Below are 56,240 nucleotides of genomic sequence, written 5' to 3'. Positions count from 1 at the left end.
GGCGGGTGCTCACCGCCGATCTCGGCGACGAACCGGCGGTGCTGGCCGCATTCGCGGAAACGGCAGGCGATCCGGATCACCCGCCCGTCGGCCTGGTCGTCTTCGTCGGCGGCGCCTCGACCGGATTGGACGACGGGCTGGTCGCGGCGCGAGACCGGGTGTGGTCGATCACGACCGTGGTTCGCGCGGTCGTGGGCACCTGGCATGGCCGATCACCGCGGCTGTGGTTGGTCACCGGCGGCGGACTGGCCGTTCACGACGACGACCCGGGAGCCCCCGCAACGGCATCCTTGAAGGGTCTGGTGCGGGTACTGGCCTTCGAGCATCCCGATATGCGCGCCACCCTGGTCGACCTGGACGGCATGCCAGACCCGCTCGCCGCGCTGACCGCGGAACTGCAGAACTCGGGCAATGACGACGTGATCGCGTGGCGGGGTGACCGCAGGTTCGTCGAACGCCTGTCGCGCGCCACTCTCGATGCACAACCGGGTCATCCGGTGGTCCGCCCCGGAGCCTGCTACGTCGTCACCGGTGGTCTCGGCGGACTCGGGTTGGTGGTCGCGAAATGGCTGGTGGACCGCGGCGCCGGCCGGGTGGTGCTCAATGGCCGCAGCGAACCCACCGACGACCAGCGCAAGGCCTTGGCCGCATTGGAAGCCCGTGCCGAGATCGTGGTCGTCCGCGGCGACGTCGCAGCGCCGGGCGTGGCCGAACGTCTCATCGAGGCAGCAGGACAAGCGGGGGCTGAATTACGCGGTGTCGTGCACGCCGCCGCGGTCATCGAAGACAGCCTGGTGTTCTCCATGAGCAGGGACACCCTCGAGCGGGTATGGGCACCCAAGGCGGCCGGAGCACTGCGGATGCACCACGCCACCGAGGGCTGCCAGCTCGACTGGTGGCTCGGATTCTCCTCCGTCGCTTCACTATTGGGCTCTCCCGGCCAGGCGGCCTACGCCTGCGCCAGTGCCTGGCTGGACGCGCTGGTCACCTGGCGCCGAGCGTCCGGTCTGCCGGCGGCGGTGATCAACTGGGGGCCGTGGTCGGAGGTGGGCGTCGCGCAAGCCCTGGTCGGCAGCGTCCTCGACACCATCACCCCGGCGGAGGGCATCGAGGCTCTGGATTCGCTGCTGGCCGCCGGCCGGGCCCGCACCGGTGTCGCTAGGCTGCGCGCCGACCGGGCGCTGATCGCGTTCCCGGAGATCCGCGGCATCAGCTACTTCACCCGGGTGGTCGACGAGCTGGACTCGGCGGGCGATCTCGGCGACTGGGCCGGACCCGACGCGCTTGCCGATCTCGACGCGGCGGAGGCAGCGCGGGTGGTGACCGAGCGGATGCGCGAGCGGATCGCGGCGGTGATGGGCTACGCTGACCGGTCAGCTGTCGATCCCGCCGTACCGCTGACGGAGCTGGGGCTTGACTCCCTGATGGCGGTGCGGATCCGCAACGGCGCGCGGGCCGACTTCGGCGTGGAACCGCCGGTGGCACTGATCTTGCAGGGGGCGTCCCTGCACGACCTGACCGTCGACCTGATGCGCCAACTCGGGCTCTCGGGCCCCGACCAGACGCTGGAAAACCAAAAAAGCATGGCCACCGTTCGCGACCGGGCGCAGCAGCGCGCGGCAGCGCGACATGGAGCCGCGGCACGGCGGCGGCCTACACCCCCCAAACCTCAAGTACATGGAGGACAAGACCTGTGAGCACACCCGACAACGCCATCGCGGTCGTCGGCATGGCCGGCAGATTCCCGGGCGCGAACGATCTGTCGACCTTTTGGAGCAATCTTCGGCGCGGCAAGGAGTCGATCGTCACCCTGTCGGAACAGGAACTGCGCGACGCGGGGGTCAGCGACAAGACGCTGGCCGACCCGGCATACGTGCGCCGCGCACCGCTACTGGACGGGATAGACGAATTCGACGCGGACTTCTTCGGATTCCCCCCACTGGCCGCGCAGGTGCTCGACCCGCAACACCGGCTGTTCCTGCAATGCGCGTGGCATGCGCTCGAGGACGCCGGTTGTGACCCCGCCCAGTTCGACGGCTCGATCGGCGTGTACGGAACCAGCTCTCCCAGCGGCTATCTGCTACACAACCTGCTATCGCATCGGGACCCGAACGCCGTGCTGGCCGAGGGACTCAACTTCGACCAGTTCAGCCTGTTCCTGCAGAACGACAAGGATTTCCTGGCGACGCGGATATCTCACGCGTTCAACTTGCGCGGCCCGAGCCTCGCGGTCCAAACCGCCTGCTCGTCCTCGCTGGTCGCGGTGCACCTGGCCTGCCTGAGCCTGCTGTCGGGCGAGTGCGACATGGCACTGGCCGGCGGGTCCTCGTTGTGCATCCCGCACCGTGTCGGTTACTGGAACTCGCCGGGATCGATGGTGTCGGCGGTCGGCCATTGCCGACCCTTCGACGTGCGCGCCGACGGCACCGTCTTCGGCAGCGGTGTGGCGATGGTGGCGCTCAAGCCGTTGCAGGCGGCCATCGACGCCGGCGACCGCATTCACGCTGTCATCCGCGGATCGGCGATCAACAACGACGGATCGGCGAAAATGGGCTACGCGGCCCCCAATCCGGCCGCCCAGGCAGACGTCATCGCCGAAGCCCACGCGGTGGCCGGCGTCGATTCCTCGACCGTCAGCTATGTCGAGTGCCACGGCACTGGCACCCCGCTGGGTGATCCCATCGAAATCCAAGGGCTGCGAACGGCATTCGAGTTCTCCGAAACGCCCCGCCCGGGCCCGTGCGTGCTCGGCTCGGTCAAGTCCAACATCGGCCACCTGGAAGTCGCCGCCGGAATCGCGGGTCTGATCAAGACGATCCTGTGCCTGAAGCACCAGGCGATCCCCGCGACACTGCACTACACCAGCCCGAACCCCGAGCTGCGGCTCGACCAAAGTCCATTCGTCGTGCAAAGCAAGTACGGCCCGTGGGAGTGGGACGGCGTGCTTCGGGCCGGGGTGAGCTCGTTCGGGGTCGGCGGTACCAACGCGCACGTCGTCTTAGAGCAGGCACCAGCGGTGCCGGCTCACGCCCACACCGCGACCACCGGACCTCAGGTGCTGCTGCTGTCCGCGAAAACTACTGCCGCGCTGCGGGAGTCGCGGGACGCCCTGGCCAACGCGCTGGAAAGGCCAGACGCACCGGACCTGTCCGACGTGGCCTACACCCTCACCCGGCGCCGCAAGCACGATGTCACGATGGCCGCCGTCGTCCACGACCGCGAACACGCCGTCAAGGTCTTGCGGGCGGCCGAACACGACAACGTCTTCGTCGGCGAATCCGGCGCCGACGGTGCCGCTGAAACAACCACGACACCGACGTCCGACCGGGTCGTTTTCCTCTTCCCGGGGCAGGGCGCACAGCACGTCGGCATGGCGAAGGGGCTCTACGACACCGAGCCCGTTTTCGCCGAATACTTCGACACCTGCGCCGCCGGATTCCGCGACGAGATGGGCATCGATCTGCATGCCGAGGTGTTCCGCGGGACCGCAACGGATCTGGAGCGCATCGACCGATCGCAACCGGCGCTGTTCACCGTGGAGTACGCGCTCGCCAAGCTGGTCGACAGCTACGGGGTGCGTGCGGGCGCCTACATCGGCTACAGCACCGGCGAATACATCGCGGCAACCCTGGCCGGGGTATTCGACCTCGACACGGCGATCAAGACCGTCGCGCTACGGGCTCGCCTGATGCATGAGTCCCCGCCCGGCGCCATGGTCGCGGTGGCGGTGGGCCCCGACGATGTCGCGCAGTACCTCTCACCAGGGGTGGAGCTCTCGGCGGTCAACGATCCCGGCAACTGCGTGGTCGCCGGCCCGAAGGACGCGATTCGCGAGTTCACCCAACGTCTCAACGAGGCCGGGATACCCGTTCGCCGGGTCCGCGCCGGCCACGCGTTCCACACCAGCGCGATGGATCCGATGTTGGAAGAATTCCAGGCATTCCTGTCCCGGCAGCAGCTCAGCGCTCCGCGCACGCCGTTGCTGAGTAACCTCACCGGAACGTGGATGACCGAGCAGCAGGTCACCGATCCGGCCACCTGGACGCGTCAAATCAGTTCCGCGATCAGGTTCGCCGACGAACTCGACGTGGTGCTGGCAGATCCGGGTCGAGTCCTCGTCGAGGTGGGTCCCGGCGGGAGCCTCACCGGTTCGGCGATACGGCATCCGAAGTGGTCGGCCGGGCATCATGCTGTCCGGCTCATGCGTCACCCGATTCAGAACGCCGATGACCGCGACACCTTCCTGCGCGCGCTGGGTGAGCTCTGGTCCGCCGGAATCGAGGTTGACTGGACGCCGCGACGTGCGGCCCAGCCGCGGCTGGTTTCCCTGCCCGGTTATCCGTTTGCCCGCCAACGGCATTGGGTGGAGCCCAAGCACATGGTCTGGTCGCAGGTTCCCACGGCGAGTAACGGCTCAGCGGCCGGCGCCGGGACCGGTGTCGGCACCGTCGAAGTGCCGCAGAACGGGGAGTCGCCGACCGAGACCACCCTGCGGCGCATCTGGGAACAGTGCATGGGTGTCAGCTCCATCGATCGAAACGCCAATTTCTTTGACATGGGCGGGGATTCACTGATGGCCATCAGCATCGCGATGACCGCCGCCAACGAAGGTCTGACCATCACACCGCAGGATCTGTACGAGTACCCGACCTTGGCCGCGCTGACGGCTGCCGTCGATGCCTCGTTCGCGGCGAGCGGTTTGGCCAAAGTCCCGGTGGCTGATGCACATCCGGCGGTTCCGCCGAATATCGCGTACTTCCTCGACCGGGGACTGCGCGACACCGGTCGCTGGCGCGTCCCGTTGATCCTGCGGCTCGACCCCAAGATCGGCCCGGAGGACGTCCGGGCAGTGCTGACCGCGGTGGCCAACCACCATGGCGCATTGCGCCTGCAGCTCGTCGACAAGGCCGGAATGTGGGAGCAACACATCACACCATCCGCGGAGTTCACCCGGCTCTCGACGGCGTCACTTCCTGATGACGTGCCCGCCGGCAGCCCGGAGGAACGGGCTGCGGTGTCGAAGATTCTGGCCGAATTGATCTCAGATCCAGGTGATTCGGACGCGCCGCTGGCGGCAGTGCATATCACCGGTGCGCACGGCGGTCCGCACTACCTGGGGCTGGCCGTGCACGAGATGGTCAGCGACGACGCATCGCGTCAAATCCTGGGACGCGACATCGTCACCGCGTTCGGGCAGCGGCTGGCGGGCGAGGAGATCACGCTGGAGCCGGTCACCACCGGATGGCGGGATTGGTCGGTTCGCTGCGCGGCCCTCGCGACGCATCCCGCAGCCCTCGACACTCGCTCCTACTGGATCGAGAATGCAACGAAGGCGACCTTGTGGCTGGCTGACCAGAACATCACGCAACCGCCCAGCACCGAGGATCTGACCAAGTTCTCAACTACGCTGAGCGTCGAGCAGACATTCGAGCTCGATGATGCTCGGCGCAGGTTCCGGCGGTCGATCCAGGAGATCGTGCTGGCCGCGCTCGGCCGAACCATAGGCAAGACGGTCGGTGACGGTGTGGTGGCCGTCGAACTCGAGGGCGAGGGGCGCTCGGTGCTACGGCCGGACGTCGACCTGCGCCGGACCGTCGGCTGGTTCACGACGTATTACCCCGTTGCGCTGGCCTGCGCGAGCGGACCGGGCACGTCGGCCATTCAACAGCTGGACGCCGTTCACGACACCGTTATATCCGTTCCGCACTATGGGATTGGCTACGGGCTGCTGCGGTATCTGTATGCGCCGACCGGACGCATGCTCGGTGCGCAGCGCACCCCCGACATCCACTTCCGGTATGCGGGCGTCATTCCCGAGCTGCCGAGCACCGATGCACCGGTACAGTTCGACTCCAACATGACGATGCCCGTGCGCGAGACGATCCCTGGGTTGGGCCACGCGATCGAGCTCCGGGCGTATCGCTCCGGTGGCTCATTGCATCTCGATTGGTGGTATGACACCCGCCGCATCCCCGCAGCAACGGTAGAAACGCTGGCGCGGACCTTCCCGGCCACACTGAGCGAACTGATCCAGGAGGCCATCGCGGCCGAGCATGACCAGATCGAAACGATTGGGGCCCCCGAAGCGGGCGCCCTGGTGGACTTGTCCAGCCTGGATGCGGGCTGAGGAGGATCGGAATGCGCAACAACGACATGGCAGTAATGGTCCGCGGGATTCACAAGGCGTTCGGCACGGTAGTGGCCCTCGATGACGTCAGTTTCGAAGTGGGCCGCGGCGAAGTGATCGGGCTGCTCGGTCCCAACGGAGCCGGCAAGACCACCATGGTGGACATCTTGTCGACGCTGACCCGGCCCGATGGCGGCTCGGCGACGGTCGCCGGCCACGACGTCGTTTCCGATCCGGCCGGTGTGCGCCGCTCGATCATGGTCACCGGACAGCAGGTGGCCGTCGACGACGCCCTGACCGGTGAGCAGAACCTGGTGTTGTTCGGTCGCCTGTACGGGCTGAGCAAGTCCGCGGCACGTCGCAGGTCGCAGGAACTGCTCGAGCAATTCGGGCTCATGCACGCCGCGAAGCGGCGGGTGAGCACCTATTCGGGCGGGATGCGTCGGCGCATAGACATCGCGTGCGGATTGGTGGTCCAGCCGCAAGTGGCGTTCCTCGACGAGCCCACCACAGGACTGGACCCAAGAAGCCGGCAAGCTATTTGGGATCTGGTGGCCAGCTTCAAGAAGCTCGGCGTCGCCACCTTGTTGACGACGCAGTATCTCGAGGAGGCAGATGCGCTCAGCGACCGGATCATTTTGATCGACCACGGCACGATCATCGCGGAGGGCACCGCGAATGAGCTCAAGCACCGTGCCGGCGACACATTCTGCGAAATCGTGCCGCGAGATCTCAAGGACCTGGACGCTATCGTCGCGGCGCTCGGTTCACTGCTGCCCGAGCAGAGCAGGGCCATTCTGACACCGGAGTCAGACCGGATCACCATGCCGGCGCCAGGCGGCACGCACACCCTGATCGAGGCCGCGCGCCGAATCGACGAGGCGAACATCGAGCTGGCCGACATCGCGCTACGTCGGCCGTCACTCGATGACGTATTCCTGTCCATGACAACAGATCCCAGCGAGTCGCTAAGTCATCTAGCGTCGGCGGGCATGCGATGAGCGCCGCGGCCACAGTTCCAACCCCAGCACCGGCCGTCGCGGGGTTCAGCCCGGCCGTGGAGAAGCTAAACCAGTCGACGCTTAGGCAATGGCGGGTGCTCATCAGCCGCTTGTTCTTGCGCACGAGCATCGGCGAGTTATTCACCACCGCCGGCGCGCCGGTGGTTTTCATGGTGGGCTTCTATATACCCTTCGCCATACCGTGGAACCACTTTGTCGGGGGTGCAAGCTCCGGCGTCGCCAGCAACCTAGGGCAATACATCACGCCATTGGTCACACTGCAGGCCATCTCGTTCGCCGCCATCGGGTCAGGCTTCCGGGCGGCAACCGACTCGCTGCTGGGTGTCAATAGACGGTTTAGCTCGATGCCGATCGCCCCGGTGACGCCGGTGCTTGCCCGCGCGACGGTCTCGGTGTACCGGTGCTCGATCGGTTTGGCGGTATCGCTGGTCTGCGGCTACGTGATCGGATTCCGGTTCCACCGCGGGGCCCTCTATATCGTCGCCTTTTGCGTATTGGCGCTGGCAATCGGGGCCGTGCTGTCATTCGGCACTGACCTGCTTGGCACAGTTACCAAGAACCCCGACGCCATGCTGCCCCTGCTGACCTTGCCCATCTTGATCTTCGGACTGCTGTCGGTCGGCCTCATGCCGTTGAGACTGTTTCCTCGGTGGATCCACCCGTTTGTCCGCAACCAACCGATCTCCCAGTTCGTTGACGCGATGCGGGCGCTGGCCGGGGATACCACCAAGAGAGCCTTACCGGTGACGTGGCCTGTCATGGCGCCGACGTTGGCGTGGATCGTCGGTTTCACGCTGTTCTTGGTGCCCATGTCCGTCGTCGTTTTGTCCAGGCGGCGATGATGCCCATGACAACTCAGGAAGTCGGGTTCGCGCCGGCGCGCTCGCAGGACCCGGAGAACTCTGTTCGCCTGCTCATTGGGCAAACTCTGTTGCAGACCAAACGGTTACTCATTCGGTGGGCGCGTGACTATGTCACCGTCGTCGGAGCGATCGTGTTGCCGATTCTGTTCATGGTGGTGTTGAACATCGTGCTCGGTAACCTGGCTTACGCCGTGACCCACGACAGCGGGCTCTACAGCATTGTTCCGCTCATTGCGATCGGTGCCGCGATCACTGGCTCAACATTCGTCGCGATAGACCTGATGCGCGAGCGCTCCATGGGCTTGCTTTCCCGATTGTGGGTGCTGCCGGTGCACCGGGCGTCGGGCCTGATCGCCCGAATTCTGGCAAACGCGATTCGGACTCTGTTCACCACTCTCGTGATGCTGGGCACGGGCGTTGTCTTGGGTTTCAGGTTTCGGCAGGGCGTGATCCCGAGCCTCATGTGGGTGAGTGTCCCGGTGATACTTGGCATCGCAATCGCCGCTATCGTCACCACCGTCGCGCTCTACACCGCGCAGACAGTAGTGGTTGAAGGCGTCGAGCTGGTGCAAGCAATCGCGATATTCTTCTCCACCGGTCTGGTACCGCTCAACTCATATCCAAGCTGGATTCAGCCGGTCGTCGCCCATCAGCCAGTGAGCTATGCCATCGCGGCGATGCGCGGATATGCGATGGGCGGTCCGGTCCTATCTCCGATGATCGGGATGCTGTTGTGGACCATAGGTATTTGCGTCGCATGCGCGATACCCATGGCCATCGGCTACCGACGGGCCAGCACGCACTGACCGAGCATGCGCTGGCCCGGCATGCAATGACCAGTAGGGGGTCTCGAGGTGTTTTCCGGATCCGTGATTCGAAAGCTGTCACACAGTGAGGAAATCTTTGCGCAGTACGAGGTTTTCACTTCGATGACAATCCAGCTGCGCGGCGCTGTCGACGTCGACGCGCTGTCGGATGCTTTCGACGCCCTCCTCGAGGCCCACCCGGTGTTGGCGGGTCACCTCGAGCCAAGCCTCGATGGCGGTTGGAATCTGGTTGCCGACGACATGCTCCACTCCGGGATCTGTGTAGTCGACGGCACCAACGGGGCGTCTTCGGGAGACTCGCAAATCCGGCTCGACCAGAGTGTCTCGTTGATGGATTCGCGGCTAACGCTCAACGAGGGAGGGGCCGAGCTGACCCTATATGTCCATCACAGCATGGCCGATGGTCACCACGGGGCCGCTCTCGTCGACGAGCTGTTCTCCCGGTACACCGATGCCGTAACTACTGGTGATCCCGGTCCGATAATCCCGCAGTCCGCGCCACTGCCCATGGAGATCCTGCTCGAACAGCGGGGCGTCAAGAAGCAAGGGCTATCGGGAGCCGAGCGCTTCATGTCGGTGATGTTCGCCTATGAGCTCCCTGACACCACCAAGGCGGCTGTCCTCGCCGATCCTGGATCGCCCCAAGCTGTTCCAGTTAGCAGACTCCTGCTCTCCAAGCTAGAGACATCGGACCTCGTTGCATTCGGCCGTGAACATCGACTCAGCATCAACGCTGTGGTCGCGGCGGCTATCCTGCTGACCGAGTGGCGCCTGCGCAATACCCCGCACGTCCCGATTCCCTACGTCTACCCCGTCGACTTACGATTTCTTCTTGCGCCGCCGGTGGCCCCGACCGAAAGCACGAACCTGCTCGGGGCGGCCTCCTACCTTGCAGAGATCGGCCCGGATACCGACATCGTAGATCTCGCAAGCGATATCGTTGACACCCTTCGCGCTGATTTGGCCAATGGTGTGATCCAGCAGTCGGGGCTGCACTTCGGCACAGCATTCGAAGGAACTCCTGCCGGGCTGCCGCCACTTGTCTTCTGCACTGACGCCACTGCGTTCCCAACTATGCGCACACCGCCGGGTCTTGAGCTGAAAGATATTCGGGGCCAGTTCTATTGCTCCATTAGCGTCCCTCTCGATCTGTATTCGTGTGGCGTCTACGATGGACAACTGATCATCGAGCATCATGGGCACCTAGCGGAACCGGAAAAGTCCCTCGAGATGATACGTTCCATGCTGTGCACTGTTCCCTCCGAGTATGGCTGGGTTATGGAATAACCGGATGTCAACCGCTGCAGAGCAATTCGCCAACCAGTCTTGAGGGCGGGCGTCCCGTGGGTGATGCGGGTAGCGCCGGCGTTGCCGAATAACCGGTTTGCCGACCACGTCGGTTCGGTGCTTGATCTACTTCATTGAGCCAGTCCAATCTCGTGGGGTACCGGAGATCAGCGGACGCGGTGATGGTGTCGAGTCGAGTGCAGAGCAGACGATCGCGGCCGCGACCTCCGCTGCTGATCCGGCGGAGGTATTCTCCGACCACCATGGCTCCAACGCCGAATGGATGCCCGGCGTCGCAACATCCTTCGAACCTTCTGGTGCGCCGAAACATCTTGCGCCATAACGGCGTTCAGCGTACGACATCACACCGACGCTTTCCCCGGATTCTCCATCGTGATGATGATCATAAGAAAGCAAACTTTCATTTGCAGGACGGGCGTGTTCGCTAACTTCGATAAAGGGCCAACGCCAACCGTATTAGCCCGGATTTGCCGCCAATCGTCGTACCAACGAATGCGGGTATCTGCTACCCGTCTTGGCTCAAATTGGTGCGCACCACAAATCGGCACATCGCGCGGTCACAACAGTCACATGCGTCGCTGCGCTGGGCGACACCCGATGTGCCCGGCTCTTAGCGACAATCGCCTGACCTGCGGTGTTGTTCCCACGTTGGCCGTGGCCGTTCGGGTTGGGAGGTGGCGTTGACCTGCAAAAACCGAGTTGTCGCGGGTAGGTGGGCACGGCGACCATCGCCTCCGGCAGAGGCCAGTGTTGCCAACGTGACTAAAGAGCAATACAAACCAGCAGGAGCAGAACCCGGATCGAATTGAGTTATGTTGCACGCCAACGTAGTTCGGAGTGGCCCCTTATTCGCCGTCTTCGCGTCCAGGTGCTTCTGAGCGACCGGTCCGCCATGACGACTCCAGCAGCGCGCCGGATCTCCGCGTTGTAGTGCACAATTTGCGACGCGTCACGAACCAAACTCACGGGTCAGTAGGTTCCAGTGATGTCGAGCTGTGAATTGTGAGCCAAGTCGGGTTTGCAGGACGCGGTGTCCGCCAACTTCGAAAAAGGCCAACGCCAATCGCATTAGCCCGAACTTGCCGCCAATCGCCGTACCAGCGAATGCGGGCATCTGCTACCATCCTGCGGTGCAGCGGCCGCCTCAGAACATGTTGAGCCGGTGGGCCGGGTCACGCTGACCTGGTAATGACCCGGAGAGAGGCAACCCCACGGAGCCAACTAGGTTGACAACATGCGGGCCTGAGGATCGCCACGGCCATACTCGAGTCCGCGCCGACACCATCGGTTCCGTGCAGCGACTGGCCAAATGGCCGATACTTCAATGACCACGGACTGGCTAGTGAGGAGATGACGGGATGGACGTGGCGGGCGCATTCATGCGACTGATGGACGTGTTGCGGAAACTCACGAGCGCTGTGGCCCAACTGATTTACCGACCGACCGGCTCGGCGGCGGAAGAATACCATAAGTGGTACTACAGCAACTTGGTGTGGAATCAGACTACGTGGTTGGGCGTCCAATGCTGGAAGTCCGTCAGCGATATGTGGAATTACCAGGAGATCCTGTTCGACTTGAAGCCCTCGCTGGTCATCGAGTTCGGCAGCCGCTACGGCGGTTCGGCGCTGTTCTTTGCGAACGTCATGAGACACACCGGCCAACCGTTCAAGGTGGTTTCCGTGGACATCTCACACAAGGCCCTCGATCCAATGGCCCGGCGGGATCCTGACATTCTGTTCATTGAGTCCTCATCCACTGTCCCAGCCGTTGCCGAGCACATCGAACGACTCAAAGGCGAGTACCGCGGCAATATCTTCGCCATCCTGGACAGCGACCACTCCATGGATCACGTACTGGCCGAGATGAAACTGCTGCGGCCCCTACTCTCCTCCGGCGACTACCTGGTAGTCGAAGACTCCGATATCAATGGGCATCCCGTCCTGCCAGGGTTCGGACCCGGCCCATACGAGGCCATCGAGGCTTACGAGCGTGAATTCCCAAACGATTACAAGCATGACGTGGCGCGGGAGAATAAGTTTGGCTGGACATCTGCTCCTAACGGATTCTTGATCCGCAACTAAACCGTCAGCCACCAGAATTGGATGGCCGAGGCCGTATGCGCGGCAGGAGTCGGGCACGCGAGCGACCGGCGCGGCGGGTGATCGTTCGGGCCGCGGATGCCAATTGCGCTGCGCCGAATAATTTTCCGAGTTCATCGAGTTTGTCGCCCACAAACGTGCGGCGCAGACAACCCGAAGCCCCGGTGACGCGTGCGGCTGACGTGATCAGCCGCCGTTGCGCCAACATTTGAAGGGCAGCGGTATCAGCTGGTATCAGTATCGGACATAGCGGCGGAGGCGTGGCAGACCGCTCTGGCGGATCATCGAGCGGACCATTTGGACCTTGACCGGCAGCCTGTCATACTCCGCATATGGCACTCAAAGACCGCGTGTACGACGTGGTTCTCCCGGTCGGCTGGAAGCTGAATCAGAAGGCCCAGAAGTATATTTACCCCTCCTTCACCAAGCGCGTCGCCACCGATGAGCTGGTTTTCCTCAACATGGGCTATGAAGAGGATCCACCAATGGCGATGCCGCTGGAACCCTCTGACGAGGCCGACCGGTACTCCATCCAGCTTTACCACCGTGTTGCGACCCAGGTGGATCTCACCGGCAAACGGGTGCTGGAGGTCGGCGCCGGACACGGCGGCGGAGCCTCATACCTCACGCGTACCCTGCACCCGGCGTCCTACACCGGATTGGACCTGAACCCGGCCGGCATTGCGTTTTGCCAGAAGAAACACCATGTTCCCGGCCTCGATTTCGTGCAGGGTGATGCCCAGAACCTGCCATTCGCCGACGAATCGTTCGATGCCGTGATCAACATCGAATCCTCGCTCTACTACCCTGATTTCCCCCGTTTCCTGGGCGAAGTGGCGCGGGTCCTGCGTCCGGGAGGCCATTTCCTGTACACCGATTTCCGGCTCCCGTTTGGCATTGCCGCCTGGGAGACGGCGCTGGCCAACGCGCCGATGCGAATCGTTTCGCAGACCGAGGTCAATGATGAGATCCTGCGCGGATACGAGAAACTGTCGCCGTCACTGAAGGCGCTTTACGATCGCAATACGCCGCGGCTGCTACGGGGCGTATACGCAAAGCTTTTCGCAGTGGATGGCAAGACCACACATCCCCTTAAAAGCTGGGGGTTCTCTTACCGCGTCTATTGCTTAGCCAAAGCCTGAGGCGGCGTCGGAGACATTGACCGACCGCAGGCACGCCACGGGATACCGCTGAACCAGCGGCTGATCCAGGCCTCGTCTTCGAAACCGCTGACCCTGCGTCGCAGTGACAGCGCCGCCTCTCGGCGGTGACGTCGCGCGGCTGCGAGCAGCGCCATCGAGACATCCTCCGGTAATGTTGTCCGCCAACAACTTTGGCGGCCCGGTAGGAGGCGCCGGGGACGACAACCGAGTCGCCCCCGGGCCAACCAAGCTCCGGCCGTTATGCCGCCGGCGTCGCCGCTTCTTCCTGGGCCAGCGTGTCCGACAGATGCTGGGCCAAGGCGCGCGCGGTGTTGTGCGTCGCGATGACCTTGGGAGACAGGCGGATCCCGGCCTCGGCTTCAATGTGAGTACGCATTTCGAGCATGCCGAGCGAGTCCAGGCCGTATTCGAGGAATGGGCGGTCGGCGTCGACTGTGCGACGCAGGATCACGCTGGCCTGCTCGACGATCAGACGCCGCAGTCGGGCGGGCCATTCATCTTGTGGCAGCGACATCAGCTCGGTGCGGAATTTGCTTGGACCCCTTGAACCTTGACCAGCGGATTGGAACATTTCACCCCACGGGCTGCGCCGGACGAGGTCGGGTAGCCAGGGCGCCCCGATGATGGGGATGTACCCGGTGTATGTGCGGTCATAGCGCAGCAGTGTTTCGAAGGCGTACGCACCTTCATCCGGGGTGATCATGACTTCGCCGCCCTCGGCCAGGAACGTGGCGCGACCGACCTCTGCCCACGCACCCCACGCGATCGCGCAGACCGGCAGTCCTTGAGCACGGCGCCAGTGAGCGAAGGCGTCGACCCAACTGTTGGCCGCGGCGTAGGCACCCTGCCCGGGCGACCCCAATAGGGCCGCACCCGAGGAGAACAAGCAGAACCAGTCCAGCGGCTGTCCGCTCATGGCGCGGTGCAGGTTCCAAGATCCGAAAACCTTGGGGGACCAGTCGCGGTCGATCAGCTCATCGGTGATGTTGGTCAGCGTGGCGTCCTCGACCACCGCCGCCGAATGCAGCACGCCGCGTACCGGAAGCCCGGTGGCGGTTGCCACGCTCACCAGGCGGTCACCGGTCTCAGGTTCGGCGATATTGCCGCACTCCACCACGATGTCGGCACCGGCCGCGCGGAGACTCTCGATGGCCTGCCGCGCCTTGGGGTTTGGCTGGGAGCGAGCGGTCAGCACGATCCGGCCGCAGCCCGCCGCAGCCAGTTTCGAGGCGAAGAACAGGCCGAGGCCCCCTAAGCCACCGGTGATGATGTAGGCGCCGTCGCGGCGGAACACCGGGACCTGCTCCGGAGACACTACGGCACTGCTGCGCCCGCCGCGCGGCATGTCGAGCAGCAGCTTGCCGGTGTGCTCGGCATTGCTCATCGCCCGGATGGCGTTGGCCGCGTCGGCCAACGGGTAGTGCGTGCACTCTGGTGCGGTCAGCACACCGTCCGCGGTCAGTTTGAACACCGTGGTGAGCAACTCGCGGACACGGTCGGGCTGCAGCACGGACATCAGCGCCAGGTCCAGGTAGTAGAACGTCAGCCCGCGACGGAACGGGTACAGCCCCAGCCGGGTGTTGCCGTACACGTCGGCTTTGCCGATTTCGACGAACCGCCCACCGAATGCAAGCAGCTCCAGCCCCGCACGCTGGGCCGCGCCGGTCAGCGAGTTCAGCACGATATCCACCCCGTACCCGTCGGTGTCGCGCCGGATTTGATCGGCGAACTCGACGCTGCGGGAGTCGTAGACGTGCTCGATGCCCATGTCGTGCAGCATGGCGCGCTTGCGCGGATTGCCGGCGGTCGCGAAGATCTCCGCTCCGGCAGCACGCGCAATGGAAATGGCCGCCTGCCCCACACCACCAGTTGCGGAGTGGATCAGCACTTTGTCACCGGCCTTGATCCCGGCCAGGTCGTGCAGCCCGTACCAAGCGGTGGCGTTTGCGGTGGCAGCCGCGATCGCCTGCTCATCGGCCAGCCCGGGCGGAAGCGTGACGGCGAGGTTGGCGTTGCACGTGAGGAAGTTGCGCCAGCAGCCGCCTTCGGAAAAGCCGCCGACACGGTCACCGACCTGGTGGTCGACCACCCCTTCCCCGACTGCCGTCACCACACCTACGAAATCCATGCCCAACTGCGGCTCGCGGTCGTCGATGATGGGGAATTTTCCGAACGCGATAAGAACGTCGGCGAAGTTGATGCTGGAGTGGGTGACAGCCACCTCGATCTGCCCGGGCCCGGGCGGAACGCGATCACAGGCGGCGAGTTCCAGTGTTTGCAGGTCGCCGGGCGTGCGGACTTGCAGCCGCACACCGTCGCGTTCGTGGTCGACGATGGTGGTTTGCCGCTCGTCATGGCTCAGCGGGCTGGGGCACAGGCGCGCCACATACCACTCACCATCGCGCCAGGCGGTCTCGTCCTCATCGGAGCCTCCCAGCAGTTGCTGAGCCACCTTTTCGACTTCCGTGTGCTCGTCCACATCAATGTGGGTGGTGCGCAACAGCGGGTGTTCGCTGCCGATCACCCGCAGCAAGCCACGCAGCCCGGCCTGCTCCAGGTTCGCCTCGTCGTCCGACCGAACTATCTGGGCTTGCCTGGTCACGACGAACAGGCGAGGAAGCTCACCCTCCAATTCCGCCAGCTCCCGGATGATCCGAACCAGATGACGCACCTGCTCACGGCCCTCCAGCAGGCTGTCCTCGTCCGGCTCGCGGCCGCGTGGCCCACAGAGGATCACTACACCGTCGTTCGCGCGAGCACGCAACTGACTGCCAAGCTTTTCGAGCGTGGTTGCCGCCTCGGCCTCCCTCGGCAAATGCAGGGTGGTGCATTCGGTGCCTTGGGGGCCGTGGGTTTTCAGTGCGTCCGTCAACGTGGAAGTCAACATGTCGACGCCATCGGAGGTGTCGATCAGCAGCCATGATCCCGCCTCGGCTTGGGTGGCCTCGGGAAGGTTTCGCTGCTGCCACGCCAGGGTCAGCAGCCGCTCGCTGAGCACGCGGTTTCGCTCGGCGCTTTCCGACGTGCCGGTTCCCATGTGCAGGCCCCGCACGGCCAGCAGCACGGTCCCGTGCTCGTCCAACACGTCGAGGTCAGCCTCGCCCCCAGTCACCCCGGCCTTGGTCAGCCGTGTGTAGCAATAGCGGGCATTGCGGGTTGGTCCATAGATACGCAGGCTGCGCACACCCAGGGGCAACAGCAGACCACCGCTGCCGGCGGCATCCACGCCAGCACCGACCGACTGGAAACAGGCATCCAGCAGTGCGGGATGGACGCGGTAGGCGCCCTGCTGAAAGCGGATCGAAGCGGGCAACCCGACCTCCGCCAACACGGTGCCGGCTCCGGCCTCCGCAGTGTGCGCGGTGGCCAGACCGCTGAACGCGGAACCTAACTGAACGCCACGCTTGGCGAACGATTCTCGCATCTCGGCCCCGTTCACACTGGACGGGTGCGCCGCCAACAGGGCGGTCATGTCGTACACCGGCGGCAGCGAATCGTCCTCGACGGCATGCAGCGTCGCGGTGGCGTGCCGCGTACTCTCACCGTCCTGATTGGACGCCACCGCGAAGTTGACGACACCTGGCGCATCCACCGACGCGATTGCGTCGATCGGGGTCTGCTCGTCGAGCAAAAGCATTTGCTCAAAGGCGATGTCGCGGACCTCCGACGCCTCGCCGAAAACCTCCCCCGCCGCGGCCAACGCCATCTCACAGTAGGCGGCGCCGGGCAGCGCGGCGACGTTATGCACCTGGTGGTCGCTGAGCCAGGACAACGTCGCGGTACCGATGTCGGCCTGCCACACATGGCGCTCCGGCTGTTCGGTCAGCCGCACATGCGAGCCCAGCAGCGGATGCACGGTAATGGTGCAGGCGCCTTGTGCCCGCTGTTCTTGCCCTTCGCCTTCGATGAACAAGTGCGGGTGGGTCCACGCCGGCAACGGCGTATCGACCAGCTGGCCCGTGGGATACAACACCGAAAAGTCCACGGCGGCACCCGCGCTGTGCAGATCAGTCAGCAATCCGCGCAGCCCGAGGGGCAGCGGCTGCTCACGCCGCATGCCCGCCAAAGCAGCCGCCGACATGTCGAGGCTACGGGCGGTCTGGTCGACGGCACGGATCAGCAACGGGTGAGGTGACAGCTCGGCGAAGACCCGGTAGCCGTCCTCAAGCGCAGCCTGCACCGCGGCGGCGAATTGGACCGTGTTCCGCAGATTGTCCACCCAGTACCGGCCATCGCACACTGGCCGCTCGCGCGGGTCGAACAACGTCGCCGAGTAGTACGGAACCTTGGGTGTCATTGGTTTGAGATCGGCCAATGCCGCGGCCAAGTCGTCAAGGATCGGGTCGACTTGAGGTGAGTGCGATGCCACATCGACGGCAACCTCGCGCGCCATCACGTCACGCTGCTCCCACCGTGCGACCAGATCGCGCACCGTTTCGGTGTCGCCGCCGATCACCGTCGACTGCGGTGAGGCCACCACCGAGACCGCGACATCGTCGATCCCGCGTGCCATCAGCTCCGAATTCACTTGTTTGGCAGGCAGTTCCACCGACGCCATCGCGCCGGCCCCGGAAATGCGGCACATCAACTTCGAGCGGCGGCAGATGACACGTGCCCCGTCTTCCAGCGACAGCGCTCCAGCGACCACGGCCGCGGCCGCTTCGCCCAGCGAGTGTCCGACCACCGCGCCCGGGCGGACCCCGTAGGACTGCTCCATCGTGGCGGCCAACGCGGTCTGCATCGCAAAGATGGTCGGCTGCACCTTATCGATGCCGGTCACCGTCTCCGGCGCCGTCATGGCCTCGGTGACCGAAAAACCCGATTCTTCGGCAATGACCGGCTCGAGCGCTGCGATGGTTGCGGCGAAAACCGGTTCGCTCGCCAGCAGGTCAACGCCCATCGCCGCCCACTGCGAACCCTGACCGGAAAATACCCACACCGGTCCGCGGTCGCCCTGCCCCACCGCGGCCTCATACGGGATCTCGCCATCGGCCACCTCCCGCAAACCCTGAACCAGCTCGGGCAGACCGCTGGCCACCACCGCGGTGCGCACCGGCCGGTGCGCGCGCCGCCGCGCCAACGTGTAAGCCACATCCGCCGGCACGACGGAGTCCTGGTGGTCTTCCACCCATTCGGCAAGCCGGCGTGCGGTCTGTCGCAGCCCTTCGGTGGAGCTGGACGAGATGGGGAACAGCAGCGGCCCCGCCGCCTCGGGCGCCGGCGCGGAGACTGCTGCCGGAGCTTGTGCTGGGGCTTGTGCGGGCGCCTGTGCTGGTGCCTGTTCCAAGATGGCGTGCACGTTCGTTCCCGACATCCCGAACGAGGACACCGCGACCCGCTTCGGCGCGTGCTCGTCGCCATCGGGCCACGGCGTAACCGCCTGCGGCACAAAGAGTCCCGTCTCGATCCCGGCAAGGTCATCGGGAAGCCGGTTGAAGTGCAGCAGCGGCGGCAGCACCCCGTGCTGCATGGACAGAATGGCCTTGATCAGCCCGACCGCCCCCGCCGCGGCAGTGCTGTGGCCCATGTTGCTCTTGGCCGATCCGAGCGCACAACGGGTGCCGGTGCCGTACACCCGCACCAGGCCCCGGTATTCGATCGGGTCACCGATTGGTGTGCCGGTGCCGTGCGCCTCCACCGCGCCGACCGTTTCAGCCGCCACGCCCGCCGCCGCCAACGCCGCACGGTACACGGCCACCTGGGCGTCCTCCGACGGCATCGTGAGCGTCTCCGTGCGACCGTCCTGATTGGTGGCGGTGCCGCGCACCACGGCGAGAATCCGGTTGCCGTCGCGCAGCGCATCCGGCAGTCGCTTGAGCAACACCATCGCGCACCCCTCGGAGCGCACAAACCCGTCCGCATCGGCGTCGAAGGAGTGGCAGCGGCCGGTCGGCGAGAGCATGCCCTGACCGGATGCCGCAACGCTTGCATGCGGCTCCAGAAGCACCGCGCAGCCACCCGCCAACGCGAGGTCGCTTTCGCCGGCGTGCAGACTGCGACAGGCCAAGTGCACCGCCATCAGACCCGACGAACACGCGGTGTCAAAAGTCAATGCCGGTCCATGCAGGCCCAGTGCGTAGGCGATCCGCCCGGATGCCACGCTGTTGTTCAGTCCGGTAACCACGTAGGGGCTCGCCAAGCCGCTGGCCCCATGGGTGACTACCAGGTAGTCCTCATGGGTCAGCCCCGTGAATACCGCTGTCGATGATCCGGCCAACGACGCCGGGTCCAGACCGGCATGCTCGATCGCCTCCCAGGAGGTTTCCAGCAACAGCCGGTGCTGCGGATCGATCGAGATCGCCTCCCGCTCGCTGATCCCGAAGAACTCGGCATCGAACCCGGCGACGTCGTCGAGGAACGCACCCCACCGCGACACCGTCCGACCAGGGACTCCGGGTTCCGGGTCGTAATAGTCGTCGGCCTCCCACCGGTCTGGCGGAATCTCGGTGACCAAGTCGTCACCACGCAGCAACGACTCCCACAGTTTCTCGGGCGAGTCGATTCCCCCCGGAAGCCGACATCCCATGCCGATGACCGCAATGGGAGTGACACGTGTTTCCATTCGCTCTCTAACCTCGTCTCAGCTCAGCTCAACGGGAGTTACCCGACGACATCCCCGAATTTTTCAAACAGGCACCGAGTTGGCCGCAGCGCCGCTCTGCCAGTCCCTAGCCCGGATCTCGACACCAAGGCAGGTCTCGGAGAGACAAGCTTAGACGGCTGTAGAGGATCCGGAGTACCAATGACGCGAATTCCCTGGATTTCGGCCGCGGCTAGGTGGCTGAGCAGCGCAAACGGAATCGCTGACCGCCGTCCAATGGGTTCTGACGAGGGTGGTCACGATCCAGCCTGGTTTCGTCTCGGCAGCCACCTGGCGTCCACAACGTCGAAATGACGAAATGACAACCGCTGCGATGCGTTCCCCGGCGGCCACAATGCAGAGCCCGGCAGGTCCGCACCGTGCGACGAGCGTGACATCGCCTGGCTGCACCTGCTTCACCGGCGCCGTGCCGCTGAGGTGGCGGTTGTGACGGTGGTCATACCGCGCGAATGCCGTCGCACAGCCTTCATGGCGGCAGGACGGTAACGTGATAGCTCATGAGTGTGCGTTCCCTGCCTGCTGCGCTACGCGCGTGCGCCCGTCTACAGCCCAACGATCCGGCTTTTACGTTCATCGATTACGAAAAAGACTGGGCCGGCGCCGCAGAAACCCTGACATGGTCGCAGTTGTATCGGCGAACGCTGAATGTTGCGCAGGAGCTGAGCCGTTGCACGTCGACCGGGGATCGGGCGGTGATATTGGCCCCCCAGGGACTCGATTACATCACCGCTTTTCTCGGTGCTTTGCAGGCCGGAGTAATTGCGATTCCGCTAGCTGTTCCACAGGGCGGCGCCACCGACGAACGCGTCGATGCGGTAATACGGGACGCGTCGCCGGTGGCCATTTTGACAACGACTCCCGTCGTCGACGACGTGACCCAACATGTTACCGCCCAGCTCGGCCAATCCGCGCCCGCAATCATCGAAGTCGATTTGCTGGACCTGGACGCTGCGAATGGATCCGCAGCCCGGAACGAGGACCACCCGTCGACCGCTTATTTGCAATACACTTCCGGGTCCACCCGCACCCCGGCGGGAGTGGTGATGTCCCATCAGAACCTTCGGGCCAATTTCGAACAGCTGATGGCCGGCTTTTTTGCCGACACCGACGGAATTGCGCCCCCGGATGCGACGCTGGTCTCGTGGCTGCCGTTCTATCACGACATGGGTTTGGTGCTGGGAGTGTGCGCTCCGATTCTGGGGGGATATCAGGCGGTGCTCACCAGTCCGGTGGCGTTCTTGCAGCGTCCGGCGCGCTGGATACACATGCTGGCCAGCAGTTCTCACCCGGTTTCGGCGGCACCGAACTTCGCCTTCGAGCTGGCAGCAAAGAAGGTGTCAGACGATGATATGGCAGGGCATGACCTCGGTAATGTGCTTGCCATCCTCAGTGGCAGCGAGCGGGTCCACCCAACGACGATCAAGCGCTTCGCCGACCGCTTTGCGCGCTGCAATCTGCAAGAGCACGTGATCCGTCCCTCGTATGGCCTAGCGGAAGCAACGGTCTATGTGGCCACCAGCAGGACTAGCCTTCCACCGAAATTCGTGGATTTCGAGTCGGAAAGATTGGCCGACGGCGAAGCGAAGCCGTGCAGCGGCGGAGACGGTACAAAGTTGGTCAGTTATGTTGTGCCGCAATCACCGATCGTACGGATTGTCGATCCGGAGACTCGTACCGAGTGCCGGGACGGACTGGTCGGTGAGATCTGGGTGCACGGCGACAACGTCGCTATGGGCTATTGGCAGAAACCCGAAGAGAATGAGCGCACTTTCGGCGCGAATATCGTCAGCCCTTCGGAAGGCACACCCGAAGGTCCCTGGCTGAGAACCGGCGACTCGGGGTTTATCACCGACGGCGAATTGTTCATCATCGGCCGGATCAAAGACCTGCTGATCGTTTACGGGCGTAACCACTCCCCAGACGACATCGAGGCGACGATCCAAGAGATCACCCGGGGTCGCTGCGCGGCAATATCGGTTCCCAGTGACCGCAGCACGGAAAAGCTGGTCGCCATCATCGAACTCAAGAAGCGCGGTGACTCGGACCCGGATGCGCTGGAGCGGCTGGGCGCCATTAAGCGTGAAGTCACCTCGGCTTTATCGGCTTCGCACGGTCTTAGCGTCGCGGACCTGGTCGTGGTTGCGCCGGGCTCGATCCCGATAACCACCAGCGGCAAGATCAGACGAGCAGCATGCGTCGAGCAATACCGCCACGATCAATTCGCTCGCTTAGACGTTTAACCAGGCCGGCCGTCATCCCCAGAATTGGTACATCCGTGTGAAAACGTCGTGCGCGGGCACCGGCGTCAGTACGATCGCGAGGGTGCCAGGCGACGAGAGCCATAGGCGATCTCGGCTCGCCGCTCTACTTGTCGTCGCCGCCTGGATTGCGGCAGCGGCGATCGCGAATGTGGTTCTTGCGCTGACGCACGCGGAACCCGGCGATACCGCCTCGGCGCTGCTGCCCCCGGACGCCAAGGTAGCGGCAGCCACCAGCCGGATCGCGCAGTGGTTCCCGGGCAGCGGCACCAACGCCATCGCCTACCTGGTGGTGGACGGCCGCGACCAGCTCGGGCCGGCCGACCAGCATTACTACGACGCCGCGGTGAGCGCACTGCGCGCCGACACCGCCCACGTCGGATCGGTCCTCGACTGGTGGTCGGACCCCCTTACCGCGCCGCTGGGAACCAGCCCCGACGGCCGCTCCGGGGTCGCGATGGTATGGCTGGTGGGCGAGGTCGGTAGCGACAAAGCGCACGAATCGCTCGATGCCGCCCGAGCGGTGGTGCGCAAGCTACCGCCGAGTCCGGGGCTTCGCGCCCGCATGGTGGGCCCGAAGACCATCAACCACATCCCGCTGCGCATGCAGGCGTGGCAGGGCGCGGCGATCGCGGCCGCCGCGGCGGTGCTCGCCGTGCTGCTCCTGCTGCGCTTGCGAGCCTCCCCGCGTTCGGTCGCGATGGTGCTGCTGGCCACCGGACTCTCGCTGACAGTGGGGTGGCCGCTCGCCGCGATGGTGCCGCGAAGCAGCTCGGCGCTGACGGTGTTTTCCGGGACCCTGGCCTTCGTCTTGACGATCGCCACAATGACCGCAGCCACCCTGCTGGCTGCCCGGCTCAGTCCCGACGGCAGTGTTGCGGTGACGGACCGGCGCGCATACCGCGACCTGCTGCCCGGGCTGGCCCTGCCCGGAGCGTGTGTCGCACTGGTGACCGGCCCGCTGCTGCTTGCCCAGACGCCGGCGCTGCGCAGCGTCGGGACCGCGGCGCCGGACGTCGTGGTGGCACTTGCGGTTTCGTTGACACTTCTGCCTATCTTGCTCGGCTTCGCCGGGCCTCGGGGGCTGTCGGTGCCGCGGACCGGCGGTGTCGGCTGGGCAGGCCGGTTGCCAAAACCAGGCTTCGCCAATCCCGTTGCCGTGGCTGCCGTGGTGCTGGCGATCTGCGCGCTACCCGTCATCGGCATGCGGTGCGGTATCGGCGAATCCCGGGCTAACCCGCCCGGGACCAGCGCCGCCCGACTGCTGCCCGGAAATCTCCTGCCCGACGTGGTGGTGGTCAACTCCGCTGCGGACCTTCGCCAGCCGGCAGGGCTCATCGCCATCGATCAGCTCAGCCACCGGCTGATGGAGATTCCCGGGGTGCGCAAGGTGGAGTCGGCCGCATGGCCGGCCGGTGTCCCGTGGGCCGACGCCTCGCTCACCTCCGCCGCGGGCAAACTCTCCGACCAGCTGAACCGGGGGGCCGGGTCGTTCATGCCGCAGCTGAACGCCATCAAGTCCCTGGGAGCCACGATCGATCAGGTCAGCGCCGCAGTCGACGAGCTGGACAACAGTGTGAGAATCGGTCTCGCCGGGGCGAATCAGATACAGCAGAACATCAACCGCGTCCTCTCTGTCACGCAGAACCTCCGGGGCAGAGCTGCGGAAGTTTCGCAATACCTGAACCCGTTCCGGGACTTGATCACCGGCGGCGCGTATTGTCCCGACGAGCAACTGTGCTCGGTCGCGCGCCAGGTCGTGGGACCCCTTGACAGGGTGGTCGCCGACGTGACCGCGCTGACCAACGGCGCCGATCGCATGGCCGCGGTGTCGAGCCAAACGATGGGCGCCTTCGCCTCGACACCGCACGTGGTGTCGGAAATGCGGTCGACGCTGGGCCAGCTGCGCTCCTTCGTCCCAAAGCTCGAATCGAGTATCCAAGAAATCCTGCCGCAACTCGTGCAGGTGTCGGCGTTCCTGAAGAACATCAGCGTCGATTTCGCCGATACCGGCGAGGGCGGCTTCCACCTCACCCGCAAGGAACTGGCGGATCCGTCGTATCAGCACGTGCGGCAATCGATGTTCTCGCCAGACGGCACGGCGACCCGGCTGTTCGTCTATTCCGAGGGGAACGGTCTGGACCTCGGTGCGGCGGCCCGTGTGCCGTCGCTCCAACTAGCCGCGGGGGCGGCGATGAAGTACGGAAGCCTCGTCGACAGTCAGATCACGGTCGCCGGGGCCGCGCAAGTAGCCGCAGCCGTCCGCGGTGCCCTCACCCATGACGCCGTGCTGCTGGCCGTGACGATGCTCGCGGTGGCAGCCCTGATCGGCCTGTGGCGCGGCGCGGTCACCGGACTGGCGGCCGGCCTGGTGGTGGCGGCGTCCTACCTTGCCGCGCTGGGGATTTCGGTGGTGCTGTGGCAACACCTACTGGATCGCGAGCTGCAGGCCGCGGTTCCGCTGGTGTCGTTCGCCATCCTCGCCGCAGTCGGCGTCCCGCGTCTCGTCGCCACTCTTCTCGCCACCGAGCCTGCGGGGACCGTGACGCTCCCGAGCGCCGTGGCCCCGCTCACCGGCCTTGGTGCCGTTTTCGCCGGCGGCCTGCTGTTGGTGTCGGCAGCTTCCCCCGGCGCTCTCACCCAGCTCGGTACCGTTGTGCTGATCGGGCTGGGCGTGCTGACCGCGGCGGTACGCGTGTGCATCCCGGCCGTGATCCGCAGGAACCGCACTCCGCGACCGACCGAGCAGCCGCCGGCCGTCGAGCCCGCAACGGACAGCTGAAACATGTTGGCCCCCAGCGTTGCTAGTCGACTTACTAGTCGACGTTGAGGGGTTCGTTCCATTTCGACAGGGTCAGCTCGACCGCCCCGGACCCGATGTCGATGTTTGCCCGCACGAGGCGGTGCGAACCGTCCGAGGCGATCCACACGGTCGCCGGCCTTGGCTGCCTGGCTGCAGGATCCAACATCTTGACGGTGTCCGTCGGGACGGTACCGCTGATCTTGGTGGTGGGAATTCCGTCGATCACCTCCGAGCCTTGCGACTGCAGATTGGTGATACCCGAGAGCACCTTCGCCACCCCGTTGCTGGGATCAACCACCCGTGAGGCTGCCAACTCGGAGACGGAGCCCAGGTTGGTCCAGTCATCGAACAGCTTCACCGAGATGTTGTCGTCCTTGGTGCGAAACGGGACGTCCGGCTGGCCCTGGTAGGTGCACACGCCTTTCGCGGCGAGCGGATTGGCCCGGACGTCGACGTCGGCGCTGGTGATACCGAGCAAACTGTCGACTTTCCCGGACGTTCGAATCGCCAGGTGCACGCTCGTCAAGGCCTTTGTCACCTCGAGCGACTGCTTGACCTCGGCCACCAGTGCGGGGTCGCTCGTCGTGGTGACCGAACTGTGCGCCTCGGATTCGGGTTTGTCAGCGGCGCAGCCGGGTAGCCACAGCATCAGCCCGGCGGCCACCGCCACCACCAGGGCGAAAGTCGCCGGCGGTTTCCGATCGTTCATTGCTCATCCTCTCGATGATGCTTCGCCGAACCGCTCGCGACGCGTGCGGCACCGACCCAACACACAGACCAGTCAAGCCACCACAGCGCAGCAAGGCAGCGACGACGTTCACCGGTTTGGCGCCCTGTCCCGGCCCTCTCCGGCCCCCGTGATCCGCCGTGTGTCGGCTTATCAACCCAGCCGACTATAGGTTCGGTGCGTCCACACTAGCCCGGCGCGGTACCGCCCGGGCGGCAGTCGCCAACCCGGCGTCCGAACGGCACGACGGGCCATCGGCACCCGGGTGCTGACGGGCCGATGCCGCGACCCTGCCGGTGCCGGCCGGACCGTGCTACGCATGGACCGACACCTTCTCTTCGTCCTCTTCGTCGCGTTCGGCATGCGGTGACTGGTCACCATTGGACTCGGGACGGATTTGCCGGGCGATGTAGTCGGCGACAGCGGTCGGGGTGGGGTGGTCCAAGATCACGGTGGGCGGCAGGGTCAGCCCGGTGGCGTTCTTCAGACGGTTGCGTAGCTCGACGGCGGTCAGCGAGTCGAAGCCCAGGTCTTGGAACCCGCTGTCGGGGTCGATGTCCTCGGGAGCGGGACGACCCAGCACCGCCGCGGCCTGCGCCCGCACGATCTTTACCAGCAGGCCCTGTTGCTCGTCGGGGGCCAGCCCGTGGAGGCGTTGGGCGAGCGCCGACTTCGATTGGGTGGCATCTGCGGTGTCGTCGATTTGGCGTCGCCGGGGGCGGCGGGCGAGCCCGCTGAACAATGCCGGCAATCCGCCGGCCTGGGCCCGGGCGTTGAGTGCGGCCCGGTCCAGGCGGGTCGCGACCATGACGGGGTGATCGATCGTCAGCGCGGCGTCAAACAACTCCAGCGCCTGCTCCGGGCTCATGGCGACCAGCCCGCTACGGCTCATCCGGGCCAGATCACGCTCACTCAAATGGGCGGTGATGGCGCTGGTTTGCTCCCACAACCCCCACGCCAGCGATGTTCCCGCCAGGCCCGCGGCCTGCCGGTGAGCGGCCAATCCGTCCAGGAACGCGTTCGCCGCCGAGTAGTTGCCCTGCCCCGGAGAGCCCACTGTTGCCGCGATCGAGGAGCACAGCACAAACGTCGACATATCCAGACCCCGGGTGGCCTCGTGCAGGTTCCAGGCCGCGTCCACCTTGGCCCGCAATACCGTGTCGATCCGGTCCGGTGTCAGCGAGCTGATCACCGCGTCGTCGACCACCCCGGCGGCGTGAATCACCCCGCGCACCGGCGGCCACTCCGCCGCAAGCTGCGTGAACAAGCCTGCGACCGCGTTCCGATCGGCCACGTCGCAGGCCACCACCTGCACCCGGGCACCCGCGTCCGCCAACTCGGCGGCCAGCTCGGCCGCGCCCGCGGCGCGATCGCCGCGCCGACTGGCCAGCACCACATGACGCACCCCGTAGGCGCTGACCAGGTGGCGGGCCAGTACCGCACCGACCATCCCGGTGGCACCGGTGATCAGCACGGTGCCGTCGGCGAGCCCGTCGGCCAACGCCGAGGGCATGGTCAACACCACCTTGCCGATGTGGCGGGCCTGGCTCATGAACCGGAATGCCGCCGGCGCGCAGCGCACATCCCAGGTGGTGACCGGCAGCCGATGCAGCACCTGGGTGTCGAACAGCTCCTTCACCTCACGAAGCATCGCCTGCATGCGCACCGGACCGGCCTCCGACAGGTCAAACGCCCGATACCGCACGCCCGGATAGTTGGCGGCGATCTTCTGCGGATCGCGGATATCGGTCTTGCCCATCTCGAGGAACCGCCCGCCGCGGACCAGCAAACGCAGCGAAGCGTCCACGAACTCGCCGGCCAGCGAGTCGAGCACCACGTCGACCCCGCGGCCTTCGGTGACCGCCAAGAACTTTTCCTCGAACTCACAGGTGCGGGAATCGCCGATATGGTCGTCGTCGAACCCCATGGCGCGCAACGTGTCCCATTTGCCGCGGCTGGCGGTGACGAAGACTTCCACTCCCCAGTGGCGAGCCAGCTGCACCGCCGCCATGCCCACGCCGCCGGTGCCGGCGTGGATGAGCACCGATTCGCCCCCCTTGATCTCGGCCAGGTCCGACAACCCGAACAAAGCCGTCAAGAACACCACCGGCACAGCCGCGGCCTCCGCGAACGACCAGCCGCGGGGTGCCCGGACAACCAGTTGCTGGTCCACCACCGCCAGCGGGCCGGCACCACCCAGGAAGCCCATCACCGCGTCGCCGACGGCCACACCGTTTACCTCGGGACCGGTCTCGATCACCACTCCGGCGCCTTCGGCACCCAGCGGTGGCGCCTGGCCCGGATACATCCCCAACGCGGCCACCACATCGCGGAAATTGACCCCGACAGCCGCCACGGCCACCCGCACCTGCCCCGCCTGCAGCGGTGCCCGGGCCTCCGGGTAGGGCTGGATCACCAAATCCTCCAGGGTCCCGCCGCCACCGGCGGCCAACCGCCACGCCTCTTCGGCGGGCAGCGCGAGCAGCGGCGGCGCCGGGGCCAGCCGGGCGTTGTGCACCACGCCGCCGCGCACCACCAGTTGGGGTTCGCCGACGGCGGCCAGCGCCACAGCATCCACTCCCTGATCCACCGGTGCGTCGGTGTCGACCAACACGATCCGGCCGGGTTGTTCGGCCTGTGCCGAACGAACCAGACCCCACACCGCTGCGGCAGCCAGATCGCTGACATCCTCACCGGGCAGTCCCACGGCGCCGCGGGTCAGCACCACCAAGGTGCCGGCCCGGTCGGTTCCCAGCCAGGACTGCACCACCTGCAAGGCGGCGTGGGTGGCCGCATATGTCGAGCGCACCGCATCCGCGTCGGCAGAACCGCACTCCCACACCACCACGGCGGCATCGCCGGCCCCGGAGCCATTGCCGTTGGCGCTCGCCGGCATATCCGCATCAGCGGCGCAATAGTCCTCCCAAGACAGCACCGACAGCATCGCGGGTTGGTCAGAGTCTTCAATGCTATTGTGGTTCAACGGCATTGGTGACCAGACCACTTCCAGCGGTCCCTGGTCCGGCCCGCGGCCGGCCGCGTTCACCGCGGCCCGTAACTGCTCGGCCGTCGTCGCCCGGGTCACCAGGGCGCCGACCGTCAGCACCGGCAGCCCCTCGGCATCGGCGATCTCGACCGAAATCGCATCGGCACCTGCCGAGGCGAGACGGGCCCGTACCCGCCCGGCGCCGCCGGCGTGCAGCGACACCCCGCGCCAGCAGAACGGCAGCATCGTCTCGGTGGTCTCGATAGCCAGTCCCAGGGCATGCAGCACCGCGTCCAGCACGGCCGGGTGCATCCCCATCCCCTCGACCGCCACCCCGTGCTGCGCGGGAGCAACCACCTCGGCGAACAGCTCCGACTCGCGCCGCCAGACCGCCACCAGCCCCTGGAATGCCTTGCCGTAGGCATAACCGCGGGCGGCCAACCGTTCGTACCCGTCGGAAATATCGACAATCTCGGCACCCTCCGGCGGCCACACCGACAAGTCCGCCGAGGCCTGCGCGGGGCTCTCCCCGAGGGTGCCCATGGCATGCAGCAACCATTCGCCGTCGCAGTGGTCACCACGGGAATACACCGACACCGCCCGGGTTCCCGCATCGTCGGCGGCGCCGACCACCACCTGCACCTTGACCCCGGCGCCAGGGTGCATCACCAGCGGCGCGGCCAGGATCAGCTCGTCGATGACCGCACAGCCGACCTCGTCGGCGGCGCGGATGACCAACTCCACAAAACCCGCCCCGGGGAAGAGCACCACCCCGCCGACGACATGATCGGCCAGCCACGGTTGATCGGCCAACGACAACCGGCCCGTCAATACCACTCCGTCGGAGTCGGGCCGCTCGACCACCGCACCCAGCAATGCGTGTTCGGTCGGGCCCAGACCCAGACCGACCGCGTCGGCGGGCCCGTCCCCGCCCGGCGTCTCCCAAAACCGCCGCCGCTGAAAGGCATACGTGGGCAAGTCGACCCGCCGCCCACCCGAGCCGGCGAACACCGCCGGCCAATCCACCGGCACACCAGTGCTGAACAACTGGCCGGCCGCACCCAGCGCAGCGGCTAATTCGGGACGGTCTTTGCCGAGCATCGACACCACGACCGCCTCAGCCGGGGCCAACGACTGCTCGACGGAGCTCGTCAAACCACTGCCGGGACCTACCTCGATGAAGTGCGTCGTGCCGAGCTGCTGTACATGGCGCGCGCTGTCGGCAAAACGCACCGGCCGCCGGACATGGTCGACCCAATACGGCGCTGACCCGAAATCACCTGTGGCGCTGGCCAATTCGCCCGTCACGTTCGACACCAGGCCGATTTGCGGCGTCCGCGGCTCGAACCGGGCCGCAATCCGCGTGAACTCGTCGAGCATCGGCTCCATCAGCGGCGAATGAAAAGCATGCGACACCGCCAACCGGTGCACCCGCCGGCCCTGCTCGATAAAGCGATCCGCAATCGTGCTCACGGCGGCCGCGGCGCCGGAGATGGTCACCGATCCGGGCGCATTGATCGCGGCGATACCCACCCCCTCGCCCAGCAACGGCATCACCTCGTCTTCGGAAGCGGCCACCGCCACCATCGCCCCACCCGCCGGCAGCGCCTGCATCAACCGCCCCCGCGCCACAACCAACGTTGCCGCGTCCGCCAGCGTCAACACCCCGGCCACGTACGCCGCCGACAGCTCCCCCACCGAGTGGCCCATCACGAAATCGGGCTGCACACCCCAGCGCCGCAACACCGCGAACAAGGCCACCTCGACCGCGAACAGCGCCGGCTGAGCAAACTCGGTGGTATCCAGCAACGCCGCATCGCTACCCCAGACAACTTCGCGCAGCGGCAATCTCAGATGCTGATCCAACTCATCGGCCACTTCGTCGAATGCTTCGGCGAATATTGGCAGCCGCTCGTACAACTCGCGGCCCATCCCGAGGCGCTGGGAGCCCTGCCCGGGAAACACCACCACCGTCTTGCCCACCGGACCCGCTTGACCCACCGTGACGCCGGCGCCCGGGTCACCATCGGCCACGCTGGTCAACCCCGCGATCAACGCCTGCCGGTCGGCGCCGACCACCACGGCTCGATGCTCGAACACCGACCGGCCGGCAAGCGTGCACCCCACGTCGAGCGGATCCAATCCCGGGTCGGCCTGCACATGGGCGGCCAACCGGCTCGCCTGGGCCGTCAACGCCTCAGCCGATCTCGCCGACACCACCCACGGCACCACCGACACCCGCTGTCCGCCCCCGGTGGTTTGGTCCGTCGCGACCGGGGCCGGCGCGGGAGCCTGCTCCAGGATCACGTGGGCGTTGGTGCCGCTGATCCCGAACGAGGACACTCCGGCCCGGCGCGGACGCCCGTCAACCGGCCAGTCCCGGGCCTCGGTCAACACCGACACCGCGCCGCTTTCCCAATCCACCCGCGGCGAAGGCGCATCCACGTGCAGCGTCGCCGGCATCAGGCCACGCCGCATCGCCTGCACCATCTTGATAACCCCGGCCACCCCCGCCGCGGCCTGGGTATGACCCATGTTCGACTTGATCGAACCCACCCACAACGGCCGCTCCGCAGGACGGCCTCGCCCGTACGTGGCCAACAACGCATTCGCTTCGATGGGGTCACCCAACGTGGTGGCCGTCCCGTGGGCCTCCACCACGTCCACGTCTGCCGTGGTCAACCCGGCGCTGCCCAACGCCGCCCGAATGACCCGCTGCTGGGCCAGCCCGTTGGGCGCGGTCAAGCCATTGGACGCGCCGTCCTGATTGATGGCGCTACCGCGCACCACCGCCAGCACCGAGTGCCCCAACCGCAGCGCATCCGAGAGCCGCTCGAGGACCACCACGCCGGCGCCCTCACCCCAGCCCGTCCCGTCGGCCGCCGCGGCGAACGCCTTGCAGCGACCGTCGGCCGCCAGCCCCCGCTGCCGACTGAATCCGACGAAGATCGACGGCAGCCCCATCACCGTCACCCCGCCGGCCAATGCCAAGTCGCACTCTCCCGAGCGCAACGACGCCATCGCCCAGTGGATGGCCACCAACGACGAGGAGCATGCGGTGTCCACCGACACCGCCGGGCCTTCCAGCCCCAACACGTAGGAAACCCGACCCGAGGCCACGCTGACCGCCGTGCCGGTCAACCCGTACCCTTGCAGCCCCCCGGTTTCCTTGCTGCCATAACTCGGCGCGAAGATCCCGGTGAACACCCCGGTCGCCGACCCCCGCAACGACAGCGGGTCAATTCCCGCGTGCTCCAACGCCTCCCACGAAACCTCCAGCATCAATCGCTGCTGGGGATCCATCGCCAACACCTCGCCGGGGGCGATCCCGAAAAACCCGGCGTCAAAACCCGCGGCATCGTCTAAGAACGCGCCCCAGCGCGTATAGGTCTTGCCCTCGGCATCGGGATCCGGATCGAACAACCCCTCCACATCCCAGCCGCGATCCGTCGGAAACTCCGAGACCAGATCCCGACCCTCGGCGACCACCTCCCACAACTTCTCCGCTGAATCGACCCCGCCCGGAAAGCGACACCCGATCCCCACCACCGCCACCGGTTCGGTGGCCCGCTGTTCGTAATCCCGCAGCCGTGCGCGTGCCTCATCGAGCTCGACAGCAACCTTTTTCAGATAGCGGAAGAGCTTTTCGCTCTGCTGGTCGGCACCTTCCATGCTCGTCGTCATCGCCACTTGCTCCTCTTCATGATTCGCCCAACTCCGAATCGATCAGCTGGAAAATTTCGTCGGGAGTCGAGGCGTCCTGGATCCGTTTGCCCAACCGATCCCCGGCGTCGGTGATGGTGCCGAGGATGGCGCGCAAACGGTCGGCCACGCGCTGCTTTTCGCCGTCCCCGATCGTCAGCACCAGCTCATCGATCCTTGTCAATTCCTCGTCGACTCGCCCCTTCGCGTCGATATTCGCCGGCAGGGTCACGGCCACCCGGCCTGCCTGCCGGTCCCCACCGGACAGTTCAGCCTCCAAATACTGGGCCAGTCCCGATATCGATCCGTAGTCCCACCCGACCGTTTCCGGCAGCCGCAGGCCGGTAGCCGCGGCCAGCCGATGGCAAAGTACGACCGTCATCTGGGAGTCAAAACCCAGCTCGGAGAACGCAAGATCCCGACTGAGCGACTGCGGATCCGGCTCACCCAGCATCTTGGCGGCCTCGGCAGACACCGCCTCCAGCACCAGCCGGTGACGCTCCTGCTGCAACGCGGCCAGGCGTTCCTTCAGCGTCACCTCGCCGGCATGCCCGGCGACGGTCCGCCCGGCAGCCGGGCGGTTGTCGAGCTGTGGGTCAGCGTCAGGTCGGGGCTGGACCGACGAGAGTTCCCAGATCGGTTTCGCCGGGCTCTCGGCACGAAGCGCGCTCCGCAACAACTTTCCGTTGGCGGTCCGGGGAAGCCGCTCCACGACGGCGAGTCTGTGCGGCACCTTGAATGCGGACAGTCTGGCAAGCAACCCCCGGTGGATGTCGCGCATCACCGATTCGTCGATGACCGCGTGGCCTGCCGGCACCAGAAATGCCTGCAGTGCCGACGCGCCGGTGGACTCCTTCACTCCGACAACCGCGACCTCAGCCACCGCGTCGTGCTCGACCACGAGTCGTTCGACTTCCCGCGGATTGACGTTGACGGCTCCGACGATTTCCGTGTCGTCCGCGCGGCAACGGTACGAAATCCAACCCGCTGCGTCGACGCGGACGGTGTCGCGGGTGTCGAGCCACCCGTCATCCTCCAGGATCGGATCGGGACAATTCCAGTAGCCGGTCGCGATCGATGGTCCGCGGACCCATAGGTTTCCGTCCACCCCGGGTTCTGCGGGTGCGCCATCCGGTCCGAGTACACGAATCTCGTAGGGCAGAAGAACCTTTCCCAGAGTTCCCGGACGCCATTCGTCGACGGTATTCGAGACGAAGGTCTGCCCCACCTCCGTCGATCCAATTCCGTCAAGAATGGGGATACCGTCGAAGAATTCGATGAGCCGCTCGGCAAGTCCCATGTCGAGGGCCTCGCCCGCTGACACGATGCACCGGAGCGTCCGAAAAGACTCGGAAGAACAGGTGTCGACGACTCTGGCAAAGAAATTCGGCACGCCGTAGAGCACGGACGGCTCGAATCTCTCGCACAGCGTGGCTGCCATTTCCGCACCCACCGGCAATGGATTGATGACCGCGGAACCGCCTGTCGCAAGGGGGAACCAGACCGAATTACCCAGGCCATAGGCGAAATACATGCGTGCGGTACTCAGCCCCGTGTCGTGGGCCGTGAGCCGCAGCGCCTGGTGACACATGGCGTCAACAAATGTCAACGGGTCGGCGTGCCGATGGATGGCCGCTTTCGGCGGCCCCGTGGTACCCGAGGTGTAGGTCGCGTATGCGTCAGCATCGCCCCCGAGCCGCTCGTATTCTGCGGGCTCGGCCCGCGCCGCCGCCGACAACAGCTCGGCGGCATCGATCACGCGCGACGGGCGAAACCGGCCGCACAACGGGCCGGAGGTGACGACCAGCGCCGGCTCGGTTTCGCGCTCCAGAAACGCGTGGTCGTCGCGATGCAACTCCGGATTCGCCAGAAACGCCATGACGCCACGAGCCAGGCACGCCAGCAAGAGCTGCACCAGCTCCGGTGAATCCGGAAGGCACAACAGGACGCGATCCCCGGTGCCGAGGCCGCGGTGTCGCAGCACGTGCGCAAGCCGCGCGGCGCCGTCATGGATTTGACCGTGTGTGACGATCTCCGGCGCATAGTAGGCGGGCCGGTCGTACCATCCCGATTCCGATGCCCGCTCAGCCAGGAACCCTGCCAGGTTGCCATTCCGCATTAGTGGGTGACCGCCCTAGCGCGCCGCAGTGATGACATTCGAAAACTGGCGGCAATCGGCTTCTTCATGCGGGACATCTTGGAATACGGTGCGGAGGAAATACTCGGTGATGAGAATGATCGGCTGCCCGCCGGACAAAATGCGGTAGCGGCGCGCGACGGTTCTCCGGCGCGAATGCTGGTATCCGTCGAGAGCGAGCCAGCGGGGCGAGGCTCCGACCCAGACTTTGGCCGACTCCTTGAATGTCTCGATATAACTGGCTGCCATAACCTCGCCAATCGGATGATCCGTCCTGGTCAATCGCGCCACTATTTCGGCGGGCAGCAGATCAATGGCGACCAACGACTCCGCGGCCACGAACACGTTGCCTGAATTCCGGCCCTTGAGCAGGATATTACGTTGCAGAACCCGGCTCTCCGCCGATTGGCCGAGCCCGACCATTTTGGGTGCGGCCCGCCGAATATGTTGATTGACAATCTGCACGACGATCTCTTCGTTGGCCACCACGTTGAGAATCCGGGTCAGGGTGCCATTGGTTGCGATGAGTATCCGAAGATCGCGATCGAGGTTTCGGATCTCTTCATCAGATAGCGTGCAGTCGGTCATATTCCATGTCTCGGGTAACGCGCAAACCCCCATACGTGTGCCGTCATGCGGCACCGTCCACGCGGGTGAATTCCTGGTTCAGGTAGCGCTCGACGCAGGTTGAACGTCGGACCTTACCGCTGGTGGTGACGGGAATCGAGCCCGGAGCCACCATAACGACATCCGCGACACGTACCCGGTGTAAACGCGATATCGCGGACGTGACGTCGCGTTTGACCGTGCGGAGCCTATCCGATGCCGCGTCGTCGGGGTGACCCCACGTCGTGACCTCGATGATGGTGACCAGCTGCTCGGTGCGGTCGTCGGGCACCGCTATCGCCACCACCCGGCCGCCGGTGATCTCCTGGATCGTCGCCTCGATGTCGTCGGGATAGTGGTTGGACCCATCCACCACCAACAGATCCTTGATACGGCCGGTGATGAACAGTTCGTCCTCGAACATGACGCCCAGATCTCCGGTCCGCAGCCACGGACCGACCGGCGTGCCGGCCGAGGGATCGACGAGCTTTGCCCCGAAGGTTCGCTCGGTGAGCTCGGGGTTTCGCCAATAGCCCATGGCGACGTTGTCGCCCTGCACCCAAATCTCGCCGACGGTTCCCTCGCGAGTCTCGGTCCTGGTGTCGGGGTCGACGATCCGCACGGTGGATGCCCGCGGCGTACCGTAACTGACCAGCTTGGCGCCCTCATCGCCGTCGCTCTCGCAGCGTTTCGCCCGGCCGGCCGCCAAATGCTGGTAGTCGAAACAGACAGTCTTGGGCGGGCGTCCCGGTCCGGCGGTCGCCACGTACACCGTCGCCTCGGCGAGCCCGTATGAGGGTCGGATCGCGGTCTGGCTGAGGTTGAACTTGGCGAACCGGTCAATGAAACGCCGGACCGTGGCGGGGTTTACGCGTTCGGCGCCGGTGGCGATCGCCCGCACGTGCCCGAGATCGAGACCGGCCATATCGTCATCGGACGTTCGACGCACGGCCAAGTCGAAGCCGAAATTCGGTGCGCTGGAAATCTGTCCACGATGTCTGCCCAGCAATTGCATCCAGCGGGCCGGCCGCTGCAGAAATGCCATTGGGCTCAGCAAGACTGCGGTGTCCTGGTTGATCATCGGGAGAATGACGCCCAACATCAAGCCCATGTCGTGATAGAACGGCAGCCACGACACCGCAGTGGACGGAACCTTTTCCGTGTCCCCGAGGTAATCGGACATCAGCTGTACGCAATTGCTGATGACGTTCTTGTGCGACAGGACAACACCGGCCGGCGAGCGGGTCGACCCCGACGTGTACTGGATGTAGGCCGTGCCCGGACGCGCGGGCGCGGCGGGGGCCAGTTCCCGCGGCGAGTCCAGGTCCAGCGAGTCGATCGCGACGACGACCGGTTCCCGGCCCTGCGGGGCGCGCGCATGCGGCACATACTTGACGACCTCGTCGACGGCCGACGACGTCGTCAGAATGACCGTCGGCAGGGAATCCCGCAGGGCCGCGGAAATTCGTTCGTCGTGGATGCCGAACTGCGGTACCGGCAGCGGAACGGCGATCAGACCGGCCTGCAGCGCGCCCAGGAAGGCAACGATGTATTCGAGGCCCTGCGGGGCCAATATCGCAACCCGATCACCGCTCGACCCGCAGATCCTCAGCTCGTCCGCCACGATCGTCGCGCGCCGATAGACCTGCCACCAGGTGAGGGTTTCGGTGAATCCCTTCGGATCTGCCTCGTAGTCGATGAACTTGTACGCGGCACGGTTGGGGTACTGGCTGGCTGCCTTCTGCAGCAGATCAGTGAGCGATGATTCGCTCATCGCGAATCGCGTTGCGGTCCCGTTCGGCGGTTGCACCGCTTGCGGATCCGTGATCCGTTCGGTTTGCGTTGCCACCTCGCCCCCAGCCTGAAATGACAAGTTCGTCTGCATGATCATCCTTCGGCTCTTCGGAAGAGAGTACGGACGTTTTGCTGCCGTGTCCTTCGAATCGGAATCGGCGCATATACGGCTCGTAGATTGCCCGGAGGCGCAATGCCACGTCGATGAGGCCCCACGACAATAACAGGTCTGGGCCACTGTGCCCGCGGCGCAGAATTAACCCGATGGTCAGCGGCGCTTGGGCGAGCTGACACCCAGCTTCCTGAGCCCGCGCAGCACCTTGGCGTGCGGCAGGCTCGCCGCGACCGCCTTGCGCAGGCTGGGGTTGACCAGACTGCCGTTGATCACCAGCAGGTACTCGAGGCCGTGATCGCGCCATTGGGCTACTTGGTCGACGACTTCCTCCGGGGTGCCGCTGAAGACAACCTCTTTCATGAGCGCCGGCGGGACTTTCGCGGTGTATGACAAGACCGTCTGCTCGTCCATGGTTTGGGGAATTACATCCTGGACCCCGGCGAAGTCGGCTCCCATCGGATGCTCGACACCGTGGCGGGCCCAGGCGGTACCGGGCACCCCCAGCGCGGTCATCTTCACGACGACAGAGTCCAGCGCCTCCTCGACGTCGTCGCGATCTCGGCCGGTGATCACGCCGCGCACCGCCGACGCGATGATCGACATCGGGTCACGACCGGCGTCGGACGCCGCGGTGCGCACGGCTTCGAGCGCCTTGCGGTAGTCGCCGGGACGCACCAGCACAATCGGAACCCAGGCATCGGCGTAGCGTCCGGTTGCCCGCAGCATCCGCGGACCGTGCGCGGCGACCCAGATTTCCGGCCATTTTCCCCGGTATGGTGGCAGCTCGAACGCGGCGTTATGCAGCGGAAAGTACGCCGATTCGCGCGAGACAAGCTCCCCGTTCGAATTCCACAACGCGCGTATTGTGGCCAGCGCTTCTTCAAACCGCGCCACCGGTCTGGTCCACTCCACGCCGTAGGGCTCGTTGCCTTCACGTTCCCCGACACCGATGCCAAGGATGGCGTTGCCCCGGGTAAGCAGCTGCAGGGTCGCGGCGGCCTGGGCCGTGACCGCCGGGTTGCGGCGACCGGCGTCGGTCACGCATATGCCGAGCCGCAACCGCTTGGGCCTGCCGTAGGCGAGGTTTCCCAGCATCGTCCACGGTTCGTAGTTCGCGTCGACGCTGGGCACCAGTTTCGCCGCGATTCCCAGATATTCGGGCGTCGCGATCGAGCGCGGCACCAGCCCGTTCAGATGGTCGCCCACCCAATAGGAATCGGCGCCGGTCAGCGTGGCCGCCACCATACTGGACCGCGCCAGCCAGCCGGGCCGAAACCGCGAGTGCACCAGCGAATCGACAAAGCCGAAACGAAATCCGCCCCTGCTCACTGCTCGCATTCCGCGCTGTTGATCACTGACATGCCGGGGAGGCTACCTCAGCAGGCCGCTTCCGGCGGGCCGGCCGGCGACGTCGGACCGGCAGCGCCGGGCCAGGCAACGGGTCGCGCCAGCGGCTCAGGGCTCATCGCGGCGCCGGCTCTGCATTTCCCGCAACGGGCTCGCTCATCTTCGGCGTCTGCCATACTGCTTGCCCATGCCATTCAGTCCCACCCACAGCCTGCTTGCCCGCGTCGGGAGTACCCCGATCTACAAGCGAGTTTGGCGGTTCTGGTATCCGCTGATGACGCGCGGGCTCGGTGCCGACGAAATCGTGTTCATCAACTGGGCCTATGAGGAAGATCCGCCGATGGCCCTGCCGCTGGAAGAATCCGACGAGCCCAACCGAGCCCACATCAACCTGTACCACCGCACCGCGACCCAGGCGGACTTGAAGGGCAAACGGGTGCTGGAGGTCAGTTGCGGCCACGGCGGCGGAGCCTCCTACCTGACACGCACCTTGGCGCCGGCCTCGTACACGGCGCTCGACTTGAACCCGGCCGGTATCAGACTTTGCCAGAAGCGACACCACCTGCCTGGTCTCGATTTCGTGCGAGGCGACGCCGAAAACCTGCCCTTCGACGACGAATCCTTCGACGTGGTTCTCAATGTCGAAGCCTCGCACTGCTATCCGCACTTCCGGCGTTTCCTCGCCGAGGTGGTGCGGGTGCTGCGGCCGGGAGGGTACTTCGCCTACGCCGACCTGCGCCCCAGCAACGAGATCCCCGACTGGGAAGCCGATCTGGCCGGCGCCCCGCTGCGGCAACTGTCGCAGCGGGAGATCAACGCCGAGGTCTTGCGGGGCATCGAAAGGAATTCGCAGAAGTCACGGGAGCTGGTCGAACGCCATCTGCCGGCCTTCCTTCGTTTCGCTGGCCGGGAATACATCGGCGTACAAGGCACCCAGCTGTCCCGTTACCTGGAAAGCGGCGACATTTCCTACCGGATGTACTGCTTCGTCAAGGACTGAGGCGGCCAACCGCCCGGCCCAGGGGCGCAGCGATGCTCGGGTAGTGTCACCCGGATGAGTCCGGCCGAACGCGAGTTCGACATCGTCGTGTATGGCGCCACCGGCTTCTCGGGCACGTTGACCGCCGAACACCTCGCGCGCGCCGGGTCGAGCGCACGGATTGCGCTGGCCGGCCGCTCCAGCGAACGGCTGCGCTCCGTGCGGGAAACGTTGGCCCCGACCGCCCGTGACTGGCCGCTGATCGTCGCCGACGCGTTACAACCGGCGACGCTCGAGGCAATGGCCACCCGGACCCGGGTGGTGCTGACCACCGTCGGCCCCTACACCCGTTACGGCCTGCCGCTGGTGGCGGCCTGCGCCAAGGCCGGAACCGACTATGCCGACTTGACCGGCGAACTGATGTTCTGCCGCAACAGCATCGACCTGTACCACAAGCAAGCCGCCGACACCGGCGCCCGGATAGTGCTAGCCTGCGGATTCGATTCGGTGCCTTCGGATTTGAGTGTCTATCTGCTGTACCGCCGGACGATCGAAGACGGCACGGGTGAACTCTGCGACACCCACCTGGTGCTCCGCTCATTCTCCCAGCGCTGGGTCTCCGGCGGCTCGGTTGCAACGTATTCCGAGGCGATGCGCACCGCATCCAGTGACCCGGACGCCCACCGGCTGGTCAATGACCCGTATACGCTGACCACCGATCGCGGCGCCGAACCCGAACTGGGTCCGCAGCCGGATTTTCCCCGGCGCCGCGGACGCGACCTGGCGCCCGAACTTGCCGGCTTCTGGACGGGCGGGTTCGTGCAGGGCCCATTCAACACCCGGATTGTCCGTCGTAGCAACGCATTACAGGACTGGGCCTATGGCCGGCGGTTCCGCTACTCGGAGACCATGAGTCTGGGACGGTCGTTCGCGGCGCCGGTCGCATCCGCCGTCGTCACCGGCGCCGTCGCGGGCGCCATCGGTTTGGCCAACCGGTACTTCAGTCGACTGCCCCGCCGGTTGGTGGAGCGCATCACGCCGAAACCGGGCAGCGGTCCAAGCCGCAAATCCCGGGAGCGCGGCCACTATCGATTCGAGACGTACACCACCACCACGACCGGTGCCCGTTACCTGGCGACATTCGAGCACGATGTCGACGCTTACCAGTCGACCGCGGTGTTGCTCGGCGAAAGTGGTCTGGCACTTGCGCTCGATCGCGACAGGCTTTCCGAATTGCGGGGCGTCCTTACCCCGGCGGCGGCAATGGGCGATGCACTGCTGGCACGTCTGCCGGGTGCCGGGGTTTCGATGGGGACGACCCGGCTGAACTGACGCCGACCCGGGTGGGACGCCTACCGCGCCCCGCCGACCGGCTCGGGGCATCCCCAGCCCATCGTGCCGACGAGCGAGAACTCCGACAGTGTGCTCGAAAGGTCTTGGCGCAAGTCGTCATTCGAGTTGGACCGGCCCGGCTGATAGGCGAGGACCGACACGAAGACCTCGGCAGGCGTTCGTCCCGACAGCAATCCCAGATATCCGCCGCTGCGGTCCATGACCGATGTGCCCACCCCCCAGGAACCCGTTACGGCGAAATGGTCGGCGTCCGTTCCATCCGGCCGGCAGGCGGCCGGGTCGACCACCCCGATGTTGGATGAGACATTGCCGGCCGCCACGCCGACCGTTCGCCGGACCAGCCACCGCGGCAACAGCGGCACCAGGGGCAGCAGCACCGACTGCTCGCTGGGGAGCTGCTGACGGCGGATCAGCGCTTTCTTTGTGGCGCCGCGGATCTGGCGCAGGTCCGTCGCCGCGGAAGCGGGGTCGACGCTGATGTCGACCTTGGTGACCGCGTTGGCGCGGGTATCACCGGTGATACGTTGGCTGACGGGCATACCCACGGTGACCGAGCCGTCCGCGGTGACCCGTCCCAATCGCTGGGCCAGGCGGACCGCCAATCCGGCGAGCAGGGTGTTGCTGGTCCCTCCCAGTGACTCTGCCCGGGCATCCCATTCTTCGGCATCGACCAAAATCGTCGCCGCCGGGAGCATGATGGTTCGGTCGGCTCCCGACAGCGATGCGACGGTCCTGATACCTCGCGGCGCCGCCGCCTCCGGATGGCCACGGTTACGCCGGGCCGACCGTGCTGCGTCGACGACGGCGCGGGCGATACCCGGGATGTCACGCACGGCTTGGCCGGCGTCTTCGCGCAACGCTTCCCAGCGCCGGCGTGACCCGGCTGCCGGCCAGCTGATCTGCTCGTCGCGGCCGCAGGCCGCGTCCGCCACCGCCTCGCACAGCCCGACGGCATCGGTGAGGCAATGGGAGATGACCAAACTGACGCCCGCGCCGCCGCCGACGAACGGGTGCACCGCGAGTCGCCATTCGGGTCCCCGCTCGGCGTCCAGGGGCGCGCTGGCCTGCTCGTTGACCCAGGCGTCGAATTCTTCACGAGGTCGCGGCACCGCGACGATCTCGAGGTCGGTCGGGCCGTTGGACGAAACCCAGCGATGACGGCCGAACGGCAGGGGTGAGCATTCGATTCGGCGGGCCAACCGTCCCCGCCGCAGATGGTGATGAAACTGCCGCAGCCGATCGATGTCGACGTCGCGGTTGTACACCCAGACACATTGCAGCACGTTGACGGTTCCGGTCGCTCGCTCGGCGGCAAAGAACGTCTGGTCGAGTAGATCGACCACGTTGCTCATGGCGACAAGTCCCTTCGGTTTAGCCGCACCCGGTCCGAGCCGGTTCTTACCGCCCTGGCGGTCGCCGCACGGAAGCCCAAGAACCACACCATGATTAAGCGATGCGCGGGCGGCTCCACGCCGCGTGATGCGGTATCGCCAACTCGAGGGCAAGCTCGCCAGCTCCTCGCGTTGCCGGGGTGTAGTCTAGCGCGCCTTGCCGCTCGAGCTGTTCGCCATCAACGGGGTCATCGCCCTTCGCCGTTCGTCGACAACGAACCCGATCACCGGCCGCGCACCCCCGGCTCCGGCCGGGCGGGTCAGGCCGACGGGCATGTTAGTGTCACACGGTGCATTTGTCGGACCTTGCTCGATTCATCGTGCGCAGCGCTGCCTTCGAGGTGCCGCGCCGTTATTCCGAGCGGGACCTGAGGCACCAGTTCGTAAAACAACTCGAATTGCGTCGGGTCGATGTCGTTTTCGATGTCGGAGCCAACACAGGGCAATACGCCAAAGGCCTCCGCCGAGCGGGATACAAGAGCCGCATCGTCTCGTTCGAACCGCTATCCCGGCCATTTACCACTTTGGAAAGAAAAGCGGCAACCGATCCGCTTTGGGATTGCCGGCAGTGTGCGCTGGGCGATGCCGACGGGACGGTCTTGGTCAATGTCGCCGGAAACGCCGGTCAAAGCAGTTCGGTGTTGCCCATGCTGACGCGTCACCAGGAGGCCTTTCCGCCGGCCAACTATGTCGGCACCGAGGAGGCGCCGATTCACCGACTGGATTCCGTGGCGCCGGAATTTCTCCGGCCTAACGGTGCGGCGTTTCTCAAGGTCGACGTGCAGGGATTTGAAAAACAGGTACTCGACGGTGGTAAGTCGACGGTCAACGACCATTGTGTCGGGATGCAACTCGAACTCTCCTTCGCACCGTTGTACGAAGGCGGCATGCTCATTCCGGAAGCACTCGATCTGCTGTATTCGTTGGGCTTCACATTGACCGGTTTACTGCCCTGTTTCATTGACGCGCGTAATGGTCGAATGTTACAGGCCGACGGCATCTTCTTCCGCGATGCCAATTGACGGGAACCGCTACGCGAGGCCGGCTTGACCGCTGCTGAAACAACGAAAGCCGCCATGGCCGCACCAATGTTTTCCATCATCATCCCCAGCTTGAACGTGGCCTCGGCGCTAGGGGTTTGCCTCGAGAGCATCGCCTGCCAGACCTTCCGGGACTTCGAGCTGGTACTGGTCGACGGCGGCTCGACGGATGCAACCCTCGATATCGCGAACAGCTTTGCCCCCAACTTCGGCGCACGCCTGGTCGTCCGTTCCGGCAACGACCGCGGGGTCTACGACGCGATGAACCGCGGCGTGAGCCTGGCTAGCGGGACGTGGTTGCTCTTTCTGGGCGCCGACGACGCGCTGTACGAGGCGGACACCCTGGCCCGGGTGGCCGCTTTCATCGGCGAACATCATTCCAGCGATCTGGTATATGGCGACGTGCTCATGCGCTCAACCAAATTCCGCTACGGCGGCGCCTTCGACCTCGATCGCCTGCTGTTCAAGCGCAACATCTGTCATCAGTCGATCTTTTACCGCCGCGAGCTCTTCAGCAGCATCGGCCCCTACAACCTGCGCTACCGGTCGCTGGCGGACTGGGACTTCAATATCCGCTGCTTCTCCAATCCCGCACTCGTCACCCGGCACATGGACGTCGTCGTCGCACGCTTCAACGAGTTGGGCGGACTCAGTAATACCTTCGTAGACAAGGCTTTTCTCAAGCGGCTGCCGATCACCACTAGATTCGGCATCAGGCTGGTCATCATCGCGGCGCGCTGGTGGGTGAAGTGGCGGGCTCGCGATGACTGAGTCCGGCCAGGACCGAGCAGAAACTAACCCTGTTGCTGCCCAAAGTGATTCGGCCAGACACCGCCGCGACCGGCATCACAACATCGGATAAGGCTGCGGCTCAGAGTATTTCGCGATAGATCCGGGCCGTCTCCGCCGCGTTCTTGTCCCAGGAGAACGCCGGGAGCCGTGCATAGCCACGCTCGCGCAGATCGGCGCGCAGGCTCTCGGTCGTCACCACGCGTTCCAGAACCGTGCGCAGCTCCTCGGGGTTATCCGGATCGAAGAAGACGCCGGCATCCCCGACCACCTCTGGAATTCCGCCCGCATTGCTGCACACGACCGGGCAGCCCTGGCTCATCGCTTCGAGCGGGGGGATCCCGAAACCCTCGTACCGCGACGGATAGACAAATGCGGCGGCTGTCCGGTAGCGCGCCGCCAGCTCCTCGTCAGACCCGGACTCGAAGCGCACCCGCTCAGTGACTCCCAACCGGCTGATCTCTTTCTGCTCGTCGCGCAGGAACGGGGGGCCGCCGAAGGCGATCAACTCGAAATCCCGCAATACCGGCGAATTGCTGTAGGCGCGCAGCAGGGTGGCGAAGTTCTTGTATCCCCCGCGACGCCCGACGTAAAGGATCGTGGGCCTGCGCCCGCCACTGTCGACTGTCGTGGTGTTTTCCTGCACGGCCAGCGAACAGGCAAGGTGCACAACGCTGGCGCGGGCCGGGTCGATGCCATAGAGACGCACGAGGTCGTTGCGCGCGCTTTCGGAGACGCAGATCACATGGTCGGCGCGATTGACAGACGCGCGTTTGGCGGCGATCGCCAGTTTGGCCATGGGCGGCTTGAACAGCTCGTGGATCATGTCGAAGATCGTCACCACCCGGCGCCGCGCCTTGCCGACGGGCTTGAAGGGGTGCCAGGTCTCGTGCAGGATGTCCGCGTCGGACTTCGACCACGCGAACGGTGCCACAACCTGGTTAGCAAGTTCGACGAGAACCGGAGCGCCTTTGAAGGTGTACGGCACGTACTTGCCATGGGTGAAGCCACGGGCGGACTCGGCCGCCAGATAGGCATTCATATAGAAAGGCGCGACGACGGACACCTCCGACACCGTGTCGGCAGGTAGGCGGCTTGCCAGCTCGAAAAAATAGCGCGACACACCGCCGTATCGCTGGATGGCGAAGATTTGGTGATCGAATGCGACTTTCATAAGCGCTCGGCGCCCACCACTGTCTCGACCGCCTTGACGACAGCGCTCATCCGGCACAGCACAGTATCAAACCTCCTGGATATCTCCCGCGGCATCGTCGAGCCCGGAAGAAGGACAATCAGAAGGTACGCCACGGTCGCCGCGATGAACGAGCCAACCCACCCGGCCGCGGCACCCCCCGGCTTCACGATGCCGGCCGAGTCGTCGGGGTGCGGCGTATCGAGCCCGAAAAGTGTTCTGCCCTAAGGCAAATAGTTCTCCCACCGGCTCCCGATGCCGAGCCGCCGACATCCTCGAGCCGGGCCGAGATTGGTGCGGGAGGTGACTACCGGATGCCGTCGCCGGTTTCTCTGCCGCAGCTGCCGGCGGCGCCCGCTTTGCACACGACGGCACTGCGGCAAGGCTGCACGATCCGGGGCTCTTTGCGGCAAAGGCAGACGCACACCAAAGGTCGGTTACCATCTGCGGGTGGATCTGGACGCAAAGCTATGAGCTATCGCCTGTTGTTTAGGCAACTCGCACTGGAACTCTCCTACCGCACGGTTCGTCACTGGTTCGGCACGCGCACCGTCATCCGCGACGTGCAAGGCGTTTCACTGGCGATGCCGTGGTATCACCGGCTTCCGGACTACGCCCGCCTGTTCCCCACCTACGGCCAGAATCTGATCGACCTGGCGGTCGGCCTCGCCGAGACCGACAAGCCGTTGGGCGTCATCGACGTAGGAGCCAACATCGGTGACTCCGCCAGGCAGCTCCTCGCCGAAGTCGACGCCCGCATCCTGTGCATCGAGGGAGACCCCGAATACCTGCCGTACCTGGAGCGCAACGTCGGGTCGGATGACCGCTGCGTGATCGAGTTCGGCCTGTTGCTCACCGACACTGCTACGGCCTCCGGTCTCGGTGCGGTCCGAAAGGGCGGCGACACCCGCTTCGCCCAGGGCGGCACCGGCGGGGCGGCCGCCGCGCTGACCGTGGCCGAGCTGCCGAACCGTCACCCCGAACTGCCGCCGATCAGGCTGGTCAAATCGGACACGGAAGGCTACGACACGATTCTGGTCCCGGCGCTCGCGCGAGCCTACGCGGATACCCGCCCATTGCTGTTCTTCGAGTATTACCCGGAGCTGACCCGGATGGCCGGGGTCCCGGACCCGACCGTGGTGTGGGGGGAGCTGCAGACCGCCGGGTACTCCTATGTGGGCATCTGGGACAACTTCGGCAGGCCGGTTCAGGCGCTGCCGATCGATGAGGTGCCGGCCACAGCCGCGGTGCTGGACAGGCGGTATGCCGAACGCGGATATCACTACTGGGACGTCGCGGTGGTGCACGCCGACGACGGCGCGGGCCGGGCCGTGCTGGACCGGCTCTTCGCCCCCGCCCGGTAACGGATAGCCACAGTCACCGCCGCTACCGGCATGCCTCCTCCTCACCGGCAGGGTTCTCCTCCGCGACTGCCGTACCAGGCACCCTTCCCGCGCCCTTCCCGCGCCCTTCCCGCGTTGACGGCCCGCGTCAGGTGCTAGCGTCGGTCCGTGTCTCGACAGGTCCGGATCGGTATCCTGGGCGCCGCTCGTATCGCCCCTTTGGCGCTTGTCAAACCCGCCAAGGGAAATGCCGAGGTTGTGGTGGCTGCGGTGGCAGCACGCGATACACCGCGTGCTCAGGCCTTCGCCGCCAAGCACGACATTGCCCGGGTACATGAAAGTTACGACGCGCTGATCAGCGACCCGGATCTCGACGCGGTGTACAACCCCTTGCCGAACAGCCTGCACGGTCGGTGGACCCGGGCGGCCTTGGCCGCCGGCAAGCACGTGCTGTGCGAGAAGCCGTTCACCGCCAACGCCGCCGAAGCGCGCGAGATCGCCGAACTGGCCGCGAATTCCGGTCACGTGGTGATGGAGGCATTCCACTATCGCTATCACCCGCTGACGCTGCGCGTTGAGGAAATCATCGCCTCGGGCGAACTGGGCAAGCTGATCCGGGTGGAGGGCAACCTGTGCTTCCCGCTGCCCAAGTTCTCCGACATCCGCTATAACTACTCGCTGGCCGGCGGTGCGACGATGGACGCCGGGTGCTATGCGGTCCACATGGTCCGCACCTTCGGCGGTTCGACCCCGGAAGTGGTTTCCGCGCAAGCGAAATTGCGCGATTCGCAGATCGACCGCGCCATGACGGCCGACTTGCGGTTCGCCGACGGACACACCGGCCGGGTGCGCTGCTCGATGTGGTCGACCGATCTGATGCAGATCAGTGCTCGCGTCGTCGGCGACAAAGGCGAGCTGCATGTGCTCAACCCGGTGTTGCCGCACTCTTACCATCGGCTCTCGGTTCGATCGGCCGACGGAAAACGGGTAGAGCGGTTCCCGCGCCGCGCCTCCTACGCGTATCAGCTCGACGCGTTCGCCGGCGCGGTGCTGCGCGGCGAACCGGTGAAGACCACCCCCGAAGACGCGATCGAGAACATGACCGTCATCGATGCGATCTACCGTGCTGCCGGCCTCCCACTTCGCAAGCCGGCCTGAGCGCTCATCCGGGCGTCTCGAATTGGCGTCACTGTCGTCGCGCAGTGTACGTTGTGCCACGTGGTTGCGTCCCGGCTTGTTGACTCTTTCCTCAGATTTGTCCCGGTGCCTCTGCTGATCAAGGCCGGGCTATTCGTGCGGTATGCCCCAAGTGATGTGCTGGACAAGCTCAACGGCCGTAGCGACCCGCTGGTCCCACCACGCCGGATGGTGGGCGGCGGGTCTCGAAACCCCGCGGCGCCCGGCCCATTTCGCGAATCTGGTGACGAGTTCTTGGGCCTGCTGCGCGACTACGGCCAGCTTGAACCGCACTACCGCGTCCTTGACATGGGTTGCGGAATGGGCCGTGTGGCTCGTCCGTTGACCACATTTCTCGACCCGGCCAAGGGGCGCTATGAGGGCTTCGACATCAATACCGCCGAAGTTCGCTGGTGTTCGGAGAACTACGCGTCGCATCCCAACTTCCGCTTCCAGCGCGCGGACATCTACAACAAGATGTACAACCCGAAGGGCACGGTGCAGGCCGAGAAGTTCACCTTCCCCTACCCCGACGCGAGTTTCGAGCTGGCCTTCGCGTCGTCGCTCTTCACCCACATGCCCATACCGCAGGTGGCTCGCTACCTCGCGGAGACTGCACGAGTACTTGCCCCCGGCGGGCGCGCGCTGCTCACCCTCTATGTGTGGAATCAGGAATCGCGGGAGCTGGTTGCGCAGGGCAAGTCGGCTCTGCCGTTTCGTCCACACGACGACCTGATCGTGATCACCCCATTCGTCCCCGAGGCGGCCATCGCACTTCCGCAGGAAGACTGGGATCAAGCCGTCCGCGACGCCGGCCTCGAACAGGTTGGTGATGTGTTGTGGGGAAGCTGGTGCGGCAGAACGGCTTCCACCGCCTACCAAGACATGGTTGTGCTGCGTAGGCCGGAGTGACCTTCGTTCATCACAGCTGCTCTTCGGCGCCCGTCCGGGTGTTGACCACCGGCGCCCCGCGCAGTGCAGCCAGCCGCTGTTCGCCGCGGAGGTAGGTGCGCCGGCCCTTGGCGTCCCGGGAATCGGCGAACTTCGACACCACGTAGCCTTCGGCGGCGGTGAGCGGCGTGAGGCCGTGGGGCAGGTCGGATCGGATGAAGTAGGCGTTGTTGCCCGCGCTGTTGCTGCCGACGAAGTCGTATCCCTTGGATCGGGCCAGGTCGCACAGCGCCGGCAGGGACGCGCCGAAATACAGATTGCCGAAGCGTCCCGCTCTGCTGAACTTCGGGTCGTACGGGACCGTGATCGCGCGCTCCGCCCCGAATACGCTGTTGTATTCGATGATGGCGATCCCGGGGCGCACCGCTGTCAGCCCGCGCCAGACCCAATAGTCGTTGCCGTCGATGTCGATGTGCAGAAGTCCGATGTCGCCTTCGAATCCGTGGTCCAGCATCAATTGGTCGATGTTCTCGGCGGTCACGACGGCGCAGACGCTCTGCAGATCGTGCAGCAGGGAAATCGTGTCGCGCCTGCTGGCATGGACTTTGCGTCTCGAGCTGTCCAGGACCAGCCCGCGCCAATTGTCGTTGAGCAAGAGAAATCTGGTGTTGGCCTCCTGGTAGCACCCCACCCCGAACTCGACGAACGTCTCACTGAGGCCCGGCAGGCGGTGGATCAGCCATTGGATGATCCCGTCGTCGCCGAACTGGCTGAACACCGAGAATTCCACGTCGGCGAACTCGTTGATCGATTCCAGCTCACGCACCCGCCAAGCCAATTGCCGTCCGATGAGCATGCGCTGCTTGGCCTCGCCGCTGCCTAACAACTCGGCCCACATAGCGATCTTGCTGAAAAGACTCACGTTGTCCTATCCGAGTCCTATCCGAGTCCTCCGGGTCCTATCCGGCCGGGTAAGTCGCCGAGATCGGCGTCACCGCGGCAGTTTTCGGCGTGTCGTCGCGGTGACGTCGGTGTCGCGGAGTACCGGCTCAGCACGCGAGCATTACGTCACCAGGCACGGCTGCCGCAATGCACGCAGTCATTTCCGTACCGCGCCGGCGTTGGCCCGATACCACGCGACCGTGGAGTCGATGCCCTCGCGCAGCGTGATCCGGGATTGCCAACCCGCCTCCCGTAACACCGACACATCCAACAGTTTGCGGGGCGTTCCGTCCGGTTTGGTTGGATCCCAGTCGGTTTCGCCGTTATAACCCACCGCGCCGGCCACCATCTGGGCGATCTCGCGCACGCTGTGGTCGACGCCGGTGCCCACGTTGACGGGATTGGGTCCGTCGAAGTGCTCCAGCAGGTACAGACATGCGCTCGCCAGATCGTCGACGTGCAACAGTTCGCGGCGCGGAGTTCCGGTGCCCCAGTTCGTCACCTTCGGCACGCCGCCGGCTCTGGCCTCCTCGTACCTGCGGATGAGCGCCGGCAGCAGGTGCGACGTGGACGCCGAGAAGTTGTCACCGGGTCCATACAGGTTGGTTGCCATCACAGAGATCCAGGCCAGGCCGTGTTGGCTGCGGACCGCCTGGACCTGAAGGAGGCCGGCGATCTTGGCGATCGCGTAGGTGTTGTTCGTCGGCTCCAGCGGGCCGGTGAGCAGCGCGCTTTCCTTGATGGGCTGCTCGGCGAACTTCGGATAGATGCAGGAGGAGCCGAGGAACAGCAGCCGCGGCACCCGCGCGGCCACCGCGGCGTCGAGCAGGTTGACCTGGATTTGCAGGTTTTCGGACAGGAAATCAGCAGGATAGGTGCTGTTGGCCAGGATGCCGCCAACCTTGGCCGCGGCGTCGATGATGACCTGAGGCCGCGACTCCATAATGAAGTCGAATGTCGCGGCCCGATCGGTCAGGTCGAGTTCCCGGTGGGAGCGCACCACAAGATTGGTGAATCCCTCGGCTTGAAATCTGCGCAACAGCGCGGACCCGGCCAGCCCGCGGTGTCCGGCGATATACACCGGAGCGGCACGGTCAAGGACGCCGGTGAAGGTGTTCATTCTGGTCCGCATGCCCGGTCGGTGAGCGTCGGCTTGTCGATCCACGGTTTACCTTCACACTCCAGCGCCGCGATGTCCGCGTCCACCATGATCCGCGCCAGTTCAGCGGTATGTATCGACGCCTTCCACCCCAGCGTTTGGGCGGCCTTGGTCGCGTCGCCAATCAGCGAATCCACCTCGGTGGGACGTAGATAGCGTTCGTCGAATCGCACGTGCTTCTCCCAGTCGAGCCCGCCATGGTCGAAGGCGGTCTGGGCGAACTCGCGCACCGTGTAGCCGCGTCCCGTCGCCAGCACGAAGTCTTCCGGTTCGGACGTCTGCAGCATCGCCCACATTCCGTCGACGTATTCGGGTGCATACCCCCAGTCGCGAACGGCGTCGAGGTTGCCCAGGTAGACATGCGACTCGAGACCGGCCTTGATCCGCGCCACGGCCCGGCTGATCTTTCGGGTCACGAACGTCTCACCGCGCCGCGGTGATTCGTGGTTGAACAAGATGCCGTTCACCGCGAACAGTCCGTACGCCTCTCGATAATTGCGCGTCACCCAGTACGAGTACACCTTTGCCGCGCCATAGGGCGATCGTGGGTAGAACGGCGTCTGCTCACTCTGCGGCGGCGGCGACGCGCCGAACATCTCCGACGAGGACGCCTGATAGAAGCGGCATTCCACTCGGGAAAGCCGAATGGCTTCGAGCAGCCGGATGGATCCCATGCCGGTGGTGTCGCCGGTGTGCACCGGTTCGTCAAAGCTGACGCGCACGTGCGACTGGGCCGCAAGGTTATACACCTCGTCGGGGTCGATGGTGCTGAGCAGCGTCACCAACCGGGTGCCGTCGGTGAGATCGCCGTAGTGCAAGAACAATCGCGCGTGCGGGTCGTGCCGGTCGACGTAGAGGTGATCGATCCGTGCCGTGTTGAACGTCGAAGCCCGGCGGATCAGCCCGTGAACCTCATATCCCTTGCTGAGCAACAATTCGGCGAGGTAGGAGCCGTCCTGGCCGGTGATTCCGGTGATCAGCGCGCGCTTCACCGGATTCCCGCTTCGGTTGGTGCCTGCTGGTCACCACATTTCCGGCATCCCATCGTGGCCGTCTCCACTTCTTGTTATGCCTTGGCCGCTGCGGCGGGGGTCGCCGTCAGCTTGATGCGGCGTGCGTTCGCAAGACCGTCCTCGTGCCCGCTTCAAAGTACAGGACATATTCGGCCGCGCGAATCAGGTTCCCGACCCTAGTTCCATTGACCGCGGCAGACAAGTTCTGACCGTGCCGGGCGGCGTCGTCCCGGCAATCGATCGCAGGGACGGGGTCGTCTGTCACCTCGCCGCGCCCTACGGTTGTTGGGGCAGAACACAGTTGCCCCTACCGCCCTTCGGTCGCGACGCCTCGGGCCGCGTTCTCGGGCCTGAGGTGCAACGCGGTGTGGACGTGCTGTGCGAACCCGTCGAAGTCGCGGCCCAAAGCATCGGCCAACCGCAGGGCGGCCTGCCGATAGCCGGTGTCACCGAGGGCCTGCCGCACGGCATCAGCCACCCGGCGGCTGCTGAGCCGTTCGGTTCGCAGCAGCATCCCGGCACCGGCGCGCTCGAGGGCCTCCATGTTCAGATGCTGGTCGAGGTTGCTGGCGATCCCGACCACCGGCACCCCGGCCAGCAAGGCCTGCTGCGTCGTCAGGCTGCCACCATTGCAGACCACCACCGCCGAACGGGCCGCGGCCGCCTCGCCCGGCAGATAGTCGGCCACGAACGCGTTGGCCGGCACGTTGCTCAGGTCGCTGCGATCGGCCGTGGCAGCGATCACCGTCACCGGCATATCAGCCAGCGCGTCCAGCACCACCTGCAACAGATTCGTGCCACCCGAACTGCCCAGGGTCGCATAGACGATCGGCCGGTCGGCCGGCAGCGAATCCCACCAGGGCGGCGGCCGCACCGCGGGCGACCACAGAACCGGACCCAGATACCGATGGTTGGCCGGCAGATCATAGGTCGGCACCAGCTCGGGCACGTCGGCGTAGAGCGTGTAGTCCCCGTCGGTGAAAATGCGGCACAGGTTCCACCCCAAAGTCGGCAACCCATGCCGGCGCCTTACCCAGTTGAGCGGCAGGCAGTAGAGGGCGAAGATCAGCGGGCGGTACAACCAGAACAGGAATGTGACCAGCCTGACGCCGAGCACCCGCGTCCACAGCGTGTCCGGCAGCGGAAACCGGCGGCGGGCGTAGGGACTCCAGTAGGCGTTCGCGATGGCGATATAGGGGATGCCGGCCAGCCGGGCGCTCGCCGAGAGCGACAGCCGGTTGTCGCCGACGACCAGGTCCGGCGCGATCTCGGCCAGCACCTTGCGGTCCTCCTCGACGTACCTACGCAACGTGCGCGTGTTGTAGAAGAGTCGGCCCTGAGCGATCTTGGCCAGCACCCGCTCGCTGGGGATGGTGTAGATCGGGTGGTGCTGAAACGGGAGCGGGCCCAGCAGCTTGTTGAATCGTGGGTCGCAGGCGAAGTGGACCTCGTAACGACTCGGGTCCAGCGACCGCGCCAGCATGTACGGCCGCACGACGTGGGACAGGGTCGCGGCTTCCCCGATGAACAGGATCCGCAACCTGCGGCCGCCAGGCTCAGAAACGTGCGGTTCGGTGCTCACCGATGCACCATCCTCATTCGCGCCCTCCAGACACCGCTCAACGACCCGACGCAACTCATGTTCCGTTCTCACGTCGTTGGCGACCGTTGATCGTTACCCCGGGGCCGCGGCCGTAGAGTACACGCCCGACGCATTCCCCGGAAAATCCGGGCAAACCGCGGACACCCGGCGGCCTGGCGCGGTCGGTGGCTCAGCCGGTCCGCAGATTTCGCTGCCAGCCGGTCGGTGACGTCACGCTGTCGGGCCCGAGGCGCAACGCGGTGTGGACGTGCTGTGCGAACCCGTCGAAGTCGCGCCCCAAGGCATCGGCGAGCCGCAGGGCGGCCTGCCGATAGCCGGCGTCACCGAGGGCCTGCTGCACGGCATCGGCCACCCGGCGGCGGCTGAGCCGTTCGGTTCGCAGCAGCATCCCGGCACCGGCGCGCTCGAGGGCCTCCATGTTCAGGTGCTGGTCGAGGTTGCTGGCGATCCCGACCACCGGCACCCCGGCCAGCAAGGCCTGCTGCGTCGTCAGGCTGCCGCCATTGCAGACCACCACCGCCGAACGGGCCGCGGCCGCCTCGCCCGGCAGATAGTCGGCCACGAACGCGTTGGCCGGCACGTTGCTCAGGTCGCTGCGATCGGCAGTGGCCGCGATCACCGTCACCGGCATATCAGCCAGCGCATCCAGCACCACCTGCAACAGATTCGTGCCGCCCGAACTGCCCAGGGTCGCATAGACGACCGGCCGGTCGGCCGGCAGCGAATCCCACCAGGGCGGCGGCCGCACCGCGGGCGACCACAGAACCGGACCCAGATACCGGTGGTTGGCCGGCAGATCATAGGTCGGCACCAGTTCGGGCACGTCGGCGTAGAGCGTGTAGTCACCGTCGGTGAAAATGCGGCACAGGTTCCACCCCAGAGTCGGCAACCCATGCCTGCGTCGGACCCAGTTGAGCGGCAGGCACTGAAGAGCGAACAGCAACGGGCGTTCCAGGCGGTACAGGATCCTGACCAGCCTGACGCCGAGCAGGCGCGTCCACAGCGTGTCCGGCAGCGGAAACCGGCGGCGGGCGTAGGGACTCCAGTAGGCGTTCGCGATGGCGATATAGGGGATGCCGGCCAGCCGGGCACTCGCCGAGAGGGAAACCCGAAGGTCGCCGACGACCAGGTCCGGCGCGATCTCGCCCAGCACCTTGCGGTCCTCCTCGACGTACCTGCGCAGCGTCCGTGCGGCGTAGAAACGGCCCTGGTTCAAGTTGCTGAGGAACCGCTCGCTGGGGATGGTGTGGATCGGGTGGTACGGAAAAGGCATCGGCCCCAGCAGCGGGTTGTACCGCGGGTCGCAGGCGAAGTGGACGTCGTAACGACTCGGGTCCAGCGAGCGGGCTAGCACGAACGGCCGCACGACATGGGCCAGGGTCACCGCCTCCGCGATGAACAGGATTCGCACCCTGCGGGCGGCAGGCTCGGGTGCGTTCGATGCGATGCTCATGCCCGCGTTCCTTCTCACGTCCCCGGCGACCGTTACACGTTACGCCGCACCCCGACGCCGTAGCGTACCCGCACGACGCCCCCCGCACTCGGGGAAATCCGAACAAATCCGAACAATGTGGGCCCAGGCCGTCGGGGCCGGCGGGGCCAGTGGGGCCGATCGCCGATCTGGGTGATGACATTGCGAATCCGAAAAATCCCGGCTGGCGTCGTCGACGACGACGGCAGTACCCGGCCAGGCGCGGCAACCCGGATCCGCGCGCTGCCGCCGAAAAGCCATGGCGCTTGGCGTGCCGACAGAGCTAATCTCGTTGCACGCCAGAGGTTTAAGAGCGGCGATGTCGTGTCGGAAGCAGCGGTTCCCAGGCGCCGGACGGAAACCTTGACATATCCCCCACTGGGGTATATCTGGCTCGAGTGGGCGCAGCCGCCCATATGATCGCCGCCGAATATGCAATCGAAGCGGAGGGCGGGGTGGCGGACAAAGTGCTAGCAGCGGTGGGCCATGCATTGGCGCTGGCGGGATCTATGACGTGGGAAATCTTGTGGGCGCTGTTCCTGGGCTTCGCGTTGTCGGCGATGGTGCAGGCCGTGGTGCGCCGCGAGACGATTGTGGCCCTGATGGGTGACGACAAGCCCCGCACATTGGCGGTAGCCGCCGGGCTGGGGGCCGCGTCGTCGTCGTGCTCGTATGCGGCAGTGGCGCTGGCGCGGTCGCTGTTTCGGAAAGGCGCGACTTCACCGCCGCCATCGCATTCGAGATCGGTTCCACCAATCTGGTCGTGGAGTTGGGCATCATCCTGGCGTTGTTGATGGGCTGGCAGTTCACCGCCGCGGAGTTCGTCGGCGGCCCGCTGATGATCATCGTGCTGGCCCTGTTGCTCCGGCTGTTCGTGCGCTCCCGGCTGATCGATGCCGCCCGTGAGCAGGCCGACCGCGGACTCGCCGGCTCCATGGAAGGTCACGCCGCCATGGATATGTCGGTCGGCGGAGAAGGCTCGTTTTGGCGGCGGCTGTTTTCCGGGCGGGCCCTTACCTCGGTCTCGCACGTGTTCGTCATGGAGTGGGCGGCGATTCTGCGGGACCTGATCGTGGGCCTGCTGATCGCCGGAGCCATCGCGGCGTGGGTTCCCGAAACCTTTTGGCAGCACTTCTTTTTGACTGACCATCCGGTCTGGTCGGCGCTGTGGGGACCGATCGTCGGCCCGTTGCGAGTGAGTGATCTTTAGTGGTCACGCGACTCGCACCCCATTTCGGGGTTGTTCGGCAGCCTTGCGGCTGCGTCCCTTCCGCGCTTCACAGCCACCGGCCGGGCCAGGCCCGGTCTTACGGTCGGCTCCACGCTTGACGGCGGCCCCAACTGGGCCGACGACGCTAATGGTGTCCTCGTAGCGTGCGAGGTTGATCGCGGCGTTGTCATCACGTTGGTGTG

At 65.6% G+C, this 56,240-nt stretch carries 31 protein-coding genes and 2 pseudogenes; 18 read left to right on the top strand and 15 right to left on the bottom strand.

What is annotated here, in order from left to right; translation table 11 throughout:
* The 8 genes from EET03_RS07990 to mtf2 all read left to right on the top strand — a co-directional run.
* Positions 1-1,697: beta-ketoacyl reductase (locus EET03_RS07990; protein ID WP_122508746.1), on the top strand; the 1,697-nt coding region annotated here is incomplete at its 5' end.
* Positions 1,694-6,127 (top strand): type I polyketide synthase, encoded by a 4,434-nt coding sequence (locus EET03_RS07985; protein WP_075541925.1) that lies wholly within the window; start codon positions 1,694-1,696, stop codon positions 6,125-6,127. The genes EET03_RS07990 and EET03_RS07985, both read left to right, overlap by 4 nt.
* An 11-nt stretch (positions 6,128-6,138) precedes the next feature.
* Positions 6,139-7,128: an ATP-binding cassette domain-containing protein gene (locus EET03_RS07980; RefSeq protein ID WP_075541924.1), complete on the top strand. Its 990-nt coding sequence runs from the start codon at positions 6,139-6,141 to the stop codon at positions 7,126-7,128.
* Positions 7,125-7,991, top strand: coding sequence for an ABC transporter permease (locus EET03_RS07975; RefSeq protein WP_075541923.1), 867 nt, complete (start codon positions 7,125-7,127; stop codon positions 7,989-7,991). The genes EET03_RS07980 and EET03_RS07975 overlap by 4 nt, the downstream gene beginning before the upstream one ends.
* Positions 7,988-8,818: an ABC transporter permease gene (locus EET03_RS07970; RefSeq protein WP_075541922.1), complete on the top strand. Its 831-nt coding sequence runs from the start codon at positions 7,988-7,990 to the stop codon at positions 8,816-8,818. Before EET03_RS07975 ends, EET03_RS07970 begins: the two co-directional genes overlap by 4 nt.
* Before the next feature lie 48 nt (positions 8,819-8,866).
* A complete protein-coding gene (locus EET03_RS07965; RefSeq protein ID WP_075541921.1) occupies positions 8,867-10,126 on the top strand; it encodes a phthiocerol/phthiodiolone dimycocerosyl transferase in 1,260 nt (419 codons plus the stop codon).
* A 1,379-nt stretch (positions 10,127-11,505) separates the two neighbouring features.
* Positions 11,506-12,228 carry a rhamnosyl O-methyltransferase gene (locus EET03_RS07955; protein WP_425271507.1) on the top strand — a complete coding sequence of 241 codons (723 nt, stop codon included), beginning with the start codon at positions 11,506-11,508 and terminating at the stop codon, positions 12,226-12,228.
* Positions 12,229-12,578: 350 nt separating this feature from the next.
* Positions 12,579-13,388, top strand: coding sequence for a fatty-acid O-methyltransferase Mtf2 (gene mtf2 / locus EET03_RS07950; RefSeq protein ID WP_075541920.1), 810 nt, complete (start codon positions 12,579-12,581; stop codon positions 13,386-13,388).
* A gap of 259 nt (positions 13,389-13,647) precedes the next feature.
* Here mtf2 and pks2 read toward each other — a convergent pair whose 3' ends face one another.
* On the bottom strand, positions 13,648-19,971 hold the full coding sequence (gene pks2, locus EET03_RS07945; RefSeq protein ID WP_075541919.1) for a sulfolipid-1 biosynthesis phthioceranic/hydroxyphthioceranic acid synthase: 6,324 nt from the start codon (positions 19,969-19,971) through the stop codon (positions 13,648-13,650).
* A 536-nt stretch (positions 19,972-20,507) separates the two neighbouring features.
* Here pks2 and fadD28 point away from each other — a divergent pair.
* Together fadD28 and EET03_RS07935 are read left to right on the top strand one after the other, a co-directional pair.
* On the top strand, positions 20,508-22,250 hold the full coding sequence (fadD28, locus tag EET03_RS07940) for a fatty-acid--AMP ligase FAAL28/FadD28 (protein ID WP_075541918.1): 1,743 nt from the start codon (positions 20,508-20,510) through the stop codon (positions 22,248-22,250).
* An 82-nt stretch (positions 22,251-22,332) separates the two neighbouring features.
* Positions 22,333-25,050 carry an MMPL family transporter gene (locus tag EET03_RS07935; protein WP_075541932.1) on the top strand — a complete coding sequence of 906 codons (2,718 nt, stop codon included), beginning with the start codon at positions 22,333-22,335 and terminating at the stop codon, positions 25,048-25,050.
* Between the two features lie 34 nt (positions 25,051-25,084).
* On the opposite strand, the gene EET03_RS07930 is transcribed toward EET03_RS07935, so the two are convergent.
* From EET03_RS07930 to EET03_RS07905, 6 genes are all read right to left on the bottom strand, one after another.
* A complete protein-coding gene (locus tag EET03_RS07930) occupies positions 25,085-25,780 on the bottom strand; it encodes an LppX_LprAFG lipoprotein (RefSeq protein WP_063472560.1) in 696 nt (231 codons plus the stop codon).
* Between the two features lie 331 nt (positions 25,781-26,111).
* On the bottom strand, positions 26,112-32,468 hold the full coding sequence (locus EET03_RS07925; RefSeq protein ID WP_099194358.1) for a type I polyketide synthase: 6,357 nt from the start codon (positions 32,466-32,468) through the stop codon (positions 26,112-26,114).
* A gap of 16 nt (positions 32,469-32,484) precedes the next feature.
* On the bottom strand, positions 32,485-34,605 hold the full coding sequence (locus EET03_RS07920) for a p-hydroxybenzoic acid--AMP ligase FadD22 (RefSeq protein ID WP_075541917.1): 2,121 nt from the start codon (positions 34,603-34,605) through the stop codon (positions 32,485-32,487).
* A gap of 15 nt (positions 34,606-34,620) precedes the next feature.
* Positions 34,621-35,211: a chorismate--pyruvate lyase family protein gene (locus EET03_RS07915; RefSeq protein WP_075541916.1), complete on the bottom strand. Its 591-nt coding sequence runs from the start codon at positions 35,209-35,211 to the stop codon at positions 34,621-34,623.
* 43 nt (positions 35,212-35,254) lie between these two features.
* Positions 35,255-37,003, bottom strand: coding sequence for an AMP-binding protein (locus EET03_RS07910; RefSeq protein ID WP_099194357.1), 1,749 nt, complete (start codon positions 37,001-37,003; stop codon positions 35,255-35,257).
* A 288-nt stretch (positions 37,004-37,291) separates the two neighbouring features.
* Positions 37,292-38,467 carry an LLM class flavin-dependent oxidoreductase gene (locus EET03_RS07905; protein WP_244232279.1) on the bottom strand — a complete coding sequence of 392 codons (1,176 nt, stop codon included), beginning with the start codon at positions 38,465-38,467 and terminating at the stop codon, positions 37,292-37,294.
* A 205-nt stretch (positions 38,468-38,672) separates the two neighbouring features.
* Here EET03_RS07905 and EET03_RS07900 point away from each other — a divergent pair, with 205 nt between their 5' ends.
* Together EET03_RS07900 and EET03_RS07895 are read left to right on the top strand one after the other, a co-directional pair.
* Positions 38,673-39,485 carry a phthiotriol/phenolphthiotriol dimycocerosates methyltransferase gene (locus EET03_RS07900; RefSeq protein ID WP_063472556.1) on the top strand — a complete coding sequence of 271 codons (813 nt, stop codon included), beginning with the start codon at positions 38,673-38,675 and terminating at the stop codon, positions 39,483-39,485.
* A 54-nt stretch (positions 39,486-39,539) separates the two neighbouring features.
* A complete protein-coding gene (locus tag EET03_RS07895; protein WP_075541914.1) occupies positions 39,540-40,796 on the top strand; it encodes a saccharopine dehydrogenase family protein in 1,257 nt (418 codons plus the stop codon).
* A 20-nt stretch (positions 40,797-40,816) separates the two neighbouring features.
* Here EET03_RS07895 and EET03_RS07890 read toward each other — a convergent pair whose 3' ends face one another.
* Complete coding sequence (locus tag EET03_RS07890) at positions 40,817-42,169, bottom strand: condensation domain-containing protein (protein ID WP_099194060.1); 1,353 nt, start codon at positions 42,167-42,169, stop codon at positions 40,817-40,819.
* A gap of 329 nt (positions 42,170-42,498) precedes the next feature.
* Between EET03_RS07890 and EET03_RS07885 the strand changes: the two genes are divergently transcribed.
* Both EET03_RS07885 and EET03_RS07880 read left to right on the top strand, forming a co-directional pair.
* The gene (locus EET03_RS07885; protein WP_063471065.1) at positions 42,499-43,230 is read left to right on the top strand and encodes an FkbM family methyltransferase; all 732 of its coding nucleotides are present in this window, start codon (positions 42,499-42,501) and stop codon (positions 43,228-43,230) included.
* Positions 43,231-43,284: 54 nt separating this feature from the next.
* The gene (locus tag EET03_RS07880) at positions 43,285-44,019 is read left to right on the top strand and encodes a glycosyltransferase family 2 protein (RefSeq protein ID WP_099194059.1); all 735 of its coding nucleotides are present in this window, start codon (positions 43,285-43,287) and stop codon (positions 44,017-44,019) included.
* Positions 44,020-44,119: 100 nt separating this feature from the next.
* Here EET03_RS07880 and EET03_RS07875 read toward each other — a convergent pair whose 3' ends face one another.
* Positions 44,120-45,211, bottom strand: a complete 1,092-nt coding sequence (locus EET03_RS07875; RefSeq protein ID WP_075541911.1) for a glycosyltransferase family 4 protein — start codon at positions 45,209-45,211, stop codon at positions 44,120-44,122.
* Between the two features lie 488 nt (positions 45,212-45,699).
* On the opposite strand from EET03_RS07875, the gene EET03_RS07865 reads away from it, so the two are divergent.
* The 3 genes from EET03_RS07865 (at position 45,700) to EET03_RS07855 (ending at position 48,660) form a co-directional block, all read left to right on the top strand.
* Positions 45,700-46,593 carry a class I SAM-dependent methyltransferase gene (locus EET03_RS07865; RefSeq protein ID WP_099194058.1) on the top strand — a complete coding sequence of 298 codons (894 nt, stop codon included), beginning with the start codon at positions 45,700-45,702 and terminating at the stop codon, positions 46,591-46,593.
* A gap of 147 nt (positions 46,594-46,740) precedes the next feature.
* Complete coding sequence (locus EET03_RS07860; RefSeq protein ID WP_075541908.1) at positions 46,741-47,730, top strand: Gfo/Idh/MocA family protein; 990 nt, start codon at positions 46,741-46,743, stop codon at positions 47,728-47,730.
* A gap of 105 nt (positions 47,731-47,835) precedes the next feature.
* On the top strand, positions 47,836-48,660 hold the full coding sequence (locus EET03_RS07855) for a class I SAM-dependent methyltransferase (protein WP_082274533.1): 825 nt from the start codon (positions 47,836-47,838) through the stop codon (positions 48,658-48,660).
* Positions 48,661-48,670: 10 nt separating this feature from the next.
* Here the strand turns inward: EET03_RS07855 and EET03_RS07850 are convergent, their stop codons facing one another.
* The 5 genes from EET03_RS07850 to EET03_RS07830 all read right to left on the bottom strand — a co-directional run bounded on the left by EET03_RS07850 (position 48,671) and on the right by EET03_RS07830 (position 54,809).
* Positions 48,671-49,561 carry an FkbM family methyltransferase gene (locus EET03_RS07850; RefSeq protein ID WP_075541907.1) on the bottom strand — a complete coding sequence of 297 codons (891 nt, stop codon included), beginning with the start codon at positions 49,559-49,561 and terminating at the stop codon, positions 48,671-48,673.
* Between the two features lie 177 nt (positions 49,562-49,738).
* Positions 49,739-50,701 (bottom strand): GDP-L-fucose synthase family protein, encoded by a 963-nt coding sequence (locus EET03_RS07845; RefSeq protein WP_075541906.1) that lies wholly within the window; start codon positions 50,699-50,701, stop codon positions 49,739-49,741.
* On the bottom strand, positions 50,698-51,732 hold the full coding sequence (gene gmd / locus EET03_RS07840; protein ID WP_075541905.1) for a GDP-mannose 4,6-dehydratase: 1,035 nt from the start codon (positions 51,730-51,732) through the stop codon (positions 50,698-50,700). Before gmd ends, EET03_RS07845 begins: the two co-directional genes overlap by 4 nt.
* 328 nt (positions 51,733-52,060) lie before the next feature.
* Complete coding sequence (locus tag EET03_RS07835) at positions 52,061-53,389, bottom strand: nucleotide disphospho-sugar-binding domain-containing protein (protein WP_425271508.1); 1,329 nt, start codon at positions 53,387-53,389, stop codon at positions 52,061-52,063.
* 136 nt (positions 53,390-53,525) lie between these two features.
* A complete protein-coding gene (locus EET03_RS07830; RefSeq protein WP_075541904.1) occupies positions 53,526-54,809 on the bottom strand; it encodes a glycosyltransferase in 1,284 nt (427 codons plus the stop codon).
* Positions 54,810-55,243: 434 nt separating this feature from the next.
* On the opposite strand from EET03_RS07830, the pseudogene EET03_RS07825 reads away from it, so the two are divergent.
* Positions 55,244-56,019: pseudogene (locus tag EET03_RS07825) on the top strand (permease); the annotation flags it as partial.
* Positions 56,020-56,040: 21 nt separating this feature from the next.
* Here EET03_RS07825 and EET03_RS07820 read toward each other — a convergent pair.
* Positions 56,041-56,240, bottom strand: a pseudogene (locus EET03_RS07820) (IS607 family element RNA-guided endonuclease TnpB); the annotation flags it as partial.

Source organism: Mycobacterium innocens (genome assembly GCF_900566055.1).
Classification (GTDB): Bacteria; Actinomycetota; Actinomycetes; order Mycobacteriales; family Mycobacteriaceae; genus Mycobacterium; species Mycobacterium innocens.
The sequence above is the reverse complement of the archived record's forward strand: the minus strand, read 5'-3'. Positions and strand labels throughout refer to the sequence as shown.

Excerpts from the sequence above, each read along its gene's own strand:
- EET03_RS07955 (WP_425271507.1), top strand. The coding sequence starts at position 11,506 with ATGGACGTGGCGGGCGCATTCATGCGACTGATGGACGTGTTGCGGAAA.
- EET03_RS07865 (WP_099194058.1), top strand. The coding sequence starts at position 45,700 with ATGAGCTATCGCCTGTTGTTTAGGCAACTCGCACTGGAACTCTCCTAC.
- EET03_RS07925 (WP_099194358.1), bottom strand. The coding sequence starts at position 32,468 with ATGACGACGAGCATGGAAGGTGCCGACCAGCAGAGCGAAAAGCTCTTC.
- EET03_RS07920 (WP_075541917.1), bottom strand. The coding sequence starts at position 34,605 with ATGCGGAATGGCAACCTGGCAGGGTTCCTGGCTGAGCGGGCATCGGAA.
- EET03_RS07970 (WP_075541922.1), top strand. The coding sequence starts at position 7,988 with ATGATGCCCATGACAACTCAGGAAGTCGGGTTCGCGCCGGCGCGCTCG.
- EET03_RS07880 (WP_099194059.1), top strand. The coding sequence starts at position 43,285 with ATGGCCGCACCAATGTTTTCCATCATCATCCCCAGCTTGAACGTGGCC.
- EET03_RS07900 (WP_063472556.1), top strand. The coding sequence starts at position 38,673 with ATGCCATTCAGTCCCACCCACAGCCTGCTTGCCCGCGTCGGGAGTACC.
- EET03_RS07830 (WP_075541904.1), bottom strand. The coding sequence starts at position 54,809 with ATGAGCATCGCATCGAACGCACCCGAGCCTGCCGCCCGCAGGGTGCGA.
- fadD28 (WP_075541918.1), top strand. The coding sequence starts at position 20,508 with ATGAGTGTGCGTTCCCTGCCTGCTGCGCTACGCGCGTGCGCCCGTCTA.
- EET03_RS07975 (WP_075541923.1), top strand. The coding sequence starts at position 7,125 with ATGAGCGCCGCGGCCACAGTTCCAACCCCAGCACCGGCCGTCGCGGGG.
- EET03_RS07845 (WP_075541906.1), bottom strand. The coding sequence starts at position 50,701 with ATGAACACCTTCACCGGCGTCCTTGACCGTGCCGCTCCGGTGTATATC.
- EET03_RS07915 (WP_075541916.1), bottom strand. The coding sequence starts at position 35,211 with ATGACCGACTGCACGCTATCTGATGAAGAGATCCGAAACCTCGATCGC.
- EET03_RS07980 (WP_075541924.1), top strand. The coding sequence starts at position 6,139 with ATGCGCAACAACGACATGGCAGTAATGGTCCGCGGGATTCACAAGGCG.
- EET03_RS07930 (WP_063472560.1), bottom strand. The coding sequence starts at position 25,780 with ATGAACGATCGGAAACCGCCGGCGACTTTCGCCCTGGTGGTGGCGGTG.
- EET03_RS07875 (WP_075541911.1), bottom strand. The coding sequence starts at position 45,211 with ATGAAAGTCGCATTCGATCACCAAATCTTCGCCATCCAGCGATACGGC.
- EET03_RS07895 (WP_075541914.1), top strand. The coding sequence starts at position 39,540 with ATGAGTCCGGCCGAACGCGAGTTCGACATCGTCGTGTATGGCGCCACC.
- pks2 (WP_075541919.1), bottom strand. The coding sequence starts at position 19,971 with ATGGAAACACGTGTCACTCCCATTGCGGTCATCGGCATGGGATGTCGG.
- EET03_RS07910 (WP_099194357.1), bottom strand. The coding sequence starts at position 37,003 with ATGAGCGAATCATCGCTCACTGATCTGCTGCAGAAGGCAGCCAGCCAG.
- mtf2 (WP_075541920.1), top strand. The coding sequence starts at position 12,579 with ATGGCACTCAAAGACCGCGTGTACGACGTGGTTCTCCCGGTCGGCTGG.
- EET03_RS07890 (WP_099194060.1), bottom strand. The coding sequence starts at position 42,169 with ATGAGCAACGTGGTCGATCTACTCGACCAGACGTTCTTTGCCGCCGAG.